The sequence below is a fragment of the Streptomyces sp. RPT161 genome, assembly GCF_027533845.1.
Classification (GTDB): Bacteria; Actinomycetota; Actinomycetes; order Streptomycetales; family Streptomycetaceae; genus Streptantibioticus_A; species Streptantibioticus_A silvisoli_A.
Genome location: NZ_JAPZVN010000035.1, coordinates 1 through 44,444 on the forward strand (window position 1 = coordinate 1; position 44,444 = coordinate 44,444).

Sequence of the window (44,444 nt, forward strand, 5' to 3'; positions counted from 1 at the left end):
TTGCGCCGTTCGGCGAGCAAAGACGGAACCGATGGCATACCAAGCGAAATCGCGGCCATGTGCTGTGCATCCCCAGGGTTCGGATGTGCGGGCGTGGTTCGAGTCCCGGTGTGGGCGGGCTCGGCTTCCGAGGTTACGGCACGGCGGAGAAGCCGGGCACATCCGCCAGGACCGCGCGCGAACATGGCACCGGCCGGACACCCATGATGCCCGGCCGGTTCGCGCTTCGTTAGCGTTTGATCGATATCAGGTGATCTTGACCGGATTGACGACATCCGCGATCAGAACCAGCACGGTGAATGACAGGAAGAGACCGGCCACCACATAGGCCACCGGCATCATCTTCGCCACGTCGAACGGACCCGGGTCCGGCCGGTTGAACACCCTGGCCAGGTTCCGCTTCAGCGCCTCCCACAGCGCCCCCGCGATGTGGCCGCCGTCCAGCGGCAGCAGCGGAAGCATGTTGAACAGGAACAGCGACAGGTTGAACCCGGCGACCAGCATCAGCATGGTCGCCACCCGCTGCTCCGGCGGGATGTTCAGCGAGAAGACGTCGCCGCCGACCCGGGCCGCGCCGACCACGCCCATGGGCGAGTCGGGCTGCCGCGGCGCACCGTCGAAGGCCGCCCGCCACAGGCCGGGGATCCGCTCCGGCAGGTCCACCAGCGACCGGGTGGCGGTGGTCACCATGTCGCCCATCCGGCTCACCGAGTCGCCGAACGACTGCTTGACGATGCCCTGGGCCGGGGTGAAGCCGAGGAACCCGGCGGTCACGTACTGGCCGTCGACGTAGCCGCCGTGCCCGTCGGTCTTGGCCACCTGGTTCTTTATCAGGTCGGCGTGGAGTTCCACGCTCTGCCCGCCGCGCTGCACCGTGATCACGGCCGGGCCGGTGGTCTGGCGGATGTCGCCCTGCAACGTGGCCCAGTCCCTGATCGGCCGGCCGTTGAAGGCGGTGATCCGGTCGCCCGCCTTCAGCCCGGCCTTCTTCGCCGGCGAGGCCGGGTCATCGGTGGCGCAGGTGGCCTTGCCCTTGCTGGCCGCGGACTGCGAGATGACGCAGTCGGAGACCGTACTGACCGTCGTGGTCTGGGAGTTGATGCCGAAGCCCATCAGCACGCCGAGGAACAGCGCGACCGCGAGGACCAGGTTCATGAACGGACCGGCGAACATCACGATCACGCGCTTCCACGGCTTGCGCGTGTAGAACAGCCGGGTCTCGTCGCCGGGCTGCAACTCCTCGAAGGCCGCGGAGCGCGCGTCCTCGATCATGCCGCGCCACGGGGAGCTGGAGCGGGCCACGATCTTGCCGTCCTCGCCGGGCGGGAACATCCCGATCATGCGGATGTAGCCGCCCAGCGGGACGGCCTTGATCCCGTACTCGGTCTCACCCTTCTTGCGGGAGAAGATCGTCGGGCCGAAGCCCACCATGTACTGCGGCACCCGGATGCCGAACATCTTTGCCGTGGTCAGATGGCCCAGCTCGTGCCAGGCAATGGAGATCAGCAGGCCGACGGCGAACACGACTATGCCGAGGACCGTCATCGCTGTCGTCATACACGGACCTCCGCTGTCGCCTTCGCTGCCAGTTCACGGGCGCGGGCTCGTGCCCACGCCTCCGCTCCCAGGACGTCCGCCACGGTGAGGGAAGTTCCCGAGGCGGGCGTGCCGTGCTCCTCGACGACCTCGGCGACGGTGTCCACGATCCCGGTGAACGGCAGCCGCCCGGCGAGGAAGGCGTCGACGCACTCCTCGTTGGCCGCGTTGAACACCGCGGGTACGGTGCCCCCGAGGCTACCCACTCGACGGGCCAGCGCCACCGAAGGGAACGCCTCGTCGTCCAGGGGTGAGAACTCCCAGTTCATCACCTTGGACCAGTCGAACGCGGGTGCGGCGTCCGGCACCCGGTGCGGCCAGCCGAGGCCCAGCGCGATGGGCGCCCGCATGTCCGGCGGGCTCGCCTGGGCCAGCGTGGAGCCGTCGGTGAATTCCACCATCGAGTGGATGTACGACTGCGGATGGACCACGACCTCGATCCGGTCGAACGGGATGTCGTACAGCAGGTGCGCCTCGATGACCTCCAGGCCTTTGTTGACCAGGGTGGCCGAGTTGATGGTGATGACCGGTCCCATGGCCCAGGTGGGGTGCGCCAGCGCGTCGCCCGGGGTGACTCCGGCCAGTTCCGCCCTGGTCCGGCCGCGGAACGGGCCGCCGGAGGCGGTGACGATCAGCTTGCGCACCTCGCGGCGGGTGCCGCCCAGCAGGGCCTGGAACAGCGCCGAGTGCTCGGAGTCCACCGGCACGATCTGCCCGGGCCTGGCCAGCGCCTTCACCAGCGGCCCGCCGACGATCAGCGACTCCTTGTTGGCCAGCACCAGCACCCGGCCCGCCGCCAGGGCGGCCAGCGTCGGGGCCAGGCCGATGGAGCCGGTGATGCCGTTCAGCACCGAGTGGCACTCCGTCCGCGCCAGCTCGCAGGCCGCGTCGGGACCCGCGAGGATCTCCGGCTGGGCCTCGCCCGGCGCGTAGAGCGCGGACAGCGCCTCGCGCAGCGCGGGCACCGCCGCCTCGTCGGCCACCGCCACCGCGCGGACCCGCAGGGTGTGCGCCTGCTCGGCGAGCAGTTGGACCCGCCCGCCAGCGGCGGACAGGGCGACCACCCGGAAGCGTTCGGGGTTGCGCAGCACCACGTCGATCGCCTGGGTGCCGATCGATCCGGTCGACCCGAGGATGACGACGTCACGCGGGGCGCCGGGGCTGCCGGTGTCCGGCTGGTAGAGCACGTGGGGATCGGCGAGGGGTGCGGGACTCTCGGTCATGCCCCCATTGTGGCCGCATCCCCTGGCGGTTCCGACAGGGGATGCGGCGGGGCGGTGCCGGGGTCCGGGATGGGCCGCTCAGCGGATCGGCCGGTGGACGTTGTCCTTGGTGGAGGGTCCGGGCGTGGCGTCCGCGATCCACGGGCCGTCGTCCGACGGGTCCACGATGCCGTCCTCCAGCCAGGTGTAGGCACCGCTCATGATGCCCTTGACCAGTCGGCGGTCGATGGTGTCGGTGTTGGTCCACAGCCGGTCGAAGTACTCCTCGATCCGGATCCGGGCCTGGCGGCAGAAGACGTCGGCGAGCTGGTACGCCTCCCTGCCGTGCTCGTCGCGCGCCCTGAGCATCTCGGCCCGTACGCAGGCCGCGCTCATAGCGAACAGCTCCGCGCCGATGTCGACCACCCGGCCCAGGAAGCCCTGCTTGGTCTCCATCCGGCCCTGCCAGCGGGACATCGCGTAGAAGGTTGACCGGGCCAGTCGGCGCGCCGAGCGTTCGACGTAGCGCAGGTGGACCGCCAGGTCGGCGTGGCCCGAGGGGTGGAACTCCCCGTAGGCCGCCGGGAGTTGACCGGGCCCGGCGATCAGCTTGGGCAGCCAGCGGGCGTAGAAGCCGCCCGCCTTCGCCCCGGCCTTCGCCTTCTGTGACAGGGACTTGTCCGGGTCGATGAGGTCGCCCGCCACCGACAGGTGGGCGTCCACCGCCTCGCGGGCGATGAGCAGATGCATGATCTCGGTGGAGCCCTCGAAGATCCGGTTGATCCGCAGGTCGCGCAGCATCTGCTCGGCGGGCACCGCGCGTTCGCCCCGGGCGGCGAGCGACTCCGCGGTCTCGAAACCGCGTCCACCGCGGATCTGCACCAGCTCGTCGGCCATCCGCCAGGCCATCTCGCTGCCGTAGAGCTTGGCCAGCGCGGCCTCGATACGGATGTCGTTGCGGTCCTCGTCGGCCATCTGGCTGGACAGGTCGAGCACGGCCTCCAGGGCGAAGCTGGTCGCCGCGATGAACGCCATCTTGGAGCCGACCGCCTCGTGCTCGGCGATCGACTTGCCCCACTGCACCCGGGCCGCCGACCACTCGCGGGCGATCTTCAGACACCACTTCCCAGCGCCCGCGCAGGCGGCGGGCAGCGAGAGGCGCCCGGTGTTGAGGGTGGTCAGCGCGATCTTCAGGCCCGCGCCCTCGGGGCCGATGCGGTTGGCGGCGGGCACCCGCACCTGGTGGAAGCGGGTCACGCCGTTCTCAAGGCCGCGCAGGCCCATGAACGCGTTGCGGTTCTCCACGGTGACGCCGGGGCTGTCCGCCTCGACCACGAAGGCCGTGATGCCGCCCTTGTGCCCCTCCGACTTCGGCACCCGGGCCATGACCACCAGCAGGTCGGCGACCACGCCGTTGGTGGTCCACAGCTTCACGCCGTCCAGCACGTAGTCGTCCCCGTCCGGCACCGCGACGGTGGCCAGCCGGGCCGGGTCGGAGCCGACGTCCGGCTCGGTCAGCAGGAACGCGGAGATGTCGGTGCGGGCGCAGCGCGGCAGGAAGGCGTCCTTCTGCTCCTTGGTGCCGAACAGCTTCAGCGGCTGCGGTACGCCGATCGACTGGTGCGCGGACAGCAGCGCCCCTATGGCCGGGCTGGCCGTACCGGTCAGCGCGAGGGCCTTGTTGTAGTAGACCTGGCTGAGGCCGAGGCCGCCGTAGGCGACGTCGATCTTCATGCCGAGGGCGCCGAGTTGTTTGAGCCCGTCGATGACCTCGTCGGGAATCCGCGCCTCGCGCTCGATGCGGGCGCCGTCGACCTTCGTCTCCAGGAAGTCCTTGAGCTTGGCCAGGAACTCCTCTCCCCGCTCGATGTCATCCGCCGGCCCGGTGGGGTGGGGGTGGATGAGGTCGAGCCGGAACCGGCCGAGGAACAGCTCCTTGGCGAAGCTGGGCTTGCGCCAGTCCTGCTCCCGGGCCGCCTCGGCTACCTGCCGGGCTTCGCGCTCGGAGACTTGGCGTGGGGCGGATGGTGCGGTCATGAGGGGCTCACCTCGCCGCGAATCGATGAGTGCGGTCACGGCCGGTCACCGGCCGATTGCTACTGATGCGTATACCCACTCCATGGGAACAGCACCAGCCCCCGCGCACAACCCGGGCGGCTGCCATTTCGAGCTCGTTCTGCGCCGGGAGCTTGACCCGGTGTCGACGACGGGTACGCCCTTTGGCTCACTCGCGGCCCGGAACCGTGGCCGGACTCCTCCGCGGCGTGTTCGCGCGGGAAACCGGCCGAGGGATGGGCAGCGGGCGCTCCCGCACAGAGCGCCCGCTGCCCGGGGAGGGTGGCTTACAGGTCCAGGCTGGTGAGGACCAGAACGCGTTCGTACGTGTAGTCGGCCATCGCGTAGGCGACGCCCTCGCGGCCGGTGCCGGAGGCCTTGACGCCGCCGTACGGCATCTGGTCGGCGCGGTACGAGGGCGCGTCACCGATGATCACGCCGCCGACCTCCAGCTCGCGGTGGGCGCGGAAGGCCGTCTGCACGTCGTGCGTGAACACCCCTGCCTGGAGGCCGAACTTGGAGTCGTTCACCGCGGCGAACGCCTCGTCGGTGCCGTTCACCCGGTGCAGGCTGAGCACCGGGCCGAACACCTCGGCGGTGGCCAGGATGGCCTCGGCGGGCAGGTCCGCCAGCACGGTCGGGGCGTACGAGGCGCCGTCCCGTACCCCGCCGGTGACCAGCTTGGCTCCCTTGGCCGTCGCGTCCGCGACCCAGGACTCCACCCGCCGGGCGGCGTCCTCACTGACCAGGGGCCCGACATCGGTGGCGTCGTCCGCCGGGTCGCCGGTGACCTGGGCCTCGACCTTGGCGACGACCTTCTCCACCAGCCGGTCGTAGACGGAGGCGTCGGCGATCACCCGCTGCACCGAGATGCACGACTGGCCCGCCTGGTAGTTGGCGAACGTGGCGATCCGGGTGGCCGCCCACTCCAGGTCGGCGTCCGAGGAGTAGTCGCCGAGCACCACGGCCGCCGCGTTGCCGCCGAGTTCCAGGGTGACGTGCTTGTGCGGCACCGACTGCTGGATCTGGAAGCCGACCGTGTCCGAGCCGGTGAACGAGATCACCGGCAGCCGCTCGTCCTGTACGAGGGCGGGCATCCGGTCGTTGGCCACCGGCAGCACGCTCCACGAACCGGCCGGAAGCTCGGTCTCCGCGAGCAACTCGCCCAGCAGCAGCGCGGACAGCGGGGTGGCCGGGGCGGGCTTGACGATGATCGGCGCGCCGACGGCGATGGCCGGGGCGACCTTGTGCGCCACCAGGTTCAGCGGGAAGTTGAACGGCGCGATGCCCAGCACCGTGCCGCGCGGGAAGCGGCGGGTCAGCGCGAGCCGACCGACACCGCCCTGGTCGGTGTCCAGCCGCTGTGCCTCACCGCTGTTGAAGCGGCGGGCCTCCTCGGCGGCCCAGCGGAAGACCGAGACCGCGCGGCCGACCTCGCCGCGCGCCCACTTGATCGGCTTGCCGTTCTCGGCGGTGATCAGCCGGGCGATCTCCTCGGCGCGCTCGGCGAGCCGCTTGGCGACATGGTCCAGGGCCGCGCTGCGGACGTGGGCGGGGGTGGCCGCGAACTCGGCGGCCACCGAATCGGCGGCCTCGATCGCCTCTTCCACCTGGGCGTCGGTGGGGACGCTCACCGTGCCGACGACGGCGCCGTCCCAGGGGTGGGTGACATCGAAGGTGTCCTCGCCGGTGGCCTGGCGCCCGGCGATCCAGAACGGGGTGGCAGTGGGGGTGGTCATGCGAACACGGTAGGGCGGGGTGGGCGGGATCGCGGTTGTCCGTGCGGGAGTACGACGGCGGCCTTGTGCGCCTATTTGGCGTACGTCGGCGTTTCTTCGGCTCCCATGGGCGTACCCCGGGACAGGCCGGGGTCCGGTTGTGCCCACCCGTTCCGCAGCTCAGCCGCCGGACTTCAGGGCCAGCCAGAGTTCCATGCGGACGTCGGGGTCGTCGAGCGAGCGGCCCAGGATCTCCTCGACCCGCCGCATCCGGTAGCGCAGGGTGTGCCGGTGCACCCCGAGGTCGGCCGCCGCGGCGTCCCACTGGCCGTGCCGGGACAGCCAGGCGCGCAGCGACCGGACCAGATCGCCCCGCGAGGTGGCGTCGTGGTCGTACAGCGGGCGCAGCAGCCCCTCGGCGAACGCCCGGACCGCTTCGTCGCCGAGTAGCGGAAGAATCGATCCGGCACCGACCTCGCCATGCTCCACCAGCGCCCGCCCCCTGCGCTGTGCCACCGCCAGCGCCCGCTCCGCCTGGTCCCCCGCCGCGGGCACCGCGTCAGCCGGCACCGCCGCCGAGAGACCAGCGGCCAACTCCTCCGCGGCCCCCACGAGTTCGGCCCCCGCCGCCAGCACCGCTCCCCCGTCGGCGGCCAGCACGGTCAGCCGCGGCCCGTCCAGCGAGGCGAGCAGCGGCTCTGCCGCCCGCGCCGCGGCGGCCTCCACCCGGTCGGCCAGCAGCGCCAACGCGGCCTGCGGATCGTCCCGCTCGGCCCGGTCCTGCCGCTGCGCGGGCTCCACGGCCAGCAACCGCACCGGCCGGTCAAGCAGCGTGCCGTAGCGGCGGCCCGCGACGGTACGTGCATGGTCGCACTCGCCCGCCAGCAGCATCCGTAGCAGCGCCGCGCCGAACCGCCGCTCGGCGTCCTGCAAGGTGCGGGACTGCTCCAGGGAGAGGGTGAGCAGTGCGACCGCCGCCTGCACCACATAGCGGTCCGAGGTGTCCAGCCGCTCGGCGGTGCCCACCGCCAGGAAGCCGCGCGGGCGCCGCCCGGTGCCCAGCGACTGGATCTCCACCCGGTCGTCCGCACCGCCGGGGCCCGCCACCGCGGCGCTGGCCGGGGCGGGCCGTGCCCGCAGCCGCTCGATCTCGCCGCCCAGCCGGGCGGCCCGTCGCCCGGCCCAGTCCGGCGAGGCGGCGATCACCGCGCCGGACGCGTCGTACAGCGCCGCCCAGCCGTTGAGATGCGCGGCCAGCCGGGACAGCAGTGCGCCGGTGCCGGCCGGGGCGAGGGCGGCCCGGGTCAGCTCGCGCTGCGCCTCCAGGCTGGTGGTGACCGCCTTGTACTGGTCGGCCGCGATCGCCGCCGAGACCGCCTTGCTGATCGCGATGAACGGGGTCGGGCGGGGCACCCGCAGCAGCGGCAGTCCACGCTCCTCCGCCGCGCTGACCAGCGCTTCCGGCACGGTGTCATGGCCGAGCCCCACGCCGAAGCCGAGGCCCACCACTTCGGCGTCGGCCAGCCGGTACACGTACTCGCGCAGGGCTTCGGCGTCGCTGCCGAGCTTCAGCCCGGTGGTGAGCAGCAGTTCGCCGCCCTCCAGGTACGGGGTGGGGTCGTCCAGTTCGCTGGTGTGCACCCAGCGCACGGGGGCGTCCAACCGGTCGCCTCCGGCCAGGACGGTCAGCTTGAGCGCGGAGGCGCGCACGAGGGAGGCGAGGGTGGGTGGCATGGCGCTACCGATTCTGCCTCACCCGTCCGCGTTGGCTCACCCCCAGAGGTTGACCAGCACCGGCGGCGAGCTGTCGCCGCCGACCGAGGTCAGCGAGGCCACCGCGTGGCCGGGCGGTACCTGGTTGGCCAGGTCGGAGGCGGACCAGCGTTCCCGCTCCACCCGACGCACGGTGACCGACTCGGTGGTCACCGCCTCCCCGGTGAACAGCCGCCGGATGCCGCGCACCGTGCGCTTGACGATCCCGCCGGAGAAGTCGGGGGTGCGGGTCACATCGCTCTCCTCGACCCACGTGGTGCCCCACGCCTCGGCGAACCGCTTGCCGTCCCAGGTGTTCAGCCCGGACAGTGCGACCTTGCACCCGGTCGCTCCCAGCAGCGCGGAGCGCAGCGCCTCGGGCACGTCGTCCAGCCCGCGCAGCGCGAGCACCGCGCCCGCGTGCGCCGAACGCAGCCGCTGCAGCCCGCGCACCGCCTCGGTGGTGACGGCGTGCGCGGCGTCGTCCAACACCAGGCAGGCGAACAGCGAACGGTCGGTACGAGCGGTGGCGGCGGCGATGAACTGGGCCAGCAGCAGCCGGGTGAGCATCCGGGACGCCTCGGCGTGCCCGCGTTCCGGCAGGTCGATGCGCACCCGCAGCGGGTGCTCCAGCGAGTGCAGCGCGAACGGCCGGGTGCGGCCGGTGACGTCGAAGAACCCGGCGAAGGCGGGCCGGTCGAGCAGCGCCACCCGGTCGGCGAGCAGGCCGCCGATGTCGCCGGGGCGGCCCGACTGCCGTTCCCTGGCGGCGAGTTCACGCGCCCAGGCGTGCTCGCCCGCCTCGTCCAGCGCCTCGCGCAGCACGGCCAGCGCGGCGGCGTTGCCGTCCAGCAGCTCGCGCAGCTCGGGGACGGAGGGGAAGCGGCCGTGGGCGGCGCGGTAGGGGCCGAGGAGCTGGCCGAGCGCGGTCGCCGCCCGCCGCGGGTCGGCCTCCGGCCCCTCGAAGCCGTCCAGCAGGGCCGCGGCGAGGATGCCCGCCGCCTCGTCGGGGTCGGTGGTGCCGCCGTACAGGTCCAGGTCGTACCCGGACGCCGGGTCGCCGATCGCGATCACCACGTCGAAGGCGTCGGCCGGGCCGAGGTCGGCGCCCGTCGCGCCGACCGCCACCACGGCCGCGGTTCCGGCCAGCGCCTGCAGGCACAGCGACTCGACCGCCGGCCGCACCACCCGGTGGGTCTTGCCGGAGCCGGGCGGCCCGACGACCAGCAAGGAGGTGCCCAGCAGCGCCGGATCGAGCGCGACGCCCACTCCCCGGTAGCGGTAGGGGTTGCGCTGTGCGTCGACCGCCGTGCCGATGCGCACCTGGCCGGTGTACAGGTCGTGTCGGGCCGCCCGGGCGGGCAGGTCGCGCGCGCCGGAGGGGTGCACACAGGCGGCGGCGCCGTGCCGCAGCACCGCGTCGGTGTAGGCGTTCAGCCGTGCGGAGTCGGCCTGCGCGGACCGCCAGGCACGGTGCAGGCGCACGTAGTCGACGTCGTTCAGCCGCCCCTCGCGGGTCTCCGCGGCCAGCCGCTCGGCCACCGCGGGCTGCCCGGCCTCCCGCAACTGCGGCCATCCCACGGGGTCCACGTCGGGCTCGGGCACCGCGACGGCTTCGGGCGCGCCGGGTCGGGCGAGCGGGGTGAGCACAAAGCGGCGGAGGACCTCCATCCAGTTCCCGAGGCGGCCACAGACGGCGAGCAGGAGGGCGCTGCAGACGACGTAGTAGATGTGCGCCGTCACATCGAGCGCGACGTTCTGGTCCCCCGGCCGCTGCTGGCGCCAGGCATCGGGGGTGATCCAAAGGTAGGGCCACAGCCAGACCTTGATGTAGAGGTTGGCGCACAGCGACCACACCAGCGCCCCGCACAGCGCCGACAGCAGCGCGCCGCCGAGCAGCTTCCGGTTGGGCACCCGCTGGGGCTCCTCCGGTGGCCGGGGGACGTGCCCGAAGGCGTAGATGCCCGGTGCGTCGGCGTGCCGAGGGGTACGCAGCCACGTCTCCACCGGGTTGGTGGGCGGCGCCTGCGGCATGGGCGGCGGGGTGGCCGGTCGTGGGACGGAGGGCACCGCAGGGGCGGTCTCGCGGTAGCCGTGCGTGCCGTCGATGTCCATGTATCGCTGTCCCTCGCCCTGACCAGCCGACCGTTGCGGTGTGCTCGATGTCGCCCGCGCACTCGTTCGCACGAGTCACGGACCCATGCGTACAAGTGACGTGTCGCTCAATGTAGTGGAGGCGGTACGCCAGGCCGAGTGGCCGACTGGCCGTCGCGTCGAAGAGGCATGGGCGACTGCTACCGAACGGCGTATGCGGAGCCCGGGTGGACGGGCTTAGCCTGCGAGAAAAGACCGTGATCGCAAGGAGTTAGCCCCCATGACCGAACTGTCCGGCGGCCCCGCCCTGCCCCAGGAGCGTCGTCTCGTCACCCCGATTCCCGGTCCGAAGTCCCAGGAGCTGCTGGCCCGCAAGACCGCGACGGTCGCGAACGGCGTGGGCACGACGCTGCCGGTGTTCGTCACCCGGGCGGGCGGTGGCGTCCTGGAGGACGTGGACGGCAACTCGCTGATCGACTTCGGCTCCGGCATCGCGGTCACCTCGGTGGGCAACAGCGCCGAGGCCGTGGTGCGGCGCGCCACCGAGCAGCTGGCCGCCTTCACCCACACCTGTTTCATGGTGACGCCGTACGAGGGGTATGTGGAGGTCTGCGAGCAGCTCGCCGAGCTGACCCCGGGCGACCACGAGAAGAAGTCGGCGCTGTTCAACTCCGGTGCCGAGGCGGTGGAGAACGCGGTGAAGATCGCCCGCGCCTACACCGGGCGCCAGGCGGTCGTGGTCTTCGACCACGGCTACCACGGCCGTACCAACCTCACCATGGCGCTGACCGCCAAGAACATGCCGTACAAGCACGGCTTCGGCCCGTTCGCGCCGGAGGTCTACCGGGTGCCGCTGGCCTACCCGTTCCGCTGGCTGACCGGTGCGGAGAACTGCGCCGAGCAGGCCGCCGCCCAGGCGATCGACCAGATCACCAAGCAGGTGGGCGCGGAGAACGTGGCCGCGATCGTGATCGAGCCGATCGCCGGTGAGGGCGGCTTCATCGAGCCCGCCAAGGGCTTCCTGCCGCGGATCGCCCAGTTCGCCAGGGACAACGGCATCGTCTTCGTGGCGGACGAGATCCAGACCGGGTTCTGCCGCACCGGCCAGTGGTTCGCGTGCGAGGACGAGGGCGTCGTCCCGGACCTGATCACCACGGCGAAGGGCATCGCGGGCGGTCTGCCGCTGGCCGCGGTCACCGGCCGCGCGGAGATCATGGACGCGGCGCACGCGGGCGGCCTCGGCGGCACCTACGGCGGCAACCCGGTGGCCTGCGCGGCGGCGCTCGGCTCGATCGAGACCATGCGCGAGCTGGACCTGAACGCCAAGGCCAAGCGGATCGAGGAGGTCATGAAGGGCCGACTGGCCGCGCTCGCCGAGAAGTTCGACATCATCGGCGACGTCCGCGGCCGTGGCGCGATGATCGCCATCGAGCTGGTCAAGTCGGGCACCCGGGAGGGGGCGAAGACCCCGAACCCGGAGGCGACCGCCGCCGTCGCCAAGGCCTGCCACGCCGAGGGCCTGGTGGTCTTGACCTGTGGAACCTACGGCAACGTGCTGCGGTTCCTGCCGCCGCTGGTCATCGGCGAGGACCTGCTCACCGAGGGCCTGGACATCATCGAGCGGGCGTTCGGCACGCTCTGATCAGCGCGAACCCGGCTTTGGCCGGTGCGTCGGGGCGGCGGTCCCGGGGTGTTGTGCACCCAGGTGAAGAACCTGTGCGGGCCTGATGTAGGGAACGGTGACACCGCTGACTGCCGCCTCCTGTGTGACGTACGGTCGTGCCAGATGAAAGAACCACCCCGCCCGCGGGAGACCGCGGGCGACATCCCGTCGACGACTCCCCATCGTCGATACGGCAGTGCCCTCGCGCACGAAACCGCCGGTGCCGCAAGCTCCGGCAATCCTCGCCGATCGGTCGGCCGCTCGTCCCAAACCCCCCGGGACCAGCGGTCCGGCGATCGTCCCGACCGCCCCGGAACTCTCCCCCCTGTTCCGGGGCGGTCAACTGTTGCCAGCTCCGTCTGCACGGTGCTGTTCGCCCTGCTGACCTGGCAGGTCGCGGTCCACGGGGCGCTGTACCGGTGGGACGTACGGGTCGACGCGGCCGCGTTGCGGGCCGCCTCGCGGCATCAACCGGTGCGGCCCGCGGCCCAGTTCCTGGCCGACCTGGGCGACGTGGGGGTCGCGGTTCCGGTGCTTGTGGCGGCCCTGGGATACGTCGCCTGGCGGCACCGTCGGGCGGGCGCGCCGCGCTGGTGGCTGCCGTCCGCCGTCGGCGCGCTGGCGATGGCGGTGACCGCGCCACTGGTCGTACCGGTGAAGGATCTCGTCTCCCGCCCGGCGCCGGGCACCACCCAACTCGTCGCCCACTCCGGGTACTTCCCGTCCGGGCACGCCGCGACGGCGGCGATGGCGTACGGGCTGGCCGTGCTGGTGCTGCTGCGGTTCGTCCAACGCGGCGCGGCACGGCGGCTGTTGGTGCTCGCCGCCGTGCTGCTGAACCTCGCGGTGGGCGCCGCGCTGGTGTGGCGCGGCTACCACTGGCCGCTGGACGTGGCGGCCAGTTGGTGCCTGAGCGGGGTGCTGCTGTCGCTTGCGCGCCTTACGAGTTGGTGGGGAAACCCAGGTTGATCCCGCCGTGGGGACGGGTCCAGCCAGCGCTGGGTTACCGCCTTGCCGCGGGTGAAGAAGTGGACGCCGTCCTGGCCGTACGCGTGGGTGTCGCCGAACAGGCTGTTCTTCCAGCCGCCGAAGGAGTAGTACGCGACCGGCACCGGGATCGGCACGTTGATGCCGACCATGCCGACCTCGACCTCGTGCTGGAACCGGCGGGCGGCGCCGCCGTCGTTGGTGAACAGCGCGGTCCCGTTGCCGTACGGGTTGGCGTTGATCAGTTCCAGTCCCTCGTCGTACGAGGAGACCCGGACCACCGACAGCACCGGGCCGAAGATCTCGTCGTTGTAGACGGACATGCCGGGCTTGACGTGGTCGAAGAGGGTCGGTCCGAGCCAGAAGCCTTCGGCCGTGTCGTCTCCGGAGACCGGGTGCTTGCGGCCGTCGACCGCGAGCGTGGCGCCGTCCGCCAACCCGGCGTCCAGGTAGGAGGTCACCTTGTCCCGGTGCGCGCCGGTGACCAGCGGGCCCATCTCGGAGTCGGCGTTGCAGCCGGGGCCGACCTTGAGGGTGGCCATCCGCTCCTTGATCCTCGCCACCAGGTCGTCACCGACCGGGTCGACGGTCACCAGCACGGAGACGGCCATGCAGCGCTCGCCGGCGGCGCCGAAACCGGCGTTGACGGCGGCGTCGGCGGCCAGGTCCAGGTCGGCGTCCGGCAGCACCAGCATGTGGTTCTTGGCGCCGCCGAGGGCCTGTACCCGCTTGCCGTACCGGGTGCCGGTCTCGTACACGTAGCGGGCGATCGGGGTGGAGCCGACGAAGGAGACGGCCTTGATGTCGGGGTGCTCCAGCAGCCGGTCGACGGCGACCTTGTCGCCGTGCACCACGTTGAAGACACCGTCGGGCAGTCCGGCCCGCTGCCACAGCCGGGCGAGGAAGTCGGCGGCCGACGGGTCCTTCTCGGACGGCTTGACCACCACGGTGTTGCCCGCCGCGATGGCGATGGGGAAGAACCACATCGGCACCATCGCCGGGAAGTTGAACGGCGAGATGATCGCGACCGGGCCGAGCGGCTGGCGGATCGAGTACACGTCGATGCCGGTGGACGCCTGCTCGGTGAAGCCGCCCTTGAGCAACTGCGGGATGCCGCAGGCGTATTCGACGACCTCAAGACCGCGGGCGATCTCGCCGAGCGCGTCCGAGTGCACCTTGCCGTGCTCCGCGACGATGATCGAGGCGAGTTCGTCGCGCTCGGCGTTCAGCAGCTCGCGGAAGGCGAACAGCACCTGGGCGCGCTTGGCGACCGAGGTGTGCCGCCACTCGCGGAACGCGGCGGCCGCCGCGCCCACCGCCTGGTCGACCTCGGCGATGGTCGCGAAGTCCACCTGGCCGGTGACCCGCCCGGTGGCCGGGTCGTACACGTCGCCCCGCCGTTCGGTGGGCCCGGTCCATTCCTGTCCGGCGATCCAGTGCGTGATGTGCTTGGTGGTCACGGCAGACCTTCCTCTTGACCGTTTGTCGATCGAGCCGCTCGGAGCCTGCTGCCAGTGTGGCGAGGCGCCACCGCCCGCCACAACCACCAGCATGTCGGCGCATCCGCCATCCGCTTTACAGTCCGTCGGCGGCGATCCGGGCCGCCGCCTCGTGCATGACGGTCTCCAGCACCACCGGGTCGGTCAGGGTGCCCGCCCCGTCCGGCGGCACCAGCCAGCGCACCCCGCCGCTGGCCCGGCCCGGGTAGGGGACGACGATCCAGCTGCCGAGCCCTGCCGCCCGTACCCCGGTGCCCACCCAGCGGGCGGCCGTACCGGCCGGGACGAAGAATCCGGTCCTGCGGTCCTCGAAGTCGCCGAGCACCGGTCCCGGCCGGTCGACGCACCGGCCCAGCACGTCGAGCGTGGGACAGCCCAGCTCACCGCCGACGATCAGCACGTCCCAGAGCCTTCCGGCGGGCAGCAGCGTCACCCCCAGCGGGTTGCGCTCCCACTCCCACCGGCAGGCCTCCGGGTCCGGCGCCACCGACACCAGCCACTCCACCGCGGTCTTCGCCGCGCCGCCCATCTCATCCCTCCGTTTCCCCGGCCGCGGCCGGATGTCCCCGTCATGGATGAGAGGGGGCGACCGGTGCGGCATTACGCGGGTTGAGGAGGGATTTTCCAGTCAGTCGAGTACCGGCGCGGAACCCCGCTCCGGGCGGTCTTGACCTCGGGGGTTTCCGTTGGTCCGGCATCGCCGCGACGGCGCGCGAACACGACGGCGCGGCCCGGCGGTGCCGAAGGCCCGCCGGGCGGGCGCCCGTCGGTCCGGCGCTAGCTGTCGAAGCCCAGGCCGACCTTGTCCATGGCCTTGAGCCACAGGTTGCGGCGGCCGCCGTTGCGGTCGGCGCGGGCCAGGGACCTACGGGTCAGCTCGATCCCCGCCCAGGCGAACGGTTCCGGCGGGAACGGCAGCGGCTTGCTGCGCACCATCTCCAGTTCGGTGCGCTCGGTGCGCTCCCCCGCCAGCAGGTCGAGCATCACCTCCGCGCCGAACCGGGTGGCGCCCACCCCGAGGCCGGTGTAGCCGAGCGCGTAGCCGACCCGGCCGCCGTGCGTGGTGCCGTAGAACGCGGAGAAACGCGAGCAGGTGTCGATGGCACCGCCCCACGTATGAGTGAACCGCAAGCCCTCCAACTGCGGGAAGCAGGTGAAGAACTGGGCGGCGAGTTTACGGAAGGTCTCCGGTCGCTGGTCGTGCTCCGCGGCCACCCGCCCGCCGAACTTGTAGATGGCGTCGTAACCGCCCCACAGGATGCGGTTGTCGGCGGTGAGCCGGAAGTAGTGGAACTGGTTGGCTCCGTCGCCGAGTCCCTGCCGCCGCTTCCAGCCGATCGACGCCAACTGGCCTTCGGTCAGCGGCTCGGTGACCATCGCGTAGTCGTACACCGGCACCACGAACGACCGCAGCCGCTTGACCAGTGACGGGAACACCCCGGAGGCGAGCGCCACCCGGCGGGCGAACACCCGGCCGTAGCCGGTGCGTACCGCCATGCCACCGCCGTTGGGGGTCATCGCGGTGGCCCGGGTGTGCTCGTGGATCCGCACCCCCAGCGACTCGCAGGCGCGCTTGAGTCCCCAGGCCAGCTTCGCCGGGTGCAGCATCGCGACGCCGTCGCGGTCCCACAGCCCGCCGACGAAGGTCGGCGAGTCGACCTCGGCGCGCATCGCGTCCCGGTCGAGCATTTCGAGTTCGACGCCGAGCCCGGCGGCCTCCTGCGCCAACTCGTGCAACTCGTCGAGCTGGTACGGCTCGGTGGCCACGTCGATCTCGCCGGTGCGCTCGAAGTCGCAGTCGATGTCGTGGCGGGCGATGGCCGCCTCGATCTCGTCGAGGTTGCGGGCGCCGAGCTGTTGCAGCTTGTCCAGTTCCCCGGGCCAGCGCTCAAGGCCGTTGCCGATCCCGTGGGTCAACGAGGCGGCGCAGAAGCCCCCGTTGCGGCCGGTGGCCGCCCAGCCGACCTCGTGGCCCTCGATCAGCACCACCTCGCGCGAGGGGTCGCGCTCCTTGGCGATCAGTGCGGTCCACAGTCCCGAGTAGCCTCCACCGACCACCAGCAGATCGCAGTGCTCGTCCCCGACCAGCGCGGGGTTGGCCCGCGGCCTGCCGGGGTCCTCCAGCCAGAACGGTGTGGGCTGCGCGTCAGCGAGCGAATGGGCAGGGTCCATGCGGTATCACTGCTTTCCAGTGCTTCACGGATTATCCGAACCGGTCAGCGACGGGCGGTCCTCGCCCGGCCGACGATCTGCGAGAGCGCGATGACGGCCATCGTGCCCAGCAGCATCAGTGAACCGATGACATCGATCTGGGCCGGGTAGGCACGCTGCACCGAGCCCCAGATGTACATCGGGAAGGTTTCCAGGTTGCCCGCGGTGAAGACGGTGATGATGTAGTCGTCCACCGACAGGGCGAAGGCCAGCAACGCGGCGGCGGCGATGCCGGGCGCGACCAGCGGCAGGGTGACGTGGCGGAAGGTCTGCGCGGGGGTGGCGTACAGGTCCTGGGCGGCCCGCTCCAGGGTCGGGTCCATTCCGGCCAGCCGGGACTTGACGGTGACCACCACGTAGCTGACGCAGAACATGACGTGCGCGATGGTGATGGTCCAGAAGCCGAGGGCGCCGGGGCCGACGGTGTTGAAGAACAGCGCGGCGAGGGTGGCGCCCATGACCACCTCGGGGGCGGCCATCGGCAGGAACAGCAGGGCGTTGACGCCGGAGCGGGCCCGGAAGCGGTAGCGCACCATGGCGAAGGCGATCATCGTGCCGAGCACCGTGGCCACGATGGTGGCGACCACGCCGATCTGCAGCGAGAGCCCGATGCTGTGGCACATCTCGCTGTTGGCGCACGGGTGGCGCCAGGCGTCCAGGGAGAACTCGTTCCAGACGTAGTCGAACCTGCCCACCGGCTTGTTGAACGACATCCACAGGATGACCGCGTTGGGCAGCAGCATGAACACGAACACCACGATGGTGACGGCCAGCAGGGTGTGCTCGCGGAGCCAGGCCAGCGGGGAGCGGCGCCTCGGCTTCGGCGCCGGGGTGGCGGCGGTGGTGCTGGCCGCGGACGGGGCAGTAGCGGTGCTCATCAGATCAGGTCCTCCGTCCCGGCCTTGCGGATGTAGCTCATCACCAGGACCAGCGTGCCGACCATCATCACGACCGAGATCGCGGAACCGACCGGGTAGCCCTGGGTGTTGCGAAGGAACAGGTCCTCGATCTTCTGGCCGACGACGCCGGTGTTGGGGTTGCCGAGGAGCTGGGCGTTGATGTAGTCGCCGACGGCGGGGATGAAGGTCAGCAGGGTGCCGCCGATGACGCCGGGCATGGACAGCGGCAGGGTGACCCGGCGCCAGGTGGTGAAGGTGTTGCAGTACAGGTCGTGTCCGGCCTCGTGCAGCCGGGGGTCGATCTTCTCCAGCGAGGTGTACAGCGGGAGGATGGTGAACGGCAGGAAGTTGTAGACCATGCCGCACACCACGGCGGCCGGGCTGGCCAGTACGTGGTCGCCGACGGTCCAGCCGAGCGCGGTGGTGACCTTGAGCAGGTGCAGGTCGCTGAGCAGCCGTACCAGCGGGCTGTTGTCGGCGAGGATGGTCTTCCAGGCGATCGTGCGGATCAGGAAGCTGGTGAACGAGGGCACGATCACCAACGCCATCAACAGGCTTTTCCACCTGCCGCCCTTGAAGGCGATGAAGTAGGCGACCGGGTAGCCGAGCAGCAGGCACACCACGGTGCACAGCACCGAGTAGATCCCCGAATGCAGGTACTGCGGGCCGTACTTGGTGATGGCGTCGGCGTAGTTGGCCCAGTGCCAGGTGAGTTTGAAGCCGTCGTCGTAGTCGCCCTGCTGCACCGAGGCCGACACCGAGGTGAGGATCGGCACCAGGAAGAAGACGACCAGCCACAGCAGTCCTGGCAGCAGCAGGATCCACGGCGTCAGGTTCCGTCGCGGCCTGCGCTCGTCGGGCGGCGGGCCAACGGGCCTGCCGGCGGCGGGAGTCGGGGCGACAGCGGTCACGCCCGCCTGTCGCCCGCCACCGGCCTCGAGGGAGGAGCTGCGCTCCACGGTCATGCCGCGTCCTCCTCCACGTCCGCGCCCGCCTCGATGTCCTGGCCGCCTTCCAGGCCGAAGCCCTGGCCGGGGTCCCAGAAGACGGTCACCTCGGCGCCGGGGCGCTGGATCTGCCGTCCGGTGTTCTGCTCGAAGACCGCCAGTTCCTCGCCGGACGGCAGCTTGACCAGGTACTGGGTGGACACACCGATGAACGAGGTGTCCAGCACGACCCCGCCCGCCAACGTGTTGTGGCCCACCGGGACCTCCTCGTCCGACGTGGCGATCTGCACCTTCTCCGGCCGCACGCCCAGGATCACCGGCCCGGAGCTGACCGGGCAGCGCGCCGCGTCCACGGTGAGCCGCTGACCGTGGGCGCTGATGGTGGCGATGCCGCCGGTGACGCCCTCGACGGTGCCGGGTATCAGGTTGGACTGGCCGAGGAAGTTGGCCACGAAGGTGGTGCGCGGGTTCTCGTACAGCTGCGCTGGGGAGCCCATCTGCTCGATGCGGCCCGCGTTCATCACCGCGATGGTGTCGGCCATCGTCATGGCCTCCTCCTGGTCGTGGGTGACGTGTACGAACGTCAGGCCCACCTCCAGCTGGATCCGCTTGAGCTCGATCTGCATCTGGCGGCGCAGCTTGAGGTCGAGGGCGCCCAGCGGTTCGTCCAGCAGCAGCACCCGCGGCTGGTTGATCAGGGCGCGGGCCAGCGCGATGCGCTGCTGCTGGCCGCCGGAGAGCTGGTTGGGCTTGCGCTTGGCGACATGGCCGAGCTCCACCAGGTCCAGCATCTCCTCGACGGGCTTCCTGATGTCCTTCAGGCCGCGGCGGCGCAGGCCGAAGGCGACGTTCTCGTAGATGTCCAGGTGCGGGAAGAGCGCGTAGTTCTGGAAGACGGTGTTGACCGGCCGCCGGTACGGTTTGCGGTCCGTCACGTCCTGGTCGCCGAGGAAGATCTGGCCGATGGTGGGCTCCTCGAGTCCGGAGACCATGCGCAGCGTGGTGGTCTTGCCGCATCCGGAGGCGCCGAGCAGCGCGAAGAACGATCCCTGCGGAACCGTCAGGTTGAGGTCGTCCACGGCGGTGAACGAGCCGTAGCGCTTGGTCAGCCCGACCAGGCGCAGGTCGCCGCCCTCGGTGCGGCCGAGCACGTCGTTGGAGCTCATCAGGGGTCTTCTCCGATCCGTGAACGGTCTCGTTGTCAGCGGTCGACGTACCGTCTACTGGCCGGTGACCTGCTGGAAGCGGTTGGTGTAGTCGTTCAGCTGGGCGATGCTGAGAGCCATGAAGCCGCGCGCCTTGTCCTGCATCGCTTTCGTGGGCACGATCAGCGGGACGGCCGCGGCGGTGGAGTCGAGCTTGCGCAGCTCGTCCTCGGCACCGCGCACCGAGGGGATGTAGTCGATGAAGTCATCGAGCGCCGCGGCGACCTGGGGCTGCAGGTAGTAGTTGAGCAGCTTCTCGGCGTTGGCCTTGTGCCGGGCGAAGTTGGGGATGACGCAGTTGTCGGACCAGGAGAGCATGCCTTCCTTCGGCAGGTCGAGGGTGACCAGGTTGGGCTTGCCCAACTGGGCCACGTCGCCGGAGTAGGCCATGGTCACCGCGGTGTTGCCCTGCTGGAAGTCGCTCAGATAGTCGTTGCCGGTGAAGGATCGTATCTGCCCGCGGTCCTTGGCGCGGCGTACGTACTCCAGCGCCTGGTTGAACTGGGCGTCGGTGAAGTGCTCCGGGTCGTGGCCCTGGGCGAGCAGGGCGATCGCCACGGTGTCCTCCATCTCGCTGAACAGCGAGACCTTGCCGTGCAGGTCGGGCCGGGTGAAGACCTCGGCGAGCGAGGTGATCGGCTGCTTCACCAGGTTGGTGTTGTACGCGAAGGTGGTGTAGCCGTACGCCCACGGGATGCTGAAGCGGCGGCCGGGGTCGGTGGGGTCCTTGAGCACTCGCGGCAGCAGCAGGGAGTGGTTGGGGATGTTCGACAGGTCCAGTTCCTGGATGTAGTCGTAGGTGCGGTACTTCCCCACCATGTAGTCGCTGACGACCATCAGGTCGTAGCCGGTGTCGATCCCCTTGACCAGCGACGGGTCGATCTTGGTGTACCAGTCGTTGTTGTCGTTGATCACCTCCAGGTACTGGACCTGGATGCCGGTCTGCTTCTCGAACGCGTCCAGCGTGGGCCGCCGGTTGGCGTTCTTGGGGTCGACGTCGATGTAGGACGGCCAGGTGGCGAACACGACCTTCTTCTCGGCCGCCGAGTAGTCCTTGCCGGCCTGCCCCTTCTCCCGCGCACCGGCCGGTACGACATGGCCCTGCACCCCGCAGGCGGTGAGCGCCGCGGCACCGGTGAGGGCCAGTCCGCCGGTGGCGGCGGCGCGCAGCAGGGTGCGGCGGCTGAGCCGGGTGGTGGTGGAACGGGTTCGGGTGCGGTTGACGTACTGAGCGAGCTCGGTTGGGCTGGGGTTCGTCACGCGTCACCTGTCCCCGAAGATCGTGCGGTGCCAGTCTTTTCTCGCCACCGCCGTATTGTCGAACATGACGTGCTTGACCTGCGTGTACTCCTCGAAGGAGTAGGCGGACATGTCCTTGCCGAAGCCGGAGGACTTGTAGCCGCCGTGCGGCATCTCGCTGATGATGGGGATGTGGTCGTTGACCCAGACGCAGCCCGCCTTGATCTCGCGGGTGGCGCGGTGGGCCCGGAACACATCACGGGTCCAGGCGGACGCGGCCAGTCCGTACGGGGTGTCGTTGGCCAGCCGCAGCCCCTCGTCGTCGCCGTCGAACGGCAGCACCACCAGTACCGGGCCGAAGATCTCCGCCTGGACGATCTCGCTGTCCTGCGGGGCGCCGGTGATCAGGGTGGGCCGGTAGAAGGCGCCCCTCGAATCCGGCGCCGCACCGCCGGTGACGACGGTGGCGTAGTCGCGGGCGCGCTCCACGAAGCCCGCGACGCGGTCCCGTTGGGCGTGGCTGACCAGCGGCCCGAGGTCGGTCGCGGGGTCGAAGGGGTCGCCCAGCCGCACACCCTCGAACAGTTCGGCTACGGCGGCCACGAAGGCGTGGTAGAGCGGCCGTTGCACATAGGCGCGGGTCGCCGCGGTGCAGTCCTGGCCGGTGTTGATCAGCGCGCCCGCGACCGCGCCGTGCGCCGCGGCCTCCAGGTCAGCGTCGTCGAAGACCACGAAGGGCGCCTTGCCGCCGAGTTCGAGGTGGAGCCGCTTGACGGTACGGGTGGCGAGTTCGGCGACCCGCCGGCCGACGGCGGTGGAGCCGGTGAACGAGGTCATCGCCACCTCGGGGTGGCCGACCAGGTGCTCGCCGGCGTCCCGTCCCGCGCCGGTGACGATGTTGACCACGCCGTCGGGTATGCCCGCGTCGGTCGCCGCCTGGGCGAACATCAGCGAGGTGAGCGGGGTGAGTTCGGCGGGCTTGAGCACGATGGTGTTGCCTGCGGCGATGGCGGGCAGCACCTTCCAGGCCGCCATCTGGAGCGGGTAGTTCCAGGGCGCGATGGAGCCGACCACGCCGATCGGCTCGCGCCGGACGTACGAGGTGTGGTCCCCGGAGTACTCCCCCGCCGCCCTGCCCTCCAGATGGCGGGCGGCACCGGCGAAGAAAGCGGTGTTGTCGACCGTGCCCGGTACGTCGAACTCGGTGGACAGCCTGATGGGCTTGCCGCACTGGACCGACTCGGCCAGTGCGAGGTCGGCGGCGCGCTCGGACAGCGCGGCGGCGAAGCCGTGCAGGGCGTCGGAGCGTTCGCCCGGTGTGGCGCCGGCCCATCCGGGCAGCGCCTCGGCGGCGGCGGTCACGGCGGCGTCCACGTCAGCGGCGCCCGCCAGCTCGTAGGTACAGACGGTCTCGCCGGTGGCCGGGTCGACCACCGGGTGCGAGCGGCCTGAGGAGCCGGAGCGCAGACGTCCCGCGATGTACTGGGCCTGCCCGCCGAAACCTTCCGCCAGGGCGAGCGCGGCTTCGCGGCCGTGGTCCCTGTGGTCCATCACGTTCTCCTCGTATCGCCCGGCGGCGTAGCATTGGGCCGGGTTGGTGGCCGATCCTGGCAGAGTAGCCTTGCCCCAACAAGGGATTCCGTTGTTGCCTTTTGGTTACGCGACGGAATCTGTCTCCAAGGCGATCTGCACGCAACGGACGATGCCGCCCGCCGACAGATCATGGCAACCAGCAGGTTGCCCCGCGAGACCGCCCCAGCTTTACACTCTGCCGGAAGGCCGGGCACCGCGGATTCGCGCCCCCGCCCGACCAGACCGGAGGTCGCCGTGTTCCCCACCGTCGCCCAGGTCCTGGACCTCGAAGCCCTGCGCCGCGGCAACCCCCGGGTGGTGGCCGGGGGATCCGGCCTGGACGCACCCGTGCGCTGGGTGCACATCAGCGAACTCGCCGATATCGCGGGCATGCTGCACGGCGGCGAACTGGTGCTGACCACCGGCGTCATGCTGCCCACCGACAAGGAGTCGCTGGCCCGCTACATCGGCGGCCTCGCCGATGTGGGGGCAGCCGGCCTGGTCGTCGAACTCGGCCGCCGGTACGCGGACGAACTGCCCCGCCCGCTGGTACGCGCCGCCGAGCGGCGCGGCCTGCCGCTGATCGAACTGCGCACCGAGGTGCGCTTCGTGGCGGTCACCGAAGCCGTGCACGAGCACGTGGTCAACGCCCAACTCACCGAGCTGCGCGCCTCGGAGGCGGTCCACCAGATCTTCAACGAGCTGTCCGTCGAGGGCGCGGAACCGGCCGAGGTGGTCCGGGAGGTGGCCCGGCTGGCGGGGGCGCCGGTGGTGCTGGAGAACCTCACCCACCAGGTGCTCGCCTTCGACCCGGCGGGCGGCGATCCGCAGGCGCTGCTGGACGGCTGGGAGCGCCGCTCCCGCGGGGTGACCACGGCCGGGCGCACCGGCCATGACGAGCGCAGCGGCTGGCTGGTGACCGCGGTCGGCGCCCGCGGCCGGGACTGGGGCCGGCTGGTCGTCGTCGGCGAGCCGTCGGCGGTCCCGCCGGCCCGGCTGACCGTCGTGCTGGAGCGCGGCGCCGCCACCCTGGCGCTCAACCGGCTGCTGGAGCGCGACCTGGAGTCGCTGGAGCGGCAGACCCACCGCACGCTGCTGTCCGGCATCCTCACCCATGCCCTGACCGTCTCCGACGTGGCGCTGCGCGCCCGGGCGCTGGGGGTGCCGCTGGAGGGCCGACGGCTGGTCGGCGTCATGCTGCGGCTGCGCGGCGGACCCGCGTCGGCGGCGCTGGAGGCGGAGGCGAGGCTGCGGGACTTCACGGAGACGGCCGCGCAGGCGGCCCGGGAGCGCGGACTGACCGCGCTGATCGGCGGGCTGGACGACGGCGGGGTCGGCATGCTGGTCTCGCTCGGCCCGGCGGACGAGGAGCACGCCGCGCTGGAGGGCTTCGCCGCCGCCCTGGACCGGCTGGTCGAGCCCGGCGCGGACGCTCCCGCGTTCCTGATGGCGGCCGGTTCGTCGGTGGGCTCGCTGCGCGACGCCCGGCGCACCCTGCTGGAGGCCGCCCAGGTCGCGGACGCGGCCCTGCACTCGCGCACCCGCAAGGCGGGCACGTACTACCGGCTGCCGGACGTACGGCTGCGCGGCCTACTGCATCTGCTGCGAGACGACGCCCGTCTGCAGACGTACGTGGAACGGGAGTTGGGGCCGCTGCTGGCGTACGACGCGGAGAACGGCACCGATCTGGTGGGCATACTCGGCGTCTACCTGTCCAACGGCCGCAACAAGTCGGCGGCCGCCGACGCCGCCCACATGTCCCGCCCGTCCTTCTACGACCGGTTGCACCGGGTGGAACGCGTCCTGGCCACCGACCTGGACCAGGTCGAGTCCTGCCTCTCCCTGCACGTGGCCCTGCTCGCCCTGGAGGCGGTGCGCCGCTAGCGGCCCGCCCGGGCCGGGCGCAGCGCCTCCCGGGTGGCCGCACCGTCCCAGACGGTCTGGAACGCCAACCGCAGGCACCCGGCCAGCGCCGGGTGTTCGATGTACAGGGCGGTGGTGGCCCCGGTCCCGGCCACCGGGTCCGGCATGTCGCACAGCACCAGCGACCCGTCCGCGACGATCAGCTTCAGCGGCAGGTCGGCGGCGAACCGCGCCTCCTCCCCCGCCTTCCCGAAGTGCTCGACGTTGTCCATCATCGCCGGGTCGTCCAGCACGTCGTACGTGTAGATCGCCCGCACCGTCCCCTCGGCGCGGCGCAGCCTCCGGGTGGCCTTGATCCCGGCGGTGTTCTCGGTGGGCGCCACGAACGGCGGCTTGCAGAAGCTGAGCAGTTCGCGGCTGGCCTGCTCCTGGATGTCGGCGAACCGCTCGGAGATCGCCTTGGGGTCGCGCAGCACCTCGATGTAGTCCAGCGGGTTGGACTGCGAACGCCCCTCGGACCACACCGGCAGCAGGGCGGAGACCAGTCCGGTGGAGACCCGCTCCATCCGGTCCAGCGCCTCCCGCTGCTCCGACATCAGCCGGGTGAGCGCGAGTTCCGGCGCGATGGCGGAGAAGGTGGCGACCTTGCCGGGGTGCGCCGTGGCCAGCCGGCGCCGCACCAGGGCGTCGAGTACGTCGTAGATGCGTTGCCGCGGTACGTCCGCCTCGCGGGCGACCTCGGCCGCCGTGTAGGACTCGCGCCTGATCAGGGCGAGGTAGACACGCGCTTCATACCGGGCCAGCCCGAGCGATACGAGCTGGCCTACGGACTGCTCATCCGGCTCCATGGCAGGACACCGTATACGTCTCAGCCGTGAAGCCAACCCTATGGATTTTCCATTTCCCGGTTGTCACCCGATGAAGCGTTCGCTAACTTCATCGCAGCCACCACTCAGTGTGGTGACAAAGGGGGAGGCAGGGGGCTTTCGGCCCCTCCATCTCCCCGGACCGCACTTTTCCGCACGGCACCCGCACTCTCCACCGGTCACGGCCCCGCCGTTGATCACTTGTCATGCGCAGACCACCCTGTCCTGCGCATCCCCCACTGGAGGGCATGTCCATGCGCTCGAAGCGACACTCCGGCAGACGCATGGCGAGAACCGCCGCCACGGCGCTGCTGTCCACAGCGGCACTGGTGAGCGCCGGTCTTCTCGCCGCCACCCCGTCGTCCGCCACCGCGTCCCAGACCACCGCGCACACCCGGAACCTGTGCAACCAGCACACCCAGCCCGGCCAGGAGGCCTGCCTCGCCGAGGTGCGCACCGACGTGATGCAGCACCTGCACCTGTCCCCCAACGCCACGCCGTCCGGCTACGGCCCCAGCGACCTGCAGAGCGCCTACAACCTGCCGTCGGCCTCGGCCGGTTCGGGCCAGACGGTGGCCATCGTGGACGCGCAGGACGACCCCAACGCCGAGTCCGACCTGGCCACCTACCGTTCGCAGTACGGCCTGCCGGCCTGCACCACGGCCAACGGCTGCTTCAAGAAGATCGACCAGAACGGCGGCACCAACTACCCGACCGCGGACAGCGGTTGGGCGGGGGAGATCTCCCTCGACGTGGACATGGTCAGCGCGGTCTGCCCGCAGTGCCACATCCTGCTGGTCGAGGCGAACAGCGCCAACATGTCGGACCTGGGGGCCGCGGTGAACCAGGCCGTCGCCCAGGGCGCCAAGTACGTCTCCAACAGCTACGGCGGCTCCGAGGACTCCACCGACACCAGCTCGGACAGCCAGTACTTCGACCACCCGGGCGTCGCCATCACCGTCAGCGCCGGTGACAGCGGCTACGGCGCGGAGTACCCGGCCGCCTCGCGGTACGTGACCTCCGTCGGCGGCACCTCGCTGACCCGCGACTCCAGCGCCCGCGGCTGGTCGGAGTCGGTGTGGAACACCAGCAGCACCGAGGGCACCGGCTCCGGCTGCTCGGCGTACGACACCAAGCCGTCCTGGCAGACCGACAGCGGCTGCTCCAACCGGACCATCTCCGACGTCTCGGCGGTCGCCGACCCGGCCACCGGTGTCGCCGTCTACCAGACCTACGGCGGCTCCGGCTGGAACGTCTACGGCGGAACCAGCGCCTCCTCGCCGATCATCGCCTCGGTCTACGCCCTGGCCGGCACACCGGCGGCGGGCAGCTACCCCGCGTCCTACCCGTACGCGCACACCTCGGCGCTCAACGACGTCACCAGCGGCAGCAACGGCAGCTGCTCCCCGTCGTACCTGTGCACCGCGGGCCCCGGCTACGACGGCCCGACCGGCTGGGGCACCCCGAACGGCACCGCCGCGTTCACCAACGGCTCCAGCACCGGCAACACCGTGACGGTGACCAACCCGGGCAACCAGTCGACCGCCGTGGGCACCTCGGTGTCGCTGCAGATCAAGGCGAGCGACTCGGCCAGCGGACAGACGCTCGGCTACAGCGCCACCGGCCTGCCCGCCGGACTGTCCATCAACTCCTCGACCGGCCTGATCACCGGTACCCCGACGACCGCAGGCACCTCCAACGTGACGGTGACCGCCAAGGACTCCACCGGCGCATCCGGCTCGACCTCCTTCACCTGGACGGTCGGCGGCTCCGGCGGCGGCTGCAACGCGCAGCAGCTCATCGGCAACCCGGGCTTCGAGACCGGCACCGCCGCGCCCTGGTCGGCGACCCCGTACGTGATCAACAACGACCCGACCGAGCCGCCGCACTCCGGCAGCTGGAACGCCTGGCTCGACGGTTACGGCTCCAGCCACACCGACACGCTGTCCCAGTCGGTGACCATCCCGGCCGGATGCCACGCCACCCTCAGCTTCTGGCTGCACATCGACACCGACAAGACCTCGTCGACCGCCTCCGACAAGCTGACGGTCCAGGCCGGCTCCACCACCCTGGCCACCTACTCCAACCTGAACGCCAACTCGGGTTACGCGCAGAAGTCGTTCGACGTCTCCTCCCTCGCGGGGAAGACGGTCACACTGAAGTTCACCGGGGCCGAGGGCTCCGGAGCGCAGACGTCCTTCGTCATCGACGACACGGCGCTCAACATCAGCTGACGCCGTAGGCCACCGGCACAGAGGCGGGTCCGGGCTTTCGCCCGGACCCGCCGTACGCTTCGCTTCTCCTTCGGGGGCAAGTCCCCTGCTCCCGTGGGCGGTTGCCCCCGACTACCTCAACCGCAGTTCCCAGTAAGCGTCTTCGTGGTTGGTTGTCGGTTCGAAGTCGAACTGCAGGGGGGTCAGCCCCGGCGGGACGTCGAAGGCGAAGACGACCTTGGAGACCTGGCCGGGCCGCAGTACGTCGGGGAAGTCCTCGGCCAACTCGCCGGTGGAGGTGGAGATCAGCTGAAGGTCGGTCTGGTCGCCCCCGGCGGTGCCGTAGTAGGTGTAGTCGCCGAGGTGCAGGTCCGCGTCGCCGGTGTTGCGCACGGTCACGGTGAAGCGGTAAGCGGTGTCCCCCGCGGTGTAGCCGTCGGCGCCCGCGGGCGGGGTGAAGCGCTGCGGGGTGGTGGCGGTGACCTGCGTTCCGTCGTCGAACCTGGCGGTGCCGTCGGCGCCCAGCGGCTTGTCGTAGGTCCCGCGGGCCGAGGTCAGGGCCACGTCCGCGGCGCCGAAGAGCCCGTTGTACGAGGTGGCGACCAGCGCGATCACCGCGATCGACACGGCGATGGCGGCGGCGCCGAGGATCGTCCCGCTCAGCGCCTGTCCGCCGTTGGTCGCCTCACCGCGGCGCGCCCGGCGACGGCCGATGAGGCCGAACACCACCGCCAGAACGCCGAGCGGCAGTCCGAGCACCACGCCGAAGCAGGTGACGGCGGCGACGGTGCCGACTATGCCCAGCACCAGGGCCGCCGTGCCGAGCGCGTTGCGCGGCGCGGGGTGCAGCCAGGCGGCGTACGGGTAGCCGGGGTAGGCGGGTGGGCAGGCCGCCTGGTACGGGTCGTACGGCCCGTTGGGGGGCGGTGGCGGACAGGCGTCCCGGGGGGTGTCCCGCGGGGAGGGGGGCACGGCGTCCTGCGGCGGTGCCCACGGGTCACGGCGTTCGATTCGTGACCGATCGTGTTGCTCGTCGGACATCGCAACCTTTCCTCTAGGTACGTCCCGCAATGTTATGGCCTACGGCCGACGGGCGGCCCGGTACGCACGTCTACGATGGGCCGGTCCGCGCAACCGCAGGAGGGGACCCGTATGACCGCCAGTTCCGCACCGGCCGCACCCGCCGGACTCGACGTCTTCATCGCCGGACTGCCCAAGGCGGAACTGCACGTCCACCATGTCGGTTCGGCCTCGCCGCGGATCGTCGCGGAACTCGCCGCACGGCACGCCGACTCGAAGGTACCCGCGGATCTCGACGCGCTCGCCGAGTACTTCACCTTCCGCGACTTCGCCCACTTCATCGACGTCTACCTGTCCGTGGTGGACCTGATCCGCGACGCGGCCGACGTACGTCTGCTGACGTACGAGGTCGCCCGCGACATGGCGCGGCAGAACATCCGCTACGCGGAGCTGACCATCACCCCCTACAGCTCGGTGCGCCGCGGGATCGCGGCGGAGGCCTTCATGGAGGCCATAGAGGACGCCCGGGTGGCGGCCGAGCGGGAGTTCGGCACCGTGCTGCGCTGGTGCTTCGACATCCCCGGTGAGGCGGGCCTGCAGTCGGCGGAGGTGACCACGGAGCTGGCGCTGAAGCACGGTCCCGACGGCCTGGTCTCGTTCGGTCTCGGCGGTCCCGAAATCGGCGTGCCCCGCCCGCAGTTCAAGCCGTACTTCGACCGCGCCCGGGCCGCGGGCCTGCACAGCGTGCCGCACGCGGGTGAGACCACAGGACCGCAGACCATCTGGAGCGCGCTGCGCGACCTGGGCGCCGAGCGCATCGGCCACGGCACCAGCGCGGTCCAGGACCCCGCGCTGCTCGAGCACCTGGCCGAGCACCGCATCCCGCTGGAGGTCTGCCCCACCTCCAACATCGCCACCCGCGCGGTGGCCACTTTGGACGAGCACCCGATCCGCGCGATGTCCGACGCCGGTGTGCTGATCACCGTCAACAGCGACGACCCCCCGATGTTCGGCACCGACCTGAACACCGAATACGCCGTCGCGGCGCGGCTGCTGGGGCTGGACGCGGCGGGGGTGGCCGCGCTGGCGAAGAACGCGGTCGAGGCGTCGTTCATGGACGGCGTGTCGAAGGCCAGGTTGAACGCCGAGATCGACACCTACACCAAGGCGTTGGCGGCTGGCGCTTGATCTTGACGCGCGGGTCAGGGGCTAACGTCGGTGCGCCGTAAGGCGGTTGAGGCCTTACGGTCCGTCCGCGTGGCCCTGAGGAGCGCCGATGAACGCCCTGCCCCGTACCTCCCGCGAGGTCCGTCTGCTGACCCGTCCCGAAGGCCTGCCGGAGCCTGGGCACTTCGAGGTGGCCGAGGTACCGCTGCCCGAGCCAGGACCCGGTGAGGTGCTGGTGCGCAACCGGTACTTCTCGGTCGCCGCCCTCCTCCGCTCGCTGATCAGCGGTGAACCGCAGGGGTCGCCGATGCCGCCGCTGCGGCCCGGGGACACCCTGTACGGCGCCGCCGTCGGTGAGGTCGTCACGGCACCGGACGCCCCCGGGCTCTCCCCGGGGGCCCTGGTGAGCCACTGGTCCGGCTGGCGCGAGTACGCGGCGGTGCCGATCGACCAGTGCCGTCCGCTGGAGGACGTGCTGCCCGACCCGGCGCACCACCTGTCGCAGGGCGCGATCGCCTACGCCGCGCTGACCTCCACGGTCGAACTGTGCCCGGGGGACACGGTGTTCGTCTCCGGGGGCGCCGGCTCGATCGGGTCGATGGCGGCGCGGATCGCACGGCTGCTGGGCGCGGGCCGGGTGATCGGCAGCACCGGCTCGCCCGACAAGGCCGCACTGCTGGTCACCGAACTCGGCTATGACGCCGCGGTGGTGCGCGGTGCGGGCCCGATCGCCGAGCAGTTGGCGAAGGCGGCGCCGGACGGCATCGATGTCCTCTTCGACAACGTCGGCGGCGAGCAGTTGCGGGCGGCGGTCGCCGCGGCCCGTACCGGCGCGCGCTTCGCCCTGGTCGGAGCGCTCTCCGGGCAGCTGTCACCGGACGGCCGGGGCGACACCGCGCCGGTCGAACTCGACACCCTCCAACTGATCCTGAAGCAGATCACCATGCGCGGCTTCAGCGGGTTCGGCCGTCCGGACGCGGAGGCGCAGTGGACCCGGCGGTTCGCCGACTGGCTGCGCTCGGGTGAGATCACCTTCCCGCACGTGCGGGTCGCGGGACTGGAACGGGCACCGCGGGCGTTGACCGATGTGATCGCCGGTCGATACGTGGGGACCGTGATCGTCGAACTCTGAGCGGGGAGCGGGTGGTTGGACATGCGCATCGGCGATGCGGCGGCGGCCGCGGGTGCGACGGCGCGGGCGCTTCGATTCTACGAGCAGCGCGGGCTGCTGCCCCCGCCACCGCGCACCGCGACCGGGCAGCGGGAGTACGGCCCGTGGCAGATCGCCCGGGTGCGGCTGATCCGCGAACTGCTCGATCTCGGCCTGACCGTCGAGGACGTCCGCGCGTGCGCGCACTGGCTGGACCTGGTCGAGGGCGACACCCTGCCGCCGTGCGGTGCCGTCCCCGGGGCCGCGCCCGGCGTGGCGGCGCGCCGACTCGCCGCCCTGGACGCGCAGATCGACCGGCTGACCCGGCTGCGGGAGCGCCTTGCGGCCCGGCTGGAGGGCGGGAGCGCGGCCGCGTAGGAGGATGCGCGGGCCCCGGGTCACTGGTGTGAGCCGGAGCCCGGCGCTGTCCGGCGTCAGTCCAGCGACGTCATCACGTGCTTGATGCGGGTGTAGTCCTCGAAGCCGTAGGCCGAAAGGTCCTTGCCGTAGCCGGACTTCTTGAAGCCGCCGTGCGGCATCTCCGCGACCAGCGGGATGTGGGTGTTGATCCACACGCAGCCGAAGTCGAGCTTCTTGGACATCCGCATGGCGCGGCCGTGGTCCCTGGTCCACACCGAGGAGGCGAGCGCGTACTCCACGCCGTTGGCGTAGGCGACGGCCTGGTCCTCGTCGGTGAAGGACTGGACGGTGATGACCGGGCCGAAGACCTCCTTCTGGATGATCTCGTCGTCCTGCTTCAGTCCGGAGACGACGGTCGGGGCGAAGAAGTAGCCCTTCTCGCCGACCCGGTGGCCGCCGGTCTGGACCTTGGCGTGCGCGGGCAGCCGCTCGATGAAACCGGTGACCTGCTGGAGCTGGTTGGCGTTGTTGAGCGGGCCGAACAGCACGTCCTCGTCGTCGGGCTGGCCGGTCTTGGTGTCGGCGGCGGCCTTGGTGAGCGCGGCCACGAACTCGTCGTGGATGGACTCGTGCACCAGCACCCGGGTGGCGGCGGTACAGTCCTGGCCCGCGTTGAAGAAACCCGCCACCGAGATGTCCTCGACGGCCTTGGGGATGTCGACGTCCTCGAACACCACGACCGGGGCCTTGCCGCCGAGTTCGAGGTGGACGCGCTTGAGGTCCTTGGACGCGCTCTCGGCGACCTGCATGCCCGCGCGTACCGAGCCGGTGATCGAGGCCATCGCGGGCACGTCGTGCTCGACCATCAGACGGCCGGTTTCGCGGTCACCGCAGATGACGTTGAAGACGCCCTTGGGCAGCACGTCCCCGATGATCTCGGCGAGCAGCACGGTCGAGGCGGGCGTGGTGTCCGACGGCTTGAGCACCACGGTGTTGCCCGCGGCGATGGCCGGGGCGAACTTCCAAACCGCCATCATCATCGGGTAGTTCCACGGCGCGACCTGCGCGCACACCCCGACCGGCTCCCGGCGGATGATGGAGGTCAGGCCCTCCATGTACTCGCCGGCCGAGCGGCCCTCCAGCATCCGGGCGGCGCCCGCGAAGAAGCGGATCTGGTCGACCATCGGCGGGATCTCCTCGCTGCGGGTCAGACCGATCGGCTTGCCGGTGTTCTCGCTCTCGGCGGCGATCAGTTCCTCGGCCCGCGCCTCGACGGCGTCCGCGATCTTCAGCAGCGCCTTCTGCCGCTCGGCCGGAATGGTGTCGCGCCAGGCCGGGAAGGCGGCCGCGGCCGCGGCCATCGCCGCGTCCACGTCGGCCGCGCCGGACAGCGGGGCGGTGGCGTACACCTCGCCGGTGGCCGGGTTGACGATGTCCGTGGTGCGACCGTCGGCGGCATCCCGGAACTGCCCGTCGATGTAGTTGCGCAGGGTGCGCGGCTCGCTCACTGCCTTCTCCCGTCCTTCGTGCGGTGTGCTGTGTCCGATGGGTGAGACATCACTCACCCTAGCCGCTGAACGAGCGGATTCGACATACCCACCCCCCTCGAACAATGGAATCAGTAATTTCTCATTCGCATCTCAACGGATTTCATCGCCAGGGGCTTGCGTGACGGACGAGTCCTCATGCACAGTGGCTGCGTGGCCACACGTACACCCGACCCGAAGGACCGCAACGGCGCTCCGGTGATCGACTCCGTTTCCAAGGCGATCATCGAGCAGCTGCAGGAGGACGGACGCCGCCCGTACGCCGCGATCGGCAAGGCGGTCGGCCTGTCCGAGGCAGCCGTCCGGCAGCGGGTCCAAAAGCTCCTCGACCAGGGCGTGATGCAGATCGTCGCGGTCACCGACCCGCTCACCGTGGGATTCCGGCGACAGGCGATGGTCGGCATCAACGTCGAAGGCGACCTGGAACCGGTCGCCGACGCACTGGCCGGGATGGGAGAGGTCGAGTACGTCGTCATGACGGCGGGCTCGTTCGATCTGCTGATCGAGATCGTCTGCGAGGACGATGACCATCTCCTGGAGATGATCAACAAGCGGATCCGCGCGCTGCCCGGCGTGCGGTCCACCGAGAGCTTCGTCTACCTCAAGCTCCGGAAGCAGACCTACACCTGGGGAACCAGATAGCCATGAGCTCGGACCTGTCAAAGTCTGCGTACGACCACCTGTGGATGCACTTCACGCGCATGTCGTCGTACGAGAACACCCCCGTACCGACCATCGTGCGCGGCGAGGGCACGTACGTCTACGACAGCAACGGCAAGAAGTACCTCGACGGCCTCGCCGGCCTGTTCGTCGTGCAGGCCGGCCACGGCCGCCGCGAGCTGGCCGAGGTCGCCGCGAAGCAGGCGTCGGAGCTGGCCTTCTTCCCGATCTGGTCGTACGCCCACCCAAAGGCGATCGAGCTGGCCGAGCGGCTGGCGCACCACGCGCCCGGCGACCTGAACAAGGTCTTCTTCACCACCGGCGGTGGTGAAGCGGTCGAGACCGCCTGGAAGTTGGCGAAGCAGTACCACAAGCTGAAGGGCAACCACACCAAGTACAAGGTGATCTCCCGCGCGGTCGCCTACCACGGCACCCCGCAGGGCGCGCTGTCCATCACCGGACTGCCCGCGCTCAAGGCGCCGTTCGAACCACTGGTGCCCGGCGCGCACAAGGTCCCCAACACCAACATCTACCGCGCCCCGATCCACGGCGACGACCCGGAGGCGTTCGGCCGCTGGGCCGCCGACCAGATCGAGCAGCAGATCCTGTTCGAGGGCCCGGAGACCGTCGCCGCGGTCTTCCTTGAGCCGGTGCAGAACGCGGGCGGCTGCTTCCCGCCGCCGCCCGGGTACTTCCAGCGGGTCCGCGAGATCTGCGACCAGTACGACGTGCTGCTCGTCTCCGACGAGGTCATCTGCGCCTTCGGCCGCCTCGGCACGATGTTCGCGTGCGACAAGTTCGACTACGTGCCGGACATCATCACCTGCGCCAAGGGCATGACGTCCGGCTACTCGCCGATCGGCGCCGCGATCGTCTCGGACCGCGTCGCCGAGCCGTTCTACAAGCAGGACAACACCTTCCTGCACGGCTACACCTTCGGCGGGCACCCGGTCTCCGCGGCGGTGGCGCTGGCCAACCTCGACATCTTCGAGCGCGAGGGCCTCAACCAGCACGTCCTGGACAACGAGTCGGCGTTCCTGAAGACCCTGCAGAAGCTGCACGACCTGCCGATCGTCGGCGACGTGCGCGGCAACGGATTCTTCTACGGCATCGAACTGGTCAAGGACAAGGCCACCAAGGAGACCTTCACCGGCGAGGAGTGCGAGCGCCTGCTGTACGGCTTCGTCTCCAAGAAGCTGTTCGAGAACGGCCTGTACTGCCGGGCCGACGACCGCGGCGACCCGGTGGTGCAGCTCGCCCCGCCGCTGATCTCCGACCAGTCCACCTTCGACGAGATCGAGCAGATCCTGCGCTCGGTGCTCGGCGAGGCGTGGACCAGGCTGTGACCCGGCACGCGCGGCCGGCCTGATCCGGGCCGTCCGCTGCTCCACCGGGGCCGCCGGTCGTGACCGATCCCCTTCGCACTCGTTCAACGGTGCGAAGGGGATTCGTGCTTTCCCGGACCGGACTGTCCCGGCAACGACGAGCAGCGGAGGTGCGCGGCATGGTGGCCCCGCCGGACAACGACGTGCTGTGGGGGCGCGGCCTGCGCCATTCCCATCAGGGTTCACCCGCCCTGCTCGGGGTCTCCGTCGGGGTGCGCGACGGAGAGATCCTGGGCATCGTCGGCCCGCGCGGCGCGGGCAAGACCACCTTGCTGAAGTGCCTGTCGGGGCAACTGGTGGCGGACGAGGGCGAGGTGTGGTTCAACAGCGCGCCGGTGCACACCCTGCCCGGCGCCGCCCGCGAGCGGCTGCGCCGGGAGTGCTTCGGGTGGGTGGGCAGCAGCCCGCAGCTGGTTCCGGAGCTGACCGCGTGGGAGAACGCGGCGCTGCCGCTGCTGCTGTCCGGCGCCACGCACCGCGCCGCGCGGAACTCCGCGCAGGAGTGGCTGGACCGGCTGGATGTCGGCGAGTGCGCGCGACGACGCCCAGGTGACCTGCTGCAGGCGCAGCGGCAGCGGGTGGCGGTCGCCCGGGCACTGGTGCCCCTGCCGGAGGTGATCTTCGCGGACGAGCCGACGGCGCCGCTGCACCGCGCCGATCGGGCGCAGGTGCTGCGCACGCTGACCGCGGCGGCCCGCACCCATGGCATCACCGTGCTGCTGGCCACCCATGACCCCGAGGTCGCCGCGTTCACCGATCGGACCGTCGCGCTGGTGGACGGCCAGCGGGCAGCGGCCCTGCCGAACGGGCCGTGGCCGGAGGAGGGGGTGGCGCCGTGCTCAGCCTCCGCCTGATGCGCCGCGCGCGACCGCTGTCACTGCTGCGGCGGCTGCTGGTGGTCGCGGCGTCCGCGGGCACCGGATTCCTGCTGCTGGCCGCGGTCGGCCATGCGCTCGGTCATCCGCAGGACCCCTCCGCCGGACTGGTGCGGCTGGCCTGGTGCGTGGTGCCGCTGGCGACGGCGGTCCATCTGACGGTCGCGGTGGCCCAGACCGAGACCGGGGAGCGGGCGCATCCCGGGCTGGTCGCGGCGGGTCTCGGCCGGTCGTGGCTGCCGGTGCTGGCCGCGGTGTCCACGGGGGTGAGCTGTCTGCTGGGCAGCCTGGTCGCGCTGGGGGTGTTCCTGTGGTTCCGCGAGCGGCTGGCGGGCGTGCTGCCGCTGCCGGTCGCCGGGATCGCCACGCTGCTGGTGGTGCTGCCGCTGGTGGGCGCCGCCGGGTCGTTGCTGGCGCTGCGGCGACGGCGGCGGGCGGCGACCGTCGCCGGGCTGCCGTGGGGTGTGGCGCTGACCGCGGCCGGCCTGGCCGTCGAGGTCTACGCCAGCCGCTGGACCCGCCCGGCCGCCGGTACCGCGCTGCCGCTGCCCGGCGGGCTCGGGGCGATCGCGCCCGCGGTACTGGTGGGTTGGGTCCTCACCGCCTCTGGTCTGGTGCTGGCCGGGCCGGGCCTGGTGCACTTCGGCGGACGGCTGCTGGCGGCCTTCCGGCCCGGTGCGGTACGGCTGTTGGCGGGGCGCACGTTGCAGACGCAGGCGGCGCGGGTGGGACGTCCGCTGGGGGTGCTGTGTGCGGTGGCGTCGGCGGCGCTGGCGGCGACCGTGCTGCACTCGGCGCGGCCGTTGGGGCCGCTGACCGGTCTGGGTGCGGCGCTGGTGCTGGCGTGTACGACGGCCACGGCGTGTACGGCGGCCACCGGTTCGGCGCAGGCCTGCGAGGTTCTGGAGGAACTGGCGGCCCCGGCCCGGGTGTTGCGCCTCGCGGCGCTGCTGCGGTTGCTGGTCGTACTCGCCGTGCTGGCACCGGTCACCTGGGCGGTCGGCCAACTGGCCGCCCTTCCCTTGGCGCGGTAGCGGCTGGGGTTCACGGTCGGCGCGGCACCGCCGGACTGCGCCGTCGTGGTCGCGCGCCGCCGCTGCGCCCGTCCTTGAGGGCAAGCCCGCGAAGCCCGGCTGCGGCCCGGAAGTTCGGCCATTGCGTCCGCACGACTGTGCGCCGCGGCGGCGAGCGGTTCCGGCATCGGAGTCCGGCGGTGCCCCCGGCCACGGGCACACGGCGCGGTGTCAGCTGAAGACCGGGTGGAAGGCGCCCGCCAGTACGCTCACCGTCACCGCGCCCGCGGCCAGGGCGGTGCTGACGGCGATGAAGGCGGCGTCCGCCGCGGTGAAGTGCTGGCGGCGGGCGCTGGTGCGCGGCACACCGGAGTCGAAGCCGCGGGCGTCCATCGCGGACGCCAGACGGGTGCCGCGCCGGATGGCGCCGACCAGCAGGGTGAACGTCGCCGAGGCGAACAACCGCAGCCGGGCGACCGGATTGCGCCCGGGGTCCACGCCGCGGGCCCGCCGCGCCGCGTTGATCAGCTGCCACTCCTGTCCGAGCAGCGGCACCAGCCGCCATGCGGCGAGCGTGCCGATGGCGAACCGTGCGGAGACCCGGGCGTTCTGGATGAGCGCGTCGGCGAGGTCGGTGGGGTCGGTGGTGGCGAAGACCAGTACGCCGGGCAGTGCCACCGCCACGATCCGCAGACCGAGTGCGAGGGCGTCGGTGAGGATGTGCTCGCGGTCGGCGGCGAACAGGAAGAGGGTGACGACCGCGCCGAGCACGCTGACCAGCAGCGGCCAGGCGCGCCGGGCCAGTGCCGGGTAGCGGATGCCGAACAGCGGTACGACGGCGAGTTCCACGGCGAGCGCGATGCCCGGCGCGACCGGGTCGAGGCTGATGACCAGGGCGAGCGCGAAGACGGCCGCGGCGGCGAGCTTGGCGACCGGGTTGCGGCGGGCCAGTGGGGCCGCCGGGTCGGCGATGGGGGCGGTGCGGTTCATGCGGCGGCCAACGGCTGTGGTTCCAGGCGCAGTTCGCGCGCGTCCAGGGCGGTGAGGAAGTCGGCGTCGTGGGTGACGGCGACGATGCCGTGGCCCTCGTCGCGCAACTGGGCGAGCAGCGCGACGAGTTCGGCCCAGGTGCGCCGGTCCTGGCCGAAGGTGGGCTCGTCCAGGATGAGCAGGCGGGGTGCGGCGGCCAGTGCGGTGGCGACCGACAGTCGGCGCTGTTCTCCGCCGGACAGGGTGTGCGGGTTGGCTTCGGCGAGGGCGTCGAGGCGTAGCCGTTGCAGGAGTTCGTCGATGCCGTCCGGTCGGGCGGCGCCGAGGGCGAGTTCGTCGCGCACCTTGGCGGTGACGAACTGGTGCTCGGGGTTCTGGAAGACCGATCCGATCCGCCGGGCCAGTGCGGGGGCCCGCCACTTGTGCGGCGGGGTGGCGGCATCGGCTCCGGCGAGTTCGCCGGTGGCGGTGATCCGGCCGCCGCTGGGGGTGAGCAGTCCGCCGAGCAGTAGGGCGAGGGTGGACTTGCCCGCACCGTTGGGTCCGAGGACGGCGAGCGCTTCGGCGGCCCGTACCGTGACCGGGCCCAGGTCGCGCAGGACCGGGCGGTAGCTGAGGGACTCGGCGCGCAGCAGGTCATCGCCGGGCGTCAGCCGCGCGGGGTGGGCGAGCACGGGGTGGTCCGGCACCCACACGCCGTCGGCGGCGAGTTGGTCGCCGTGGCGGGCGAAGACCTGCTCGGGCGGGCCGTCGGCGCGAATGCCGCCGCCGGGTTCGAGGACGATGACACGGTCGAGCTGCCCGGCGAGTTCGGCGATGCGGTGCTCGACGATGATCTGCGTGGTGTCCTCGATTCCGGCGAGCACCTGGCGTACCAGGGCGGCTCCGGCCGGGTCGAGGTTGGCGGTGGGCTCGTCGAGCAGCAGCAGTCCGGGGCGGGTGACGAGTGCTCCGGCGAGGGCGAGCCGCTGCTGTTCGCCGCCGGACAGCGCGCCGGTGGACCGGTGAGGGCCGTAGGGGAAGCCGACGCGGCGCAGCGCGGCGTCGACCAGCGCCGGGATCCGGTCCGGCGGGGTGCCGCGGTTCTCCAGGCCGAAGGCGACGTCGTCGCCCGCGCGTTCCATGACCAGTTGGGACTGCGGGTCCTGGAAGACGATCCCGGTACGGGGGCGGGCCTCGCGCGGGTCGAGCCCGTCGATCTCGATGCTGCCCTCGCGCTCACCGGAGTCGGGGGGAAGCAGTCCGGCGAGGGCGGCGAGCAGGGTGGACTTGCCCGCGCCGGACGGGCCGAGCAGGGCCACCCGTTCGCCGTGCCGGATCTCCAGGTCGACGCCGCGCACCGCCCATCGGCGGCGTCCGGCGTGCCGGTGGCCGAAGCCGCGCAGCCGTACCGTGCTCATCGGTCCTCAGACGGCGGCGCGTTCGCGGCCGGACGGGAACGGGTCCAGGGCGCCGGTCTGGGCGAGGGACTTGGTCAGCGCCAGGCTGCCCAGTCCCGCGATGGCGGCCGAGCTGATGGTGACCAGCACGGTGTAGCCGATCTGCCAGACCAGGGAGTCGGCCCCGTAGTACAGGGCGTTGTCCATCAGTGAGGCTGCGAGCCCGGCCAGCGCGCCGCCGGCCAGCGCGGTCGGCCAGCGCCACACCCGGTAGCCGGTGAACGCGAAGCCGAACTCACCGGCCATGCCCTGCAGCACCCCGTACAGCAGGGTGACCAGACCCCAGGGGGAGCCGAAGAAGGTGGCGACGGTGGCGGCGACCACCTCGCAGAAGATGCCCGCGCCGGGCTTGCGGATGACCAGCGGCCCGAGCACCGCGGGCACCAGCCACACACCGTAGATCAGTCCGCGGGCGGGCAGCGGTATGGCGCTGGCGACCCCGTCCCACAGCGAGTTCCACGCCCAGAACACCACGCCGAAGGCGGCGCCGAGGACGGCGGTGACCACGATGTCGACGGTGCGCCATCTGGTCGAGGGCAGACTGCTTGCGTTGGCCGAAGGCATGGCCGAACTCCCTTCGCCGGCATGACCCGGATCAGGTTCGAGGGTCTGCGGCCACCCGGCCGCACTCTCAGCGCTGGACGCGCTCCCCTGTCGGAAACGAACTCAGTTGCACATTTGTGCGAAGCTACGATATCAGTGCGCCGTCAGCGCTCTGCAGCGGCAAGCTGCCCGCACGCTCCGTCGATCTCCTGGCCGCGGGTGTCCCGCACGGTCACCGGCACGCCGTGCGCCTCCAGCGCGCGGACGAAGGCCCGCTCGTCCTCGGGGCGGGACGCGGTCCACTTGGAGCCGGGGGTGGGGTTGAGCGGGATCAGGTTGACGTGCACCCGGTGGCCCTTGAGCAGTCGGCCCAGCAGATCGGCCCGCCACGCCTGGTCGTTGATGTCCTTGATCAGCGCGTACTCGATGGAGACCCGGCGGCCGGAGACCTCGGCGTAGTGCCAGGCGGCGTCGAGCACCTCGCGGACCTTCCACCGGGTGTTGACCGGCACCAGGGTGTCGCGCAGCTCGTCGTCGGGGGCGTGCAGGGAGAGCGCGAGACGGCACTTGAGGCCCTCGTCGGCGAACCGCAGCATGGCCGGGACGAGCCCGACCGTGGAGACGGTGATGCCGCGCTGCGACAGTCCCAGGCCGTCCGGCTCCGGGTCGGTCAGGCGGCGGATGGCGCCGATGACCCGGTTGTAGTTGGCCAGCGGCTCGCCCATGCCCATGAAGACGATGTTCGACAGCCGCGCCGGGCCGCCGGGGATCTCACCGTCGCGCAGCGAACGCATTCCGGCGACGATCTGGTGCACGATCTCGGCGGTCGACAGGTTGCGCGTCAGACCCGCCTGACCGGTGGCGCAGAACGGGCAGTTCATCCCGCACCCGGCCTGCGAGCTGATGCACATGGTGACCCGGTCCGGGTAGCGCATCAGCACGGACTCCACCAGCGTGCCGTCGAACAGCCGCCACAGCGTCTTGCGGGTGGTGTCGTCGTCGCACGATATGTGCCGGACCACCGACATCAGGTCGGGCAGCAGATCGGCGGCGAGCCTCTCGCGGGCCGCCGCCGGGATGTCGGTCCACTGCGCCGGATCGTCCGCGTAACGCGCGAAGTAGTGCTGCGAGAGCTGCTTGGCGCGAAACGGCTTCTCGCCGAGACCGGCGACCGCCTCCCGGCGCTCGGCGGGGCTGAGGTCGGCAAGGTGCCGCGGGGGCTTCTTGGCCCCGCGCGGCGCTACGAAGGTGAGTTCTCCGGGTGCAGGCATGGTCCGTCCAGTGTCGCAGATCGTCTTTCGCGACCTGCGCCACTGCTGCTTCGTTGGGGCTGTCTCTGGTGGTTGTTGGTGGTCGCTGGGCCTCCTCGGACGGCCCACAGACGGCCCAGCACCGAGCGGCGGACCAGGGAGAAAGCCCGATCCTGGCGCACTAGCGTGCCCGACGGCTCGGCACAGTACCTGCGAGTCTCCCGGCTACGCTCGCGCGGGAGCGCCCCGCGGCGCGTGGCCGCGAGGCGCCTTGTGGGGGTTAGTCGATCTTCTCCCCGTTGTGCGTGCCGCCCTTGCAGACGTTGTGCGCCAGATCGGGCGTTCCACCGCCCTGCGTGCACTGAGAAGGGGTGACGTAGGACGGGCCACCCCGTGCGGTGGCGGCGGTGGCGGTGGCGGCGCCCGTGAGGCCGAGTCCGGCGAGGGCTGCCGCGGCAATGACGGCGGCGAGGCTTCGTCGCATGCGCATTTGGTTTCCCCTTTCACGGATTGCCTCGATTGGGGCACTAGACAGCATGATCCTCACCCATGTGGGTGGCACGTCATGTTGCGCCATTCGGGTGACAGTGCGGCGGGTGCAGGGTCGCTGACGCGACCCGTCGGACAGGCCCTAGAAGGCCCCCGGCGGCCGGAGCTGCCGGGGGCCTGTGCGCGCTCGTCACGCCAAAGCTTCGGCTACGGCACCCATGCTCGACGTGATCGCGTCAGCACCGGCGGCACGGAGCGCCTCGGGCTTGTGGGACTTGTTGGCGAAGCCGATCGCCTTCACCCCGGCGGCATGGGCAGCTTCGACATCCGTCACAGAATCGCCGATCAGCACGCATTCATCGGCACGCTTGCCCAGTGCACGCACTGCTCGGTGCACCGAGTAGGGGTCAGGCTTCATCCGCTCTGGCTGGCGTTCGGGAAGCGGCCCCAGAGGACACCGCCCCCACCCTGCCCAACCCGCTGTATGACGCGCACCCGGGCATCCGCCGCCCACACCGGCCCGGTCCGACACCCCACCCGGAAGTGTTCTGCGGGTGGCTGGGCGAGACCGTGCACCATCTGGACCCCACATCCGAGGCCGACCCTGTCGCCGTGCTGGTCAACCTCATCTCCGCTGCCGGAGCCATCATCGGCCCCAAGCCCCACCTGTGGGTGGGCAACGACCGCCACCCCGCCCTGATTTGGGCCTTGACCATCGGCGCCACCTCCGCCGGACGTAAGGGTTCCGCCACCTCGACCGCCCGCCGCCTGCTGGCCGTGGCGTTCCCTGAGTTCTTCGGGCCCGACCACACCCCCCGCGGTCTGAACTCCGGCGAAGGACTGATCGAGTACGTCAAAGACGACGACAGCGACAACGCCTCGCCCGCCAACCTCGACAAACGGCTGTGGGTCGTGGAATCGGAGTACGCCGTCACCATGAGCCGCGGACGGCGCGAAGGGAGCAGCCTGCCCGGGGTCCTGCGGCAAGCCTGGGACGGCGAAGATCTCGGCTCCATGGTCCGCGACTCCATGAAGGCCACCAGCCCGCACATCGCCATCCCCGGGCACATCACCCCCGACGAGTTCCGGGCCAAGATGCAGGACTCGGAAATGGCGGGCGGCACATACACCCGGTTCCTGCCGATCTTCTGCCACCGCAACCTGATCCTGCCGGAATCCCGCGGCGCGGACGCGCAGCTCATCGACAACCTCGCCCACGGCTGGCGCACGGTGCTCAACGACGCCGCCATGGTCGACCAGGTCCAACTCAGCCCGCACGCTCGGGCTTTGTACCGCGATGAGATCTACCCCGAGCTGACCGACGACGCCAGCCAAGGCGCGATCGCGGAATTCGCCGCCCGAGCAGCCCCGTACGTACAGCGCGTCGCCATGGTCTACGCCCTGTGCGACCACACCGACTCCATCGCGGAGCCGCACATGCGGGCCGCATACCGGCTCATCCAGTACGCCCGCGCCACCGCCATCCACCTCCTCGGCGCCACCGGCGGTGACCCACATTCGGGAGCTGGTTCACGCTCTCGAAAGTGATCCGATGGCAGGAAGCTACGCGCGAACGATCTACAGCAACCTTCGGGCGGTGCTCTCCTCCGCCGTGGATGACGGATTCCTGCCCCGCAATCCGTGCGGCGCCAAGTCCGTCCGCCCCCCCCGGCCGCCAACGGGGCCCGCCTCGTTCCGTGGCTCCCAGAGCAGGTCTTCGCGGTGCGTGCCGCTCTGCCCGAGCGTTACCAGGCCATGACCGATGTAGGCGGAGGTTGCGGGCTTCGGCAAGGGGAGATCATCGGGCTTGCCGATGATGCCCTGGACTTCGAAGCCGACACGCTGCACGTGGTGCGGCAGGTCAAGCTGATTCGGGGCGTCGCCGTATTCGCGCCGCCGGAGTGCGGCAAGGAGCGGGACGTGCCGCTACCCGCCTCCGTGGCCGTAGCTCTCCGGGCGCACGTGGATCAATACAAACCGGTGGAGATCACCCTCCCGTGGAAGACGCCGGAGGGACCGAAGGTGACTCACCGGCTGCTGTTCACGAACACCGCGGGAGGGATCGTCTGGCGGAGCAACTTCAACATCCAGGAATGGAAGCCCGCTCTCGCTGCGGCTGGGCTCATTCCGGAGCCGGAGCAGGGCCAGCCGTACGTCTCGGCGCGTGAGCACGGGATGCATGCCCTGAGGCACTTCTACGCTTCGGTACTCCTGGACGCCGGGGAGAGCATCAAGGCCGTCAGCGAATATCTGGGCCACACCGACCCCGCCCTGACGTTGCGGGTGTACGCGCACCTGATGCCGAATAGCAAGGAGCGGGCTCGGCGCGCTGTCGACGCGGTTCTGTCAGCGGACCGCTAGGCATTTACCTCCTCGGGGGTCTCCCCCGAGGAGGTGTGCCCCGCCGTCTGCCCCGCCCTGCTCCGTAGCGCAGCCTCGTACTCCCGACGGTGTGCCGTTGCCTCCTGTGTGAGGGCCGTAGGTGGCGGCAAAGGATCTTCTCTGAGGAAGGCTCCGAGGCAGCTCAGTGCCTCGTAGGGGAGGTCATGCGCCCCCTGCATGCGGTCTGGGTAAGAACCTTTGGTGCTCTGAAAGACGAGCATGCTGGCGGTCACGATGTCTCCAATGCGTTCGGCGAGAGCACGCTCTGGAAGCCTGACGAGCGCGAGCCGAATGCGCTGGTGATGCTTAAGGGCCGCCAAGCGAAAGGGTTTCATGACGCTCTCCGGCGCCGCCTCTTCCGGGTACGTCCCAGCAAGGTCCTTAAGGGCGATGAGCTCTTGGGAGATTGCGTCGACAGTTTCCCTGGCAAGCCGTTCCCGCTGCTCTCTACGAGCTTCAGACCGCTGGTGACGCTGGGTGACCAGCGTCGTGGCGATCGATCCTCCCGCGCCTACCAGCGCGCCGACGAGACCCGAGACCCCACTTATCCACGCTCCTGCGTCCACGGGAACATACTGGTCGAGGTGCTGTTC

The 44,444-nt window shown here is 71.1% G+C and carries 35 protein-coding genes, 2 pseudogenes and 1 riboswitch; of the genes and pseudogenes, 14 read left to right on the forward strand and 23 right to left on the reverse strand.

The window, feature by feature from the left end; translation table 11 throughout:
• Positions 1-246 precede the first annotated feature (246 nt).
• From O5O46_RS33760 to O5O46_RS33785, 6 genes are all read right to left on the reverse strand, one after another.
• Positions 247-1,557, reverse strand: a complete 1,311-nt coding sequence (locus tag O5O46_RS33760; RefSeq protein WP_269859494.1) for a M50 family metallopeptidase — start codon at positions 1,555-1,557, stop codon at positions 247-249.
• Positions 1,554-2,819: a 1-deoxy-D-xylulose-5-phosphate reductoisomerase gene (gene dxr / locus O5O46_RS33765; RefSeq protein WP_269859495.1), complete on the reverse strand. Its 1,266-nt coding sequence runs from the start codon at positions 2,817-2,819 to the stop codon at positions 1,554-1,556. Before dxr ends, O5O46_RS33760 begins: the two co-directional genes overlap by 4 nt.
• 78 nt (positions 2,820-2,897) lie before the next feature.
• Complete coding sequence (locus O5O46_RS33770) at positions 2,898-4,835, reverse strand: acyl-CoA dehydrogenase family protein (RefSeq protein WP_269859496.1); 1,938 nt, start codon at positions 4,833-4,835, stop codon at positions 2,898-2,900.
• 305 nt (positions 4,836-5,140) lie between these two features.
• Positions 5,141-6,592: an aldehyde dehydrogenase family protein gene (locus O5O46_RS33775; protein WP_269859497.1), complete on the reverse strand. Its 1,452-nt coding sequence runs from the start codon at positions 6,590-6,592 to the stop codon at positions 5,141-5,143.
• Between the two features lie 159 nt (positions 6,593-6,751).
• Complete coding sequence (locus O5O46_RS33780; protein ID WP_269859498.1) at positions 6,752-8,305, reverse strand: PucR family transcriptional regulator; 1,554 nt, start codon at positions 8,303-8,305, stop codon at positions 6,752-6,754.
• 36 nt (positions 8,306-8,341) lie between these two features.
• Positions 8,342-10,438 (reverse strand): ATP-binding protein, encoded by a 2,097-nt coding sequence (locus O5O46_RS33785; protein WP_269859499.1) that lies wholly within the window; start codon positions 10,436-10,438, stop codon positions 8,342-8,344.
• 259 nt (positions 10,439-10,697) lie between these two features.
• Between O5O46_RS33785 and gabT the strand changes: the two genes are divergently transcribed.
• Together gabT and O5O46_RS33795 are read left to right on the forward strand one after the other, a co-directional pair.
• A complete protein-coding gene (gabT, locus tag O5O46_RS33790; RefSeq protein WP_269859500.1) occupies positions 10,698-12,059 on the forward strand; it encodes a 4-aminobutyrate--2-oxoglutarate transaminase in 1,362 nt (453 codons plus the stop codon).
• A 387-nt stretch (positions 12,060-12,446) separates the two neighbouring features.
• Positions 12,447-13,049: a phosphatase PAP2 family protein gene (locus O5O46_RS33795; protein ID WP_269859501.1), complete on the forward strand. Its 603-nt coding sequence runs from the start codon at positions 12,447-12,449 to the stop codon at positions 13,047-13,049.
• On the opposite strand, the pseudogene O5O46_RS33800 reads toward O5O46_RS33795, so the two are convergent.
• From O5O46_RS33800 to O5O46_RS33835, 8 genes and pseudogenes are all read right to left on the reverse strand, one after another.
• Positions 13,021-14,527 (reverse strand): annotated as a pseudogene (locus tag O5O46_RS33800) (CoA-acylating methylmalonate-semialdehyde dehydrogenase). The gene O5O46_RS33795 and the pseudogene O5O46_RS33800 overlap by 29 nt on opposite strands.
• A 115-nt stretch (positions 14,528-14,642) precedes the next feature.
• Positions 14,643-15,095 carry a hypothetical protein gene (locus O5O46_RS33805; RefSeq protein WP_269859502.1) on the reverse strand — a complete coding sequence of 151 codons (453 nt, stop codon included), beginning with the start codon at positions 15,093-15,095 and terminating at the stop codon, positions 14,643-14,645.
• Positions 15,096-15,343: 248 nt separating this feature from the next.
• Positions 15,344-16,738: an NAD(P)/FAD-dependent oxidoreductase gene (locus O5O46_RS33810; RefSeq protein ID WP_269859503.1), complete on the reverse strand. Its 1,395-nt coding sequence runs from the start codon at positions 16,736-16,738 to the stop codon at positions 15,344-15,346.
• Positions 16,739-16,782: 44 nt separating this feature from the next.
• Positions 16,783-17,655, reverse strand: coding sequence for an ABC transporter permease (locus O5O46_RS33815; RefSeq protein WP_443072694.1), 873 nt, complete (start codon positions 17,653-17,655; stop codon positions 16,783-16,785).
• Positions 17,655-18,587: an ABC transporter permease gene (locus O5O46_RS33820; protein WP_443072696.1), complete on the reverse strand. Its 933-nt coding sequence runs from the start codon at positions 18,585-18,587 to the stop codon at positions 17,655-17,657. Before O5O46_RS33820 ends, O5O46_RS33815 begins: the two co-directional genes overlap by 1 nt.
• Positions 18,588-18,637: 50 nt before the next feature.
• Positions 18,638-19,789 carry an ABC transporter ATP-binding protein gene (locus tag O5O46_RS33825; protein WP_269859505.1) on the reverse strand — a complete coding sequence of 384 codons (1,152 nt, stop codon included), beginning with the start codon at positions 19,787-19,789 and terminating at the stop codon, positions 18,638-18,640.
• A gap of 54 nt (positions 19,790-19,843) precedes the next feature.
• Positions 19,844-21,088 carry an ABC transporter substrate-binding protein gene (locus O5O46_RS33830; RefSeq protein WP_269859506.1) on the reverse strand — a complete coding sequence of 415 codons (1,245 nt, stop codon included), beginning with the start codon at positions 21,086-21,088 and terminating at the stop codon, positions 19,844-19,846.
• A gap of 3 nt (positions 21,089-21,091) precedes the next feature.
• Positions 21,092-22,618: a gamma-aminobutyraldehyde dehydrogenase gene (locus O5O46_RS33835; protein WP_269859507.1), complete on the reverse strand. Its 1,527-nt coding sequence runs from the start codon at positions 22,616-22,618 to the stop codon at positions 21,092-21,094.
• A 276-nt stretch (positions 22,619-22,894) separates the two neighbouring features.
• On the opposite strand from O5O46_RS33835, the gene O5O46_RS33840 reads away from it, so the two are divergent.
• On the forward strand, positions 22,895-24,523 hold the full coding sequence (locus O5O46_RS33840) for a PucR family transcriptional regulator (protein WP_269859508.1): 1,629 nt from the start codon (positions 22,895-22,897) through the stop codon (positions 24,521-24,523).
• Here the strand turns inward: O5O46_RS33840 and O5O46_RS33845 are convergent.
• On the reverse strand, positions 24,520-25,350 hold the full coding sequence (locus tag O5O46_RS33845) for a TrmB family transcriptional regulator (protein ID WP_269859509.1): 831 nt from the start codon (positions 25,348-25,350) through the stop codon (positions 24,520-24,522). The genes O5O46_RS33840 and O5O46_RS33845 overlap by 4 nt on opposite strands.
• 272 nt (positions 25,351-25,622) lie before the next feature.
• Here O5O46_RS33845 and O5O46_RS33850 point away from each other — a divergent pair, with 272 nt between their 5' ends.
• Positions 25,623-27,602 carry a putative Ig domain-containing protein gene (locus O5O46_RS33850; RefSeq protein ID WP_269859510.1) on the forward strand — a complete coding sequence of 660 codons (1,980 nt, stop codon included), beginning with the start codon at positions 25,623-25,625 and terminating at the stop codon, positions 27,600-27,602.
• Positions 27,603-27,713: 111 nt separating this feature from the next.
• Here the strand turns inward: O5O46_RS33850 and O5O46_RS33855 are convergent, their stop codons facing one another.
• Positions 27,714-28,622: a DUF4190 domain-containing protein gene (locus O5O46_RS33855; RefSeq protein WP_269859511.1), complete on the reverse strand. Its 909-nt coding sequence runs from the start codon at positions 28,620-28,622 to the stop codon at positions 27,714-27,716.
• A gap of 111 nt (positions 28,623-28,733) precedes the next feature.
• Between O5O46_RS33855 and O5O46_RS33860 the strand changes: the two genes are divergently transcribed.
• From O5O46_RS33860 to O5O46_RS33870, 3 genes are all read left to right on the forward strand, one after another.
• Positions 28,734-29,789, forward strand: coding sequence for an adenosine deaminase (locus tag O5O46_RS33860; RefSeq protein WP_269859512.1), 1,056 nt, complete (start codon positions 28,734-28,736; stop codon positions 29,787-29,789).
• A gap of 88 nt (positions 29,790-29,877) precedes the next feature.
• Positions 29,878-30,900: an MDR family NADP-dependent oxidoreductase gene (locus O5O46_RS33865; protein WP_269859513.1), complete on the forward strand. Its 1,023-nt coding sequence runs from the start codon at positions 29,878-29,880 to the stop codon at positions 30,898-30,900.
• Between the two features lie 21 nt (positions 30,901-30,921).
• Positions 30,922-31,296 carry a MerR family transcriptional regulator gene (locus O5O46_RS33870; protein ID WP_269859526.1) on the forward strand — a complete coding sequence of 125 codons (375 nt, stop codon included), beginning with the start codon at positions 30,922-30,924 and terminating at the stop codon, positions 31,294-31,296.
• A 56-nt stretch (positions 31,297-31,352) separates the two neighbouring features.
• Here the strand turns inward: O5O46_RS33870 and O5O46_RS33875 are convergent, their stop codons facing one another.
• Positions 31,353-32,786: a gamma-aminobutyraldehyde dehydrogenase gene (locus O5O46_RS33875; protein WP_269859514.1), complete on the reverse strand. Its 1,434-nt coding sequence runs from the start codon at positions 32,784-32,786 to the stop codon at positions 31,353-31,355.
• Positions 32,787-32,963: 177 nt separating this feature from the next.
• On the opposite strand from O5O46_RS33875, the gene O5O46_RS33880 reads away from it, so the two are divergent.
• The 4 genes from O5O46_RS33880 to O5O46_RS33895 all read left to right on the forward strand — a co-directional run bounded on the left by O5O46_RS33880 (position 32,964) and on the right by O5O46_RS33895 (position 36,779).
• Positions 32,964-33,467, forward strand: a complete 504-nt coding sequence (locus tag O5O46_RS33880) for an Lrp/AsnC family transcriptional regulator (protein ID WP_269859515.1) — start codon at positions 32,964-32,966, stop codon at positions 33,465-33,467.
• 2 nt (positions 33,468-33,469) lie between these two features.
• Positions 33,470-34,831, forward strand: a complete 1,362-nt coding sequence (locus O5O46_RS33885) for an aspartate aminotransferase family protein (protein WP_269859516.1) — start codon at positions 33,470-33,472, stop codon at positions 34,829-34,831.
• A 158-nt stretch (positions 34,832-34,989) separates the two neighbouring features.
• Complete coding sequence (locus tag O5O46_RS33890) at positions 34,990-35,724, forward strand: ABC transporter ATP-binding protein (protein WP_269859527.1); 735 nt, start codon at positions 34,990-34,992, stop codon at positions 35,722-35,724.
• The gene (locus O5O46_RS33895; RefSeq protein WP_443072695.1) at positions 35,724-36,779 is read left to right on the forward strand and encodes a hypothetical protein; all 1,056 of its coding nucleotides are present in this window, start codon (positions 35,724-35,726) and stop codon (positions 36,777-36,779) included. The genes O5O46_RS33890 and O5O46_RS33895 overlap by 1 nt, the downstream gene beginning before the upstream one ends.
• Positions 36,780-36,989: 210 nt before the next feature.
• Here the strand turns inward: O5O46_RS33895 and O5O46_RS33900 are convergent, their stop codons facing one another.
• From O5O46_RS33900 to O5O46_RS33925, 6 genes are all read right to left on the reverse strand, one after another.
• Positions 36,990-37,748 carry an energy-coupling factor transporter transmembrane component T family protein gene (locus O5O46_RS33900; RefSeq protein ID WP_269859518.1) on the reverse strand — a complete coding sequence of 253 codons (759 nt, stop codon included), beginning with the start codon at positions 37,746-37,748 and terminating at the stop codon, positions 36,990-36,992.
• Positions 37,745-39,148: an ABC transporter ATP-binding protein gene (locus O5O46_RS33905; RefSeq protein ID WP_269859519.1), complete on the reverse strand. Its 1,404-nt coding sequence runs from the start codon at positions 39,146-39,148 to the stop codon at positions 37,745-37,747. The genes O5O46_RS33900 and O5O46_RS33905 overlap by 4 nt, the downstream gene beginning before the upstream one ends.
• A gap of 6 nt (positions 39,149-39,154) precedes the next feature.
• Positions 39,155-39,751: an ECF transporter S component gene (locus tag O5O46_RS33910; protein WP_269859520.1), complete on the reverse strand. Its 597-nt coding sequence runs from the start codon at positions 39,749-39,751 to the stop codon at positions 39,155-39,157.
• A riboswitch (TPP riboswitch) is annotated at positions 39,742-39,850 on the reverse strand. (Overlaps the previous gene by 10 nt.)
• 44 nt (positions 39,851-39,894) lie before the next feature.
• Positions 39,895-41,001 (reverse strand): 23S rRNA (adenine(2503)-C(2))-methyltransferase RlmN, encoded by a 1,107-nt coding sequence (gene rlmN / locus O5O46_RS33915; RefSeq protein WP_269859521.1) that lies wholly within the window; start codon positions 40,999-41,001, stop codon positions 39,895-39,897.
• 259 nt (positions 41,002-41,260) lie between these two features.
• Positions 41,261-41,470 carry a hypothetical protein gene (locus O5O46_RS33920; RefSeq protein ID WP_269859522.1) on the reverse strand — a complete coding sequence of 70 codons (210 nt, stop codon included), beginning with the start codon at positions 41,468-41,470 and terminating at the stop codon, positions 41,261-41,263.
• 189 nt (positions 41,471-41,659) lie between these two features.
• Entirely contained in the window at positions 41,660-41,887 is a 228-nt protein-coding gene (locus O5O46_RS33925) for an HAD family hydrolase (protein WP_269859523.1), read from the reverse strand.
• 518 nt (positions 41,888-42,405) lie between these two features.
• Between O5O46_RS33925 and O5O46_RS33930 the strand changes: the two genes are divergently transcribed.
• The 3 genes and pseudogenes from O5O46_RS33930 to O5O46_RS33940 all read left to right on the forward strand — a co-directional run.
• Positions 42,406-43,017, forward strand: coding sequence for a DUF3987 domain-containing protein (locus O5O46_RS33930; protein WP_443072698.1), 612 nt, complete (start codon positions 42,406-42,408; stop codon positions 43,015-43,017).
• A pseudogene (locus O5O46_RS33935) lies at positions 42,983-43,830 on the forward strand (tyrosine-type recombinase/integrase); the annotation flags it as partial. The gene O5O46_RS33930 and the pseudogene O5O46_RS33935, both read left to right, overlap by 35 nt.
• Before the next feature lie 185 nt (positions 43,831-44,015).
• A partial coding sequence (locus tag O5O46_RS33940) for a hypothetical protein (RefSeq protein WP_269859524.1) occupies positions 44,016-44,444 on the forward strand: 429 nt, incomplete at its 3' end.

Excerpts from the sequence above, each read along its gene's own strand:
- O5O46_RS33760 (WP_269859494.1), bottom strand. The coding sequence starts at position 1,557 with ATGACGACAGCGATGACGGTCCTCGGCATAGTCGTGTTCGCCGTCGGC.
- dxr (WP_269859495.1), bottom strand. The coding sequence starts at position 2,819 with ATGACCGAGAGTCCCGCACCCCTCGCCGATCCCCACGTGCTCTACCAG.
- O5O46_RS33770 (WP_269859496.1), bottom strand. The coding sequence starts at position 4,835 with ATGACCGCACCATCCGCCCCACGCCAAGTCTCCGAGCGCGAAGCCCGG.
- O5O46_RS33775 (WP_269859497.1), bottom strand. The coding sequence starts at position 6,592 with ATGACCACCCCCACTGCCACCCCGTTCTGGATCGCCGGGCGCCAGGCC.
- O5O46_RS33780 (WP_269859498.1), bottom strand. The coding sequence starts at position 8,305 with ATGCCACCCACCCTCGCCTCCCTCGTGCGCGCCTCCGCGCTCAAGCTG.
- O5O46_RS33785 (WP_269859499.1), bottom strand. The coding sequence starts at position 10,438 with ATGGACATCGACGGCACGCACGGCTACCGCGAGACCGCCCCTGCGGTG.
- gabT (WP_269859500.1), top strand. The coding sequence starts at position 10,698 with ATGACCGAACTGTCCGGCGGCCCCGCCCTGCCCCAGGAGCGTCGTCTC.
- O5O46_RS33805 (WP_269859502.1), bottom strand. The coding sequence starts at position 15,095 with ATGGGCGGCGCGGCGAAGACCGCGGTGGAGTGGCTGGTGTCGGTGGCG.
- O5O46_RS33810 (WP_269859503.1), bottom strand. The coding sequence starts at position 16,738 with ATGGACCCTGCCCATTCGCTCGCTGACGCGCAGCCCACACCGTTCTGG.
- O5O46_RS33815 (WP_443072694.1), bottom strand. The coding sequence starts at position 17,655 with ATGAGCACCGCTACTGCCCCGTCCGCGGCCAGCACCACCGCCGCCACC.
- O5O46_RS33825 (WP_269859505.1), bottom strand. The coding sequence starts at position 19,789 with ATGAGCTCCAACGACGTGCTCGGCCGCACCGAGGGCGGCGACCTGCGC.
- O5O46_RS33835 (WP_269859507.1), bottom strand. The coding sequence starts at position 22,618 with ATGGACCACAGGGACCACGGCCGCGAAGCCGCGCTCGCCCTGGCGGAA.
- O5O46_RS33845 (WP_269859509.1), bottom strand. The coding sequence starts at position 25,350 with ATGGAGCCGGATGAGCAGTCCGTAGGCCAGCTCGTATCGCTCGGGCTG.
- O5O46_RS33850 (WP_269859510.1), top strand. The coding sequence starts at position 25,623 with ATGCGCTCGAAGCGACACTCCGGCAGACGCATGGCGAGAACCGCCGCC.
- O5O46_RS33855 (WP_269859511.1), bottom strand. The coding sequence starts at position 28,622 with ATGTCCGACGAGCAACACGATCGGTCACGAATCGAACGCCGTGACCCG.
- O5O46_RS33860 (WP_269859512.1), top strand. The coding sequence starts at position 28,734 with ATGACCGCCAGTTCCGCACCGGCCGCACCCGCCGGACTCGACGTCTTC.
- O5O46_RS33865 (WP_269859513.1), top strand. The coding sequence starts at position 29,878 with ATGAACGCCCTGCCCCGTACCTCCCGCGAGGTCCGTCTGCTGACCCGT.
- O5O46_RS33870 (WP_269859526.1), top strand. The coding sequence starts at position 30,922 with ATGCGCATCGGCGATGCGGCGGCGGCCGCGGGTGCGACGGCGCGGGCG.
- O5O46_RS33880 (WP_269859515.1), top strand. The coding sequence starts at position 32,964 with ATGCACAGTGGCTGCGTGGCCACACGTACACCCGACCCGAAGGACCGC.
- O5O46_RS33885 (WP_269859516.1), top strand. The coding sequence starts at position 33,470 with ATGAGCTCGGACCTGTCAAAGTCTGCGTACGACCACCTGTGGATGCAC.
- O5O46_RS33890 (WP_269859527.1), top strand. The coding sequence starts at position 34,990 with ATGGTGGCCCCGCCGGACAACGACGTGCTGTGGGGGCGCGGCCTGCGC.
- O5O46_RS33895 (WP_443072695.1), top strand. The coding sequence starts at position 35,724 with ATGCGCCGCGCGCGACCGCTGTCACTGCTGCGGCGGCTGCTGGTGGTC.
- O5O46_RS33900 (WP_269859518.1), bottom strand. The coding sequence starts at position 37,748 with ATGAACCGCACCGCCCCCATCGCCGACCCGGCGGCCCCACTGGCCCGC.
- O5O46_RS33905 (WP_269859519.1), bottom strand. The coding sequence starts at position 39,148 with ATGAGCACGGTACGGCTGCGCGGCTTCGGCCACCGGCACGCCGGACGC.
- O5O46_RS33910 (WP_269859520.1), bottom strand. The coding sequence starts at position 39,751 with ATGCCTTCGGCCAACGCAAGCAGTCTGCCCTCGACCAGATGGCGCACC.
- rlmN (WP_269859521.1), bottom strand. The coding sequence starts at position 41,001 with ATGCCTGCACCCGGAGAACTCACCTTCGTAGCGCCGCGCGGGGCCAAG.
- O5O46_RS33920 (WP_269859522.1), bottom strand. The coding sequence starts at position 41,470 with ATGCGCATGCGACGAAGCCTCGCCGCCGTCATTGCCGCGGCAGCCCTC.
- O5O46_RS33925 (WP_269859523.1), bottom strand. The coding sequence starts at position 41,887 with ATGAAGCCTGACCCCTACTCGGTGCACCGAGCAGTGCGTGCACTGGGC.
- O5O46_RS33930 (WP_443072698.1), top strand. The coding sequence starts at position 42,406 with ATGAGCCGCGGACGGCGCGAAGGGAGCAGCCTGCCCGGGGTCCTGCGG.